Origin of the sequence: Embleya sp. NPDC059213 (assembly GCF_042754445.1) — a bacterium.
In the GTDB taxonomy this organism is placed as follows: domain Bacteria; phylum Actinomycetota; class Actinomycetes; order Streptomycetales; family Streptomycetaceae; genus Embleya.
This window is the reverse complement of record NZ_JBHZAV010000079.1, coordinates 1-42,836: the sequence shown is the minus strand read 5'-3', so window position 1 is coordinate 42,836 and position 42,836 is coordinate 1. Positions and strand designations below refer to the sequence as shown.

Here is a 42,836-nt window from a genome sequence, read left to right as displayed (position 1 = left end):
CGGCCACCCGGCCCGGCCACCCAGCCCGGCCGAGCAGCCCGGCTACCTTGCCGGGCCAAGCAGCCCGGCCACCCAACCCGGTCACCCAACGCGGCCAAGCAGCCCGGCCACCCGACCCGGCCAAGCAGCCCGGTCACCCAGCCCGGCTACCTTGCCGGGCCGAGCAGCCCGGTCACCCAGCCCGCTCACCCAACCCGCCCAAGTTGCCGCCCGGCCAAGTTGCCCGGCCGAACGGCCCGGTCACCCGGCCCGGCCGGCGTTTGAGGCCAACTCAGCCCGGCCGGCGCTTGAGGCCGAATAGCCCGGCCGGCGCCTGAGGCCACCCGCCCGTCGGGCGAAGGCCATGCAGCGCCATGCGGCGACGAGCATCGCGGCGACGAGCATCGCGGCGACGAGCATCGCGGCGACGAGCACCTCACCGGGAGCGCCACAGCGAGGTCAGGACGTCGCCGTTGAAGCGGCCGATCACGCCCAGGGGGATGCCCTTGGGGCACACCGCGGTGCATTCGCCGGTGTTGGTGCAGCCGCCGAAGTCCGCTTCGTCGTGGGCATGGATCATCGCCTCGACGCGGGTGTCCTGCTCCACCGCGCCCTGGGGCAACAGGCCCAGGTGGGTGGCCTTGGCGGCGGTGAACAACATCGCCGAGCCGTTCGGGCAGGCCGCCACGCACGCACCGCAGCCGATGCAGGTCGCGGCCTCGAACGCGGCGTCCGCGTCGGCCTTGGGGATCGGGGTGGCGTGCGCCTCGGGCGCCGACCCGGTGGGCGCGGTCACATAGCCGCCCGCCTCGATGATCCGGTCCAGGCCCGAGCGGTCCACCACCAGGTCCTTGACCACCGGGAAGGCCGCCGCGCGCCACGGCTCGACGTCGATGGTCTGCCCGTCGCGGAAGTGCCGTAGATGCAACTGGCAGGTCGTGGTGGCCTTCTGCGGCCCGTGCGGCACCCCGTCGATGACCAGGCTGCACGCGCCGCAGATGCCCTCACGGCAGTCGTGGTCGAAGGCCACCGGCTCGTCGCCGCTCTCGGTGAGTCGCTCGTTGAGCACGTCGAGCAACTCCAGGAAGGACATGTCCGCCGACGCGTCCGGCACGTCGTAGGAGACCATGCCGCCCCGATCCTCGGGACCCTTCTGTCGCCAGATGCGCAGGGTGAGCTTCATGCGTAGTTCCTCGTGGCCAGGGTGACGTTGTCGAAGGTGAGTTGCTCCCGGTGCAGGACCGGCGCGCCGTCGGTGTACTCCCACGCGGCGACATAGGCGAACGCCTCGTCGTCCCGGGCCGCCTCGCCGCCGGCGCTTTGGTGCTCGGCGCGGAAGTGGCCGCCGCAGGACTCCTCGCGGTGCAGCGCGTCCAGGCACATCAGCTCGGCGAGTTCGAGGAAGTCGGCGACCCGGCCGGCCTTCTCCAGCGACTGGTTCAACCCCGCACCGGTCCCCGGCACCCGCAACCGCGACCAGAACTGCGCACGCAGCTCCGGGATCCGGGCCAGCGCCTCGCGCAGCCCGGCCGCGTCCCGCTCCATGCCGCACTTCTCCCACATCAGCAGCCCCAGCTCGCGGTGGAAGTGGTCCGCGGACAGATCGCCGTCGATGGCGAGCAGCCGCTTGACCCGGTCCTGGACACCGGCCTCGGTGGCCACCAGCTCCGGATCGTCCGCGTCCACCGGCTCGAACGGCCCCTGGGCGAGGTAGTGGGTGAGCGTGGTCGGCAGGACGAAGTAGCCGTCGGCCAGCCCCTGCATGAGCGCCGAGGCGCCCAGCCGGTTCGCGCCGTGGTCGGAGAAGTTCGCCTCGCCGATCACGAACAGGCCCGCGATGGTGGACTGGAGGTCGTAGTCGACCCACAACCCGCCCATCGTGTAGTGCACCGCCGGGTAGATCCGCATCGGCACGGTGTACGGGTCCTCGCCGGTGATCCGCTCGTACATCGCGAAGAGGTTCCCGTACTTCTCCTCGACCGCCGGCGCGCCCAACCGCTCGATGGCGTCCGCGAAGTCGAGGTAGACGCCCAGTCCGCCCGGCCCCACGCCGCGCCCCTCGTCGCAGACCCGCTTGGCCGCGCGCGAGGCGATGTCGCGCGGGACCAGGTTGCCGAAGGCCGGATACATGCGCTCCAGGAAGTAGTCCCGCTCCGCCATCGGGATCTCGCCGGGCGCGCGCGTGTCGCCGCCGGTGGCGGGCACCCACACCCGGCCGTCGTTGCGCAGCGACTCGCTCATCAGGGTGAGCTTGGACTGGTGCTCCCCGGAGACCGGGATGCAGGTCGGGTGGATCTGGGTGAAGCACGGGTTGGCGAACAGCGCGCCGCGGCGATGTGCGCGCCACACCGCGCTCGCGTTGCAGCCCATCGCGTTCGTGGACAGGAAGTAGGCGTTGCCGTAGCCGCCGGTGGCCAGCACCACCGCCTCGGCCAGGTGGGTGGAGACCTCGCCGGTGACCAGGTCGCGCACCACCACGCCGCGGGCCCGCCCGTCCACCACCACCAGGTCGAGCATCTCGGTGCGCGCGTGCACGGTGACGTTGCCGGCCGCGACCTGGCGCGACATCGCCTGGTAGGCGCCGAGCAGGAGTTGCTGGCCGGTCTGGCCACGCGCGTAGAAGGTCCGGGAGACCTGGGCGCCCCCGAACGAGCGCGTGTCCAGCAGGCCGCCGTAGTCGCGTGCGAACGGCACGCCCTGCGCGACGCACTGGTCGATGATCTGCGTGCTGACCTCGGCCAGGCGGTGCACGTTGGCCTCGCGGGCGCGGAAGTCGCCGCCCTTGATGGTGTCCTTGAACAGCCGGGCCACGCTGTCGCCGTCGCCGCGGTAGTTCTTGGCGGCGTTGATGCCCCCCTGCGCGGCGATGCTGTGTGCCCGGCGCGGCGAGTCCTGGTAGCAGAACGAGGTGACGGGATGGCCCAGTTCGGCCAGCGTGGCGGCGGCGGAGGCGCCCGCGAGGCCGGTGCCGACCACGATCACCGGGAGCCGGCGCCGGTTCGCCGGGTTGACCAGCCGCGCGGCCAGGCGGCGCTGCTCCCAGCGCCCGGCCAGATCGCCGGCGGGGGCGGCGTGGTCGGCGATCTCCGCGCCGACGGTGTACCGCGCGTACTCGGTGTGCCCGGCGGGCTCGGTGTATTCGGTGTACTCGGTGTGCGGGTCCATCACGTTCACCCCACGATTCCGACGGTCACGGCGAACGGCACGGACAGGAATCCGACCGTCATCAGTACGGCGTAGCCGGTCGCGATCGAGGCGATCAGCCGCTCGGTCCCCGGTCGTTGCCGACCGAGCGTGCGGGTCATGCTCCATACGCCGTGCCGCAGGTGGAAGCCGACCGCGACCACCGCGACCGTGTAGATCGCGGTGATGTACCAGTGCTCGAAGTCGGCGGTGACGTTCGTGTACGGCTTGCCGGAGGCGCCGACCGGGTTGGCCACCCCGACGGTCAGGTCGAGCAGGTGGTAGACCACGAACAGGGCGATGATCACCCCGCCCCAGCGCATCGTGCGGGCCGCGTACGAGCCCTGCACCGGCGGGCGGTGCACGTACTTGACCGGCCGGGCCCGGCGGGCGCGGCGGGTGAGCAGGATCGCCATCGCCATGTGCACGAGCACGCTCACCGTCAGCGCCGCGCGGATGATCCACAGCGTGCCCTCGTGCGGAACCAGCGGTTCGCCGATGGTGCGCAACCAGTGGGCGTAGTGGTCGAAGCTCGACTCGCCGAAGAAGATCTTCAGATTGCCCAGCATGTGGGCGGTCAGGTAGGCAAGGAGCACGGCACCGCTGAGCGCCATCGCGATTTTCATCACCACGGTCGAGCGGTGCGACGCTCCCTGCCTGCGCCGCCCGGCGGATGCGGGAGCGCGGGTCAGGGTCGCCATGTGCTCGACGGTAGGTGGACCGAGGTCATGCCGTCCAAGACCGGAAATGCCTCGTTTCGATAGCTGCCGGCTATGCGAGGCTGGGGATATGCAGTTTCAGCAGCTCGTCTACTTCGTCGCGGTCGCCGAGACCCGGCACTTCACCCGGGCGGCGGCGCGCTCGCATGTCGCCCAACCGTCGTTGTCCAAGCAGATTCGGTCCCTGGAGCACGAGTTGGGCGCCGAACTGTTCACCCGGGTGCGCGGCAACATCGCGTTGACCCCGGCGGGGGAGCGGTTGTTGCCGATCGCGCGGCGGATCCTGGCGGACGTGGACGTGGCCCACCTGGAGGTGGCCGAACTGGTCGGGCTGCGCTCGGGTCGGGTGCGGATCGGCGCCACGCCGTCGTTGTCGGCGAGCCTGCTGGCCGAGGTGCTGCGCAGCTTCCAGGACCGCTACGCCGGCATCCGGCTGCTGGTCGACGAGAACGGCTCGCGCGACCTGGTGCGCTCGCTGCTGCGCGGTGACCTGGATCTGGCGCTGATCGTGGTGCCGCCGCAGGGGGTGGGCGCGGCGCTGACCACCGAACCGCTGCTGCGCGAGGACCTGGTGCTCGCGGGTACGCCGCCGGTGGCCGGTGCGACGGTGCCGATCGCGGCGCTGCGCGGGGTGCGGCTGGTGATGTTCCGGGACGGCTACGACCTGCGTGAGGCGACCTTGACGGCGTGTCACGAGGCGGGTTTCGAGCCGGAGTTCGCGATCGAGGGCGGCGAGATGGACGCGGTGCTGCGGTTCGTCGAGGTGGGCCTGGGGCCGGCGATCGTGCCGAGCATGGTGCTGGCCGGGCGGCCGGGCCTGACCGCGACGCCGCTCACCCCGCCGGGCCTGTCCCGCACCATCGCGCTCGCGCACCGCAGCGACGCCGCGCTCACCCACGCGGCGCGGGCGTTCCGGCACGAGTTGCGGGCGTTCCTGACCCCGGAGCGGCTGCCGGCGGGCGTCGAGCGCATCGGCGCCGAACGGTGACCCGACGGCGACGGCGATACGCCGCCCGCGCCTGCGACGGCGTGCCTCAGCCCAGCGGCATGATCAGGCAGGTCGTGGTCGCCGTGGCGAGCAATCGGCCCTGGTGGTCCGTGAGTTCGGCCTCGGCGGTGCGGATGGTGCGTCCCCGGTGGATGACCCGACCCTCGGCGCGCAGCTTGCTGCCGTCCAGTGGGCCCGGGCGCAGGTAGCGCACCGAGATGTCCAGCGACGTGTAGCCGGTGGCGGGCGGCAGTGTGGTGTGCACCGCGCAGGCCATCGCCGAGTCGAGCAGGGTAGCCGCGATGCCACCGTGCATGGTGCCGATCGGGTTGGCGAACTCGGGCCGCGCGGCCGCGCCGAACACGATCCGGCCGTCCTCGACCTCTTCCGGCTCCATGCCGATGAACGGGCCGATTCCCGTGGGCATGCCGTGGTCCCGCAGTGCCTGGAGCTGCTCCAGACCGGTCGGTCCCGCCGTCGACGACGCAGTGCTCATCCCGAACCCCTCACCTGAGTTGACGTTGTCAAGTTGACAACGTCAACTCGGCGGCTGTCAACTGGGGTGGTGCCTGCCACCAGCCGATCCCGCGCCCGCGCCCGCGCCCGACCCGGGGACGGGGCGCTGCTGCGCGACGAGATCCTGCGCGCGGCGACCGCGCTGCTCGACGAGGCCGGCGACGAGTCCGCGCTGACGTTGCGCGCGGTGGCCGCACGGGCGGGGGTGACGACTCCGTCGGTATACCTGCACTTCGCGAACAAGCAGGATCTGGTCGAGGCGGTCTGCCTGGCGGTGTGGGAGGACCTCGGGCGGCGGATGCGCGAGGCGGGGACCGGTGTCGAGGACCCGTACCAGTCGATGCGCCGCCGCGGTGCCGCCTTCGTTCGCTTCGGGCTCGAACACCCGGTGCAGTACCGCCTGTTGATGATGCGGCCGAGGTCCGCCGGGCAGACCGGGTGGACCGCGGCGGATGCCTGCCTGGCCTACGTCGGCGAGGCGATCCAGCCGTGTCTGGACGCGGGTGTCCTGGTCGGCGATCCGACCCGGCTGACCCTGCAGATGCTCGCGGCGCTGCACGGACTGGTCGCGCTGTATCTCGCGCAGCCGGACTATCCGTGGCCCGACGACGTGGAGACGATGGCGGACGAGGTGACCCGGATGGCCGGGTTGGGCTCGGCGCTCGCCGGGCGGTTGCGCGGTCCCGGTCCGGCGCCGAGCACGAGCGCCTTCGCGGCGGGCTTCGACGCGCTGGCGGAGCGGCTGCACCCGCCGCGGCACGGCGCAGCCGAGGGCGGTCGACCCTCGGGCGGCGGGCCGCTCCCGTAGCGGCAGGAGGGGGAGGCGGCCGCGCGCCCGGTGGCGTCGGGGTCAGTGACCCTTGCGCTTGTCCGCCTGCTTCTTCACCTTGTCCACGATGGACTTGACCTTGTCCGGGTTCTTCTTGGCGTAGTCGGTCGCCTTCTTGATCAGCTTGTCGAGACCGGCCATGACGCCCACTCCTTGTTCGGTACGGGGCGGTCGCGCCGCCACCGTGTCGCTGCGTGCTTCGTGCTCTGGTTCAGGATCAACCGCCGTCCGCGCCGAATCGTTCCCCGATGCGACGTCAGGGCCGCACCGAGGACGATGCGGCCCTGTTGCACGGCGGGTGCGGGTCGTGCGCCCGGGTGCGAACCCGGGAATCGGCTCAGACGTTGACGCCGAAGTCCTTCGCGATGCCGGCGAGACCCGAGGCGTAACCCTGGCCGACCGCGCGGAACTTCCACTCGTTGCCGTTGCGGTACAGCTCACCGAAGACCATCGCGGTCTCGGTGGACGCGTCCTCGGTGAGGTCGTAGCGGGCGAGCTCGTTGTTGTCCGCGCGGTTGACCACCCGGATGTACGCGTTGCGCACCTGGCCGAAGGACTGGTCCCGGGCCACCGCGTCGTGGATGGACACCGGGAAGACCACCCGCTGGACATCGGCCGGCACGGACGCGAGGTCGACGTTGACGGTCTCGTCGTCGCCCTCGCCCTCACCGGTGAGGTTGTCGCCGGTGTGCTGGACCGAGCCGTCGGGGCTGGTCAGGTTGTTGTAGAAGACGAAGTGCAGATCGGACAACACCCGACCGTCGTTGCCGAGCAGCAGCGCGCTCGCGTCGAGGTCGAAGTCCGCACCGGTCGTGCTGCGCGCATCCCATCCGAGACCCACCGCGACCGCGGTGAGGCCGGGCGCGGCCTTGGACAGGGATACGTTGCCGCCCTTGGCGAGGCTGACTCCCATGGCAGTGCTTCCTTCCCTCGTGCATATCGGGGTACAGGCGGATCGGGTGATCACGCGACGGCCGCCCGATGGGTAAATCTACAGGACTGTAGAAGCCCGGCGTGCGCCGGCGCGACGTGCGCATGTCGTGTGACGTGCGATCGCCAATGCAGTGATACCCCATCCCACCATCGACGGACGACAACGGGCAGCCGAACTCTCGGTACGGGTCCGTTGTTTCGGCCGTATCCGGGCGGATTCACGCGCTCACGGGCGCAGTCCGCCCCTGATCGGGCACCCGGGCAAAGAGTCGGAACGCCTCGCCGACGACGTCGGCGGTGAGCGTTCCGCCCAGCGTCGCCAGCCGCCCGTCGAGCGAACGCAACCCCAGACCCGCGCCGGTCGGCCCGGGATCGGCGTCGGCGCGCACACCGTCGTTGGTCAGGACCAGGACGACCGCACCGTCCGGCTCGACCGACGCGGTGATCGTGCACCGGCTCGCCGCGCTGTGCCGCAGCACGTTGGTGGCGCCCTCGCGCAGCACGGTCGCCAGCACGGTGTCGACGCCCGCGGGCAACTCGCCCACGTCGACGGCCACCTCCACCACCATCCCGGCCCCGGCCAGCACGTCCCGGGCGATCCGCGCCTCCACCGCCAACGACATCCCGCGATAACCGCCCGCGACCGTGCCCACGTCGGCCAGCGCCTGTCGGGCCAACGCCAGGCCCTCGGTGACCTGGGCCGCCGCCGCCGGCGGATCGCGGTCGACCAGGCGCAGCGCCAACTGGCTCTTGAGCACCAGCGCGGACAGGCTGAACCCGAGCAGATCGTGCAGGTCGTGCCCCAGCCGCAGCCGCTCGCGGGCCACCTGCGCGGCGGCCAACTCGATCCGGGCCACCCGCAACGCCCGCGCCAGGTCGGCCATCCGAACCAGCCCGTACACCAGCGCGGCGCGCTCCAGGATCCACACCACGTGATACACGTGGTCGAGCGCGGTCGGACTCCAGGTACCGAAGTACAGGTCGTGACACGCGAACCCGGCCACCGCGAGCACCCGCCACGGCCCACGCAGCAGGAGCAGCGCGGGCCCGGCCAGGAACAGTCCCACCGACCAGACCCGGGCGTCGAAGACCACCAGCGGCAGGTAGGCGAGCCCGATCTGCGCCGCGAACGTCCACTGCCACCGGCGCGGTCGCCCACCCGGCGCCGGTGTGCAGTTGCGGATGTAGAGCGCGACGAAGGCGATCAGCAGCAACACGAACAGTGCCCGGCGGCCGGGGGAGTAGTCGCTCGTGGCCGACACCCGCAGCGGCAGCGGCACGATGATCAGCACCAGGATCACCACCCGCAACACCGCGACCGCGCGCGGCGTCGGCTCGTCGGTGATCGCCGGCGGCGCGGTGCTCTCGACGCTCTTGTGCGCGTGCGCGAAGGCCCGGGCCGAGGTCATCGCGCTCCTGGCCTCGGCCAGCGCGTCGGCCAGTTCCGGGCGGGTGCGTTCGGGGTGCTCGCGCAGTCCGGCCGGCAGCGCCTCGCCGCGGGCCAGGATGCGGGTCAGGCTCGCCCCGACGCCGTCGCTGAGTTGCCGGGCGAAGCCCAGCCGTTCGCGGGCGACCTCGGCGTCGGCGAGCGCGGTACGGGTCGCGGCCAGCGCGGCGACCAGGTCGGCCAGCCCGGCCGACGCGTACACCGCCAGACCGACCAGCGCGGCCTGCCCCACCACCAGATACAGCGCCTCCACCACGGTCGGCCGCACCGCGAGCGCGACCGGCACCTGGGCGGCCACCACCGCCAGGAACCCGACCCAGCCCGTCCAGGCCGGCCGCAACAGGAGCAGGGCGGCGCCGGCCAGGAAGCCCGGGTTGCCGTACCAGGTGTCGTGGAACCAGGTCATCGGCAGATAGGTGAGCACGGCCTGGGCGCCGAGCGTCCACCTCCACCCGGCCGGTCGCGAGCCGTCCGCCGGGCGTACGCAATTGCGCAGATGCAGGGTGACCAGGGCGAGCAGGAGCCCCAGCGCGATCGCCTTGGCGCCGGTCGACAACCGCGTCGATTGCACCAGACCGACGAAGCCGCCGAAGAAGAACCCACCGGTGACCGCCATGATCACCACCTGCGCGAGCAGCGCCGCCGGCCCGCCGTCCGAGTGCGGACCGAAGGCGACCCGCGGCGCGCCGCGGCGAACCCTCGACACCACCATGACCATCCCCCGTGCTGTCGCGCGACGCTCCCGCCGCCCCCGCCGGCGGTGGCGCCGAGCATGCTCGCGGCCCGGATCCGGGACCCGGCCGACACCCATGCCCGGACGGCAGGCAAACCGTACCGACCGGACATCCCACCGTCACTCCCGGGTCGACCCGTCCGTCACCCGCGCCGGGCGTGTCGGGTCGCGTCATGGGTGTCACTCGCACGGATCACCCCGCTGGCGCGCCCGCCTGCGGCGACCGACGGTGACACGAGGTAGGTGTATCCGTCACGAGTGCGAAGCGAGGCGCCCATGTTCGCGGCCCTGGGCCGGTTTGTCGTGCGCAGACCCTGGTGGGTCATTCTGGCCTGGGTGATCGCCGCGGGTGTGGTGATCGGCCTCGCGCCGAAGCTGACCTCCTCCACGGACGAGAAGAGCTTCCTGCCCAAGTCCTACGAATCGGTGCGCGCCTCCGACCTGCGCGAGCGGGACTTCCCGCAGCAGGAGAACATCGGCGCGGTGATCGTCTTCCAGCGCGCCGACGGCCGGCCGATGACCGCGGCGGACAGCGCCGAGGTGGCCAGGATCTCGGCGTCGGTGCAGGCGCGCGGGATCAAGGACGTGCTCGCGGTGACGCCGGGCCAGGTCTCGCCGAACGGGCTCGTGCAGACCGCGATGGTCGCGATGCCGGAGATCAACGATCCCAACGACGAGGCGCCGCAGGACGCGGTCGAGCAGATGCGCAAGGACGTCAAGGCGCAGGTGGCCGGGACCGCGCTGACCGCCGGCATCACCGGGCAGGCCGCGCAGGCGCTCGACGAACGGGACTCGTCCGAGACCGCCGGCACCCTGGTCGCGGTCGGCACGATCGTGATCATCGTGTTGTTGCTGCTGATCATCTTCCGCAGCCCGATCATCGCGTTGTTGCCGGTGGTGATCATCGGGCTGATCGCGCCGATGGCCACGGGACTGATCGCCTCCGCCAACAAGGTCTTCGACATGAAGGCGGACAGCTCGATCGAACAACTGCTCACCGTGGTGCTGTTCGGCGTCGGTACGGACTACGTGTTGTTCCTGTTGTTCCGCTACCGCGAGGTGTTGCGCGAGGGCTCCGACGCCAAGAACGGCATGGTGCACGCGGTCTCCAGGGTCGGCGAGGCGATCGCGTCCGCGGCGGCGGCGGTGATCGTGGCCTTCGCCGCGCTGACGCTCTCCACGCTCGGCATGCTGCGCTCGATGGGCCCGGCGCTGGCGATCGCGGTGTTCGTGACGTTGCTGGCCGGCCTGACGCTGGTGCCGGCGGTGGTCTCGCTGCTGGGTACCCGGGTGTTCTGGCCGTCGAAGTCCTGGCGGGTGGCGCCGCACGGCACCGGCTTCGCCCGGCTCGGCCGCGGCATCGGCCGCCGGCCCGTGTTGTTCGCGGTGTCGTCCGCGCTGGTGATGGGTGTGCTCGCGATCGGCGCACTGGGTTACCAGGCCAACTTCGACCTGGCCGGTTCGTCGTTGCCCTCGGACAAGGAATCCGTGGTCGCGATGAAGAACCTGGAGAAGGGCTTCCCGCCGGGCACCACCGACCCGACCGAGGTCTACCTGACGTCCACCGCCGGCCGACCGCTCACGCCGGCGGAACGGGCGCCGTTCGAGGCGGTGCTGAAGGGGGTTCGCGGGGTGGGGTCGGTGGCCGACCCGGTGCTCAGCGCCGACGGGCAGACCGCGTTGTACTCGGTGGTCCTCTCCGACTCGCCCGCCACCGACGAGGCCCTGTCGACGATCAAGAACCGCCTGCGCCCGACCATGCACGAGGCCGCGCCGGCCGGGACCCGGGCACTGGTGGGCGGGATCAGCGCGGTGTACGTGGACATCAACCGCGCGGTGGACCGGGACTACTCGGTGGTCTTCCCGGTCGCGGCGGTGTGCATCATGATCATCCTGGGTCTGTTGCTGCGCAGCCTGGTCGCGCCGTGGTACCTGATGGCCTCGGTGGCACTCGGGTTCGGCGCGACGCTCGGCGCCACGTCGGTGCTGTTCCAGCAGATCGGCGACCAGCCCGGACTGATGTTCATGCTTCCGGTGATCATGTACCTCTTCGTGGTCGCCCTCGGCACCGACTACAACATCCTGATGGTGTCGCGCCTGCGTGAGGAGGCCCGCGAGGGCCACAACCCGCACGACGCGGCGGCCGTCGCGGTCAAGCACTCGGGCCCCACCATCGCCGCCGCGGGCGTGATCCTGGCGGGCACCTTCGCGACCCTGATGCTGGCCGGCAACTCGACCCTCGCCCAGATGGGCTTCGCCCTCTCCAGCGGTATCGCGATCGCGGCCTTCATCATGGCCCTGATCTTCACCCCGAGCCTGACCGCCCTGATCGGCCACGCGGCCTGGTGGCCCGGCCACGGCGACACCAAGCCGGCCGGCAAACCGGCACGCGAATCCGAACCGGTGCCATGAACCCCCGCCCGCCGCGCCGCCCTCCTTTGTCGGTGCGGAATCCAGCCTCCTTTCTTGCCGTTCGGCGTGTGCCGAACGGCGCGGCCCAATGGTCGAATCAGATCGCACCGAACCGGTGGGCGGACCCAGCCGACCGGTCGACGGACCTCGATACGTGAACACGTCACGTCCGCTATTCTCCAGGGATTCTTCCGGGCAATTGCCCCCCGTGGTAGATTGGCCGATTACCGGATATCGAGGCCGTGCGGATTCCATCCGCCGGTCCCGGTATCCGGTTTCTCGGTAGAATTCACTACGGAAAGCCTCGCGGGGGAAGCATGGGATTTGCGGCGCGTGTGGACGATGCAGGCGAGAGCTACCTGATGCGAGTGGTGGCGGAGATCGAACGTCTCTTCCGTATCTCCCGGGAGGAAGCGCTCGTTCGGGTCGATCGACATTTCCGGCCTTATCGATGGGACTTCACGCGTGAAGCGGACAGTTCCTTCCTGACGATGCACAGCCCGGAGTATTGGGCCCGTCGGATCTGTCTGGGCGACGACTTCGACGACCCGGGGAAGCCGGATCGGGAAGACCTTTCACCGGTGCCGGTTCCGGAGGCGGGTGATCCTGAATTCGGCGGTCGGGCGATGGGGGAGGGCGGTTTCGGCATCCAGTGGATCGTGCCCTTGAATGTCGACCTGAGCGCGATCGCCTCGGTGGTGTCCGGCAGTCCGCAAACGGCCGACGGGTATGTCTTCGGCATGGTGGGCGAAAATATGGAAATCAAGATCCTGGCGACTGCGGGCCCCGCCCGCGAAGGCGCCTGGATGATTCTTTGCATGCCGAATGCCGATGCTTCCTGGCAGGACGTCGCAGTGGACGTGCGGCGCATCGCCTATCGCTTGGAGGCGGCCGGCGTCGTCGACAATTCCCTTAATCTGGTCGATTTCCACGGCCCCACCAGGCTCCTTACCTGGTCTTTCTACTCGAGTGATTCCGAGCCGGAACTCCCCGAGCCCGTGCAGCCCGGTGAAAAGACTTCCTTCCGGCCGACCTCGGACCCCATTCCCTATCACATCGGTCACGCCGGTGCCGTTTCCGTGACGCATATGGTCGATCTGTGTGGTGGTGACGTGGCGGAGGCGGGCGGGATCCTCGGACTCTCGGAGGAAGCCGTCCGGGAATCCCTGGCCGTCGGCGAACCGTTCCGGCAGGTTCTCTACGTGGTCGGCGCCGGAGAAGACAACCCCGGGGCGGATATTCGGGCGGTCGACGGCTCCTGGCTCACCGAATATCGGGTGCGGACGTGGTTGGCGGACGTCGGCCACACGCCGGACGGCGCGGGCGTGGCGGTATATGTCCTGCCCTACACCGAAGCCGACCGCATCGGGGAGGCACGGCCGAGGCTCACCGTCGTCGGCACCGCCGCGGACGTCGCCGCGGTCCGGGTCGCGGTGGCGGACGACGGAGAGGTTTCGGAGGGCTGAGCCCTGCCCGACGGATTTTGGATGGGGCGAATGCGGTGGATGGGGCGGTTCGGGGGCTTTTTGGGGTGGGTATGGGGACGCGGGCGGACGGCGTGGCCCGCGCCGGCCCGGTCGTGGCCGCGGTTGCCGGTCACGAGGTCGGCCGGCCGAATCCGATGGCGCGCGAGCGATGAGTTTCGGCGGGTGGGGCCGTCTACCCCCGCAACGGAGCGAGACGTACGAGATGGGACCGCATCATGGCCACGATGATCTTTGTGAACCTGCCGGTGAAGGACCTCGCGAAGGCGACGGCGTTCTACACCGCGCTCGGGTTCGAGCAGAACGCGCAGTTCAGTGACGACAACGCGAGTTCGTTCGCGATCAGCGACACGATCCACCTGATGGTGCTCGCCGAGCCCTTCTTCAAGACCTTCACCAAGAAGGAGATCGCCGACGCGACCCGGACCACCGAGGCGATCGTGTGTCTGAGCGCGGAGAGCCGCGAGGGTGTCGACGCGTTGGTCGAGAAGGCGTTCGCGGCCGGCGGCGGCAAGTCGAACGACCCGATGGACGAGGAGTTCATGTACGGCCGCAGCTTCCAGGACCTGGACGGGCACCTGTGGGAGGTCGTCTACATGGACATGTCGGCGATGCCCGCGCAGGGCTGAACGCGACGTGCCCTCGGCGGGCCGGCCTCGGGTCGGCCCGCCGTCGCGTTCGGGTCCGGGGCCGGGCCTGCCTCGCGGGTTCAGCCCGGCAGCAGCACCCGAAAGACCGCGCCCGCGCCCGGGGCCGTGCGCACCTCGACGCGGCCGCCGTGCGCGTTGACCAGGGCGGCGACGATGGCCAGGCCCAGGCCCGAGCCGCCGCCCGCGGCGCGGCTGCGCGAGGAGTCGACGCGGTAGAAGCGTTCGAAGACGCGCTGTGCGTCGGCCGGGGCCAGTCCGGGGCCGGCGTCGGCGACTTCCAGGACCGCGCACGGGTCCGGCGCGGGGGTCCTGCCCACCGCGATCCGGATCGCGGTCCCGGCCGGGGTGTGCGTGAGTGCGTTGGAGACCAGGTTGGCCACCACCTGGCGCAGTCGCGACTCGTCGCCGGAGACGGTCACCGGATGGGCCGCGCCGCCGTCCAGGCCGATCAGGGTGACCGCGCGGTCCGGGGCCAGCGTCTTGATGTCGTGCACCGCGTCGGCGGCCAGGATGCGCAGGTCCACCGGCTCGTTGCAGAGCGGGCGCTGTTCGTCCAGCCGGGCCAGTTGCAGCAGGTCCTCGACCAGGCCGCCCATCCGGATCGCCTCGTCCTCGATCCGGCGCATCGTGCGGGCCACCTCGGCCGGATCGGTGAGCGCGCCCATCCGGTACAACTCGGCGAAGCCGCGCACGCTGGCCAACGGGGTGCGCAGTTCGTGACCGGCGTCGGCGACGAACCGGCGCATCCGGGTCTCGGATTCGGCCCGGGCCGCGAACGCGGTCTCGATCTGCGCGAGCATGCCGTTGATCGACGTGGACAGTCGGCCGATCTCCGTTCCCGGCGCCGGTACCGGGACCCGATGCGACAGGTCGCCGGCCGCGATCGCCGCCGCGGTCTCCTCGATCCGGCGCAGCGGGCGCAGGCCGCCGCGCAGCGCGAACCAGCCGGCCGCGCCGAGCACGGCCAGGCAGGTCAGGCCGATCAGCAGACACACCGTGCGCATCCGGTTCACGGTGGCGCGTACGTCGTCCATCGGCTGGGCCAGCACCACGCTGCCCTCACCGCTCGCCATCGGCACCGCGAGCACCCGCCAGCGCGCGTCGCCGGTCACCGAGTCGGTCTCGAACGGATGCCGGTTCAGGGCCAGGACCGCCGCGATGTCCAGCCTCGGCAGGCGCGGCCCCAGTTCCTCCTCGGTGCCCGGCGAGCGGATCCGCTGCCGGGTGCCGCCGTCCGGATACAGGTACTCGGCCACGATGCGGCTCGGCAGGATCCCGGGCGCGCGACCACGATTGCCCGACGGCCCGCCGCGCGGCTCGCCGGGTGTCTCCGGCAGCCGGAACGCCATCCCGCGCGCGGCCTGGCCCAGTTGCCGGTCCACCTGATCGGTGAGGTAGCCGCGCAGCGACCCCACCACGACCGTCTGGCTGACCAACAGCGCGACGGCGACCAGCGCCATCGCGATGATCAGGACCCGGACGCGCAGCGAGGAACGGCTCGGGTGCGGGACGCGCATCGGCGCCGTCAGGCCGTCGGTTGCGGGCGGCGCAGCACGTAGCCGACGCCGCGCACGGTGTGGATCAACTTGACCCCGCCGACGTCGAGTTCGACCTTGCGCCGCAGGTAGCTGATGTAGGACTCGACGATGCTCAGGTCGCCGCCGAAGTCGTACTGCCAGACGTGGTCCAGGATCTGGGTCTTGGACACCACCCGGCCGGTGTTGAGCATCAGGTAGCGCAGCAGCTTGAACTCGGTGGGCGAGAGCAGTACCGGTCGGCCGCCGCGCAGCACCTCGTGGCCGTCCGGGTCGAGTTCGAGGTCGGCGATCACGATCCGGTTCGAGGGCGTCGGCACGCCGGCGCCGCCGTCCACCCGGCGCAGCACCGCCTGGATCCGGGCGATCAACTCCTCCAGGCTGAAGGGCTTGGTGACGTAGTCGTCCCCACCCAGGGTCAATCCGGTGATCTTGTCCTTGGTGGTGTCCTTCGCGGTCAGGAACAGCACCGGCAGGTGGGTTCCGTCGGCGCGCAGCCGGCGCACCACCTCGAAGCCGTCCAGGTCCGGCAACATCACGTCGAGCACGACCAGATTCGGCCGGCAACGCGCCACCGCCGCCAACGCGTCCGCGCCGTCCGCCGCCGAGTCGACCTCGAATCCGGCGAAGCGCAGGCTGGCGGACAGGAGTTCGCGGATGTTGGGCTCGTCGTCGACGACCAGCAGGCGGGCCCGGGCGCCGACCTCGACGGGCGTGGCCACCTCAGCCCGCTCCGCCGGTGCCGGCGGCCCCGGGACGCGCGACCGCGCCGGTGCCCTCGGTGACCGAGGTGGCGGTCACCGAGCCGTCGGCGCCGGTGGCACCGCGCACCACGACGGCGTCGCCGGGCTTGAGGTCGACGGTCCTGCCGTCGCGGACGACCTGAATCTTGGTACCGGCGTCGGTTTTCACCTTGACGATGTTGCCGGCTGAATCTGAGACGTAGATGAAAGAGTCGTCCACAACCTTCACGGTGCCGGTGGTGAGGTCCGCGGCGGCGCCGGTGCGGGCGGTGCCGGGTTGGCCGCCGGCCGTGGTCGCGCCGGCTCCCGCCGCGCGGGCGCCGTACGGGTTCGCACCCGATGCGGCGCCGGCGGCGGGGCCGGCGGCCCGGGTCGTGCCGCCGGCATGGTCCTTCTGCACCTCGACGCCGGCCAGGAAGCCGATCGAGGCGAACACGCCCGCGCCCAGGGCCAGGGTGAGCATGGGCAGCCTGCGCCGGGGTGGGGCGGCGAGTTCGGCGGCGACGTCGCGCGCGGCCGGCGGTCGGCCCAGGATCTCCTCCGGCGACTCGTCGCGATGGGCGTCGTCGCCGACTTCCGCCTCGGTTCGGAAGCCGGCGACGAACCCGGTCTCGGCCGCGGGATCGGCGGAACCGGCCTCGGCAGGCCCGGAATCGGGCCGCGGCTCGTCGGGGGTGGCGTGTGGCGGCCGGGTGTCGGGCCGGCCGGCGTGCTGCTGGGGCGTCATGGTCGCGGGTCTCCTCCAAAGGACACGGGAACGGCGGGGGATCGTTCGGCCCGCGAATACGACGGGGAGCGTTCGGGCCGCGGGTACGGCTATTCGTGCCGGAGCGCCTCGATCGGTCGCAGTGCCGCGGCGCGCGCGGCCGGGTAGCCGCCGAAGAACAGGCCGATCGCCACCGATACGGCGAACGAACCGAGCACCGAACTCGGCACCACGACCGGTTTGATCCCGACCACCTCGAAGCGCGCCGCGAACAGCCCGGCGGCCACGCCCAGTCCGCCGCCGAGCACGGACAGCAGGGTCGACTCGGCGAGGAACTGGCCCAGGATCGCGCCGCGTGGGGCACCGATCGCCTTGCGGATGCCGATCTCGCGGGTGTGTTCGGCGACGGTCACCAGCATGATGTTGGTGATCCCGATCCCACCGACCAGCAGCGAGATCGCCGCGACCGCGGCGAGCAGCACGGTGAAGGTCTTGTCGGCCTCGTCGTTCGCGCTCAGCAGCGACTGCTGATTGGTGATCCGGAAGTCGCTCTGCGCGGAACCGGTGATCCGGTGCCGGTTGTTCAGGATCGAGGTGACCTCGTCCTGGGCGAGCACGGTGTCGGCGGCGGAGGTGGCTCGGATCGCGATCGAGGACAACGAGCCGTAGCCGGTCAGGCTGTCGCGCATCGTGGTCACCGGCATCACGATGGTGTCGTCGGAGTCCGCCGCGCCGTTGCCGCCCTTGGTCCGCAGAACGCCGGCGACCCGAAACGGGATGCCGCCGATCAGGATCTCCTTGTCGATCGCGTCCTCGGTGCCGAACACGTTCTCCACCGTGGTGCTGCCCAACACGGCGACCTTGCGGCGGGCGGTCACGTCCTCGGTGCCGAACAGGCTGCCCCGGGCGAGGTCGTGGTTGGTCGTGTCGAACCAGTCGGGTGTGGTGCCGACGATCTGGGACACGGTCACCGACTGGCCGGCGTAGGTGATGCTCTGCGACGTGGTCTGCACCGGCGCGGCCGACCGCACGTGCGGGGCCGAGGTCTTGTCGACGAGCGCCTGGGCGTCGTCCGGTGTGAGGTCCTTGAGCGCGCCGCCCTGCCCGGCCGCGCCGAACCGCCCGCCGCCCGCGGTGTGCGAGACGGTCAGCAGGTTGGTGCCCAGGCGTTGGATCGATTCCTGGACGGACTTGGACGAGCCGTTGCCGACGGCGACCAGCAGGATCACCGCGCCGACGCCGATCAGTACGCCGAGCATGGTCAGCGCGGTGCGGATCTTGTTGGCGGCCAGGCCCAGGACGGCGAAGCGCAGTACCTCGACGGGGTTCACCGGCGGGCCCCCTCGTCGAGCGGAACGGGTCGCGGCGGCGCGCCGGATGCGGACGTCGACGCCGGTGTCCGGGTGCGGCGGTGGTCGCCGACCACCAGGCCGTCGACCAGGCGCAGCACCCGCTCGGCGCGCGCGGCCACCTCGTCCTCGTGGGTGATGATCACGATCGTGCGTCCGGCGTCGTGCAACCGGTCCAGGATGCCGAGCACGTCCGCGGTGCTGTGGCTGTCCAGGTTGCCGGTCGGCTCGTCGGCCAGCAGCAGCGCCGGTGCGGTGACCAACGCCCGGGCCAGCGCGACGCGTTGTTGTTGGCCGCCGGAGAGTTCGTTGGGCGCGTGGTCGGTGCGGTCGGCCAGGCCGACCAGTTCCAGCGCGGCCAGTGCGCGGCGCCGACGCTCGCGGGCGCGCACGCCGGCGTAGGAGAGCGGCAGTTCGACCTGGGCGAGCGCGCTGGTGCGCGGGATCAGGTTGAAGGACTGGAAGACGAAGCCGATCCGGCGGTTGCGGACCAGCGCGAGTTGCCGCTCGTCCAGTCGGCCGACGTCGAGATCGTCCAGCAGGTAGCGGCCCGAGGTGGGCACGTCCAGGCAGCCGAGCAGGTTCATCAGGGTGGATTTGCCGGAGCCCGAACTGCCCATGATGGCGACGTATTCGCCGCTCTCGATGGTCAGGTCGACGCCGCGCAGCGCGTGCACCGAGGCGGCGCCGCGGCCGTACGACTTGGTCGCCGCGCGTACGTCGATCACCGGCGCGGGGCGGGGCGGCTGCGGCCCGGTCATCGCGAGCCGCCGCGCGGGTTGCCGCCGCCGGCCGCGCCGCCGCCGGTGCCGGTGCCGCCGCCGGGGAAGTTGCCGATACCGGGCGCGGGCAGGCCGCCGCCGGCTGTGCCGCCTCGGCCGGACTGGCCGGAACGCCCCGACGTGGAGCCGGTGGTGCCGGTCGCGGCGACGGTGCCGATCACGATCCGGTCGCCCTCGGCCAGGCCGGAGACGATCTGGGTGCTCTGGTCGCCGACCACGCCCGCGGTCACCGTGCGGCGCTGCTCGACCCCGTCGACCAGGACCCGTACCGAGGCGGTGGCACCGGTGCCGGTGACCGCGGCGGAGGGCACCTGCAACGTGTTGTCGGCCGCCGCGACGACCACCGAGATGTTCGCGGTCTGTCCGGTGCGCAGCGCGGACACGTCACCCTCCAGCGCGATCGTCGCGCCGTACTTGACCGAACCCGACGTCGCGCCGCTGTCCGGCAGCGGATTCACGCTGACCACCTTGGCGTTCAGCCGGATCGCGGAATTCACGTTGAGCGTCACGGTGGCCGGTTGACCGGCCTTGACCTTGGCGGCGTCGGCCTCCGGGAAGGACACCCGGGTTTCCATGCCGGTCGGGTTGGCGATCACCACGAAGCCGGTCACGGCGGTGCTCGAGGACGAGGTGGACGAGCCGCCCTGGCCGCCGGACCCACCGGATGTGCCCGACCCGCTCGATCCGCTCGCGGAACCCGTCGCGGAGACGGTGTCGCCGACCTTGCCGGAGACCGCTGCCACGATGCCGGCCGACGGCGCCTTGAGCACGCAGCCGTCCAGGGCGCGTTGGGCGTCGGCGACCTTGTTGTTCGCCGCGATCAGGGCCGACTCGGCCTGGCTCACCGCCGCCGCGTCGACCGTCGTGCTCGGCGACGGGGTGGCCGGCGGGGTCTTGGTGACGGTGACGGTGATGGTCGGGTGCGGCTGGGTGACGGGGGGCGACGTGGTCCGGGGCGGCGCCGGCGTGGACGTGGCGGTGGGCACAGCGTCGGTGCCTCGGCTCGGGGCGGCGCCGCCGGTCGAGCCGCGCAGGACCGTGTTCTGGGCGTCCGTGCCCTGATTGCCACCGCCACTGCCGTTGCCGCCGCCGCCGTTCTGCTGGACCGGGGTGCCCGCTCGGGCCTTGGTCAGATTCGCCTGGGCCACCGTGACGGCCGCCTTCGCCGCCTCCAGCGCCTCCCGCGCCTGGGTCGGGTCGACCTGCGCGAGGACCTGGCCGGCGGTGACGGTGTCGCCGACCTTGACCGCGACGGTGGTGACCCGGCCGGCGGCGGTGAAGCCGACGCCCACATCCGAGGGCGAGGTCAACGACCCCGCTGCGGAAACCGTGGCCAGCACGGTGCCCCTGGTCACCGTGCCGGTGCGCGTCCTGGTCGTACCGGAGGATCCACCACCGTCGTCCACGGCCGCGTAGGCGAAGCCGGCGCCGGTCACCATCGCGGTGGCCAGGGCCAGGTTGATCAGGACCGACTTCCGTCGGAGTCGTACACGCCTCATGGCCGCACAGCCTGGTCCGGGCACGTCCCCGAAGACTGTCCGGCGCCTGGGAGTCGACTGGGAGCATGAGCTCGGCACAGAGGTCGCGACAGGCGTGCAGAACCATCGAAATCGCGCCCGATCACGCCAAATCGCGCGCCGGCCCGGCCGGTCCGGCCCCGATCCGGGGTGGGGCTCCCAGGGAACTCCCAGGCGACGCGCGGGCGGCGATCACCCCGCCGTGCTTGAGTCCGGGGGGATGGGCGGTGCGCCGTCCGGCGCCGACCCCGAGGCTCGTGGGAAGGACGTCATGACGAGGTACCCGGGTCGACCGGCGTGGACCACGACGCTGCTGCCGGTGACCGCCTCGGCACTCGTGCTGTTGCTGGCCGGATGTGGGGGGAGCGGCAACGAGAGCACGAGTGCCTCGGCCCCGTCGAGCGCGGCAAGCGGTGGTGGGGACGCCGGCAAGGCGTACACCGACTGCCTGCGTGCGAACGGGGTCGAGGTACCGACGGGTCGACCGGACGGCGGCAACCGTCCCCCGGGCGCGGGTCGCCCGACCAGCCGCCCGTCCGGTCGCCCGTCGGCCCGCCCGAGCCGACCGGCCGGTGAACGGCCCACCGGGTTCCCGAGCGCTCGGCCCGACCCGCGCTCGACGGATCCGGCGTATCGCAAGGCCGAGGAGGCGTGCGCGAAGCTGCGCCCCTCGCGGGGGCCGGGCGGCGGTACGGCCGGCCCCCGGCGCGCCGGCAACTCGGCCGCCGAGGCGTTCGCGGGTTGCCTCAAGGACCATCGGGTCGAGCTGCCGGCCGGTGGGGCCGCCGCACTGGACCGGTCCGACCCCAAGGTCGCCGAGGCGCTGAAGACCTGCGAGGCCCTGCTGCCCTCGGCCCCGGCGGCACCCGCGGGCACACCCACGGCGGCGCCGACGACGTGAGCGCGGGGCCGCCGTGAGCGGGTCGCGAGCCACACGGTGGTACGCGGTCGCGGGTCTGGATGTCCCCGACGGTAGCGATCCCGACGGACGGGGCATTCGGTAGAGCCGCGTGTGATCGGTGCCGGACGCCCCGGTCCGAAGCGATGAGTTCTTCGGGCCGCCCCGGTCCACCTCTACACAGGCGATATCGCGATCCGTACGGCGATCGACCCACTGGAGAGTGACCAGTCATGCTCACGACCGATTTTGCCCCCGGCGCCCCGATCTGGATCGACCTCGGGGTGCCCGACATTCCGGCGGCCGGCGCGTTCTACGGCGACCTGTTCGGATGGGACCTGGAGATCACCGGCCCGGAGACCGGCGGCTACGCGATCCTGCGCAAGGGCGGCAAGAGCGTCGCCGCGCTCGCCCCGCTGATGGACGTGAGCGCGGCCCCCGCGTGGTCCGTCTACTTCCGCACCCCGAACGCCGACGCCACCACCAAGGCGGTCGAGCAGGCCGGCGGCCGGGTGCTGCTCCCGCCGATGGACGTCATGGACATGGGCCGGATGGCCGGGTACGCCGACTCCACCGGCGTGGGCTTCATGGTGTGGCAGCAGGGCACGAACAAGGGCCTGGAACTGGTCCAGGACGTCGGCGCGCTGTGTTGGACCGAGCTGTACACCCCGGACCGGGTCGCGGCCACCGGCTTCTACCACTCGGTCTTCGGCTGGAACTACCAGGACTTCCCCTCGCCCGCCGGCGTCTACAGCCTCGCCTACCCGGGCGAGGACGTGGACGCCATGCAGGGCGGCGTGATGGAGGTCGACCCCGGACAGACCGCCCCGCAGTGGCAGATCTACCTCGGCGTCGACGACTGCGACGCGTCGTTCGCCCGGGCGATCGAGCTCGGCGGGACCGAGCTGATGGCGCCCTACGACATCCCGGACGTCGGCCGGATCGCGATGCTGGCCGACCCCTTCGGCGCCCGCTTCGCGGTGATCAAGGGCATCCCGCCGGCCCGGTGAGCCGGCGGTCGCGGGCGCCGACCCGATCGGGTGACGCGAGTCGCCCGGTCGGGCCGTTTCGGTCGGTGCGCGGTCCCGGCCCGTGTCACGTTCACGGGATGAGAGTCGAAGTCAGACACGGTCCCGCGTTCGCCGCCGCCCGCTGCCGGCTCGATCCGGGCGAGGCGATGCGGGCCGAATCCGGCGCGATGATGGCGCACAGCGCGGGCGTGGACATCTCCGCCAAGGTCGAGGGCGGCATCATCCGCGGGCTCAAGCGCAGTGTGCTCGGCGGCGAGTCGTTCTTTCAGACCACGTTCACCGCACCCGCCCAGGGCGGCTGGGTCGACGTGGCCACCGCGCTGCCCGGCGACATCGCCAATGTCACGCTGACCCCCGAGGTGCCCGAGTTCCTGCTGACTCGGACCAGTTGGTTGGCCAACTCCGCCGGCGTGCGGATCGACACCCGCTGGGGCGGCCTGCGCAACCTGGTCGGCGGCGAGGGCGGCTTCCTGGTGCACGCGTCCGGCCAGGGCGAGGTGATCATGGGCTGCTACGGCGCGCTGGACGTGCTCGACCTGGAGGCGGGAGAGCAGGTCGTGGTGGACACCGGCCATGTGGTCGCGTACTCGCCCACGATCACCTTCACCACCCGCCGGGCCGCGCGCGGGCGGACCATCGCGTCGGTCACCTCCGGCGAGGGCCTGGTCTTCGACTTCACCGGCCCGGGCCGAGTGCTCATGCAGACCCGCAACCTCTCCGCCTTCGCCGACTTCGTCACCGGCCTGCCGGGCGTACGCGGCTGATCCGCCGCGCCCGGGAGCCCCGGGAGTGTCTTCAATCGTTCGCGCGGTGCGCGCCCGGGGTGTGTCCGAACGCGCGGCGGAACACGTCGATGAAGGCGCTCGCCGAGGACCAGCCGCAGCGGTGCGCGACGGCGGTCACCGGTACGTCCTCGGCGAGCAGGCACAGCGCGTGGTGCAGGCGCAACTGGGTGCGCCACTGCGGAAACGTCATGCCCAGCTCGGCGGCGAACAGCCGGGTCAGCGTGCGCTCGCCGGCTCCCGCCGCCGCGCCCAGCGCGGCGAGTGTGCGCCGATCGGCGGGATCGGCCCGCAGCAGCTCGCACACCGCGACCAGCCGCGGATCCCGCCCGACGGGCAGGTGCAGCGCCTGCTGCGGGGTGTGTCGAAGCTGGTCCAGGAGCACCGCCAGGATCCGCGAGCCCTCGTCGGTGCCCTCGAGTTCGGGCCGGCTGTAGGCGATGATCAACTCGCGCAGCAGCGGACCGACCGCGAGCACGGCGGGCCGCTCCGGGGCCGGCGGGTCGGCGTCGGCCGGGATGCCCACCGCGTGCAGGACCGTCCGCCCGTGCGCGCGATGCCGGTGCACGGTGCCCGCCGGGATCCACAACGCGCGCGTGGGCGGCGCGACCCAGCTCCCGGCGTCGGTGGCCACCGACAACACGCCGCGACCGGCGTAGACGATCTGGTGCACGTCGTGTCGATGCGCGGTCACCTCACCGCCCGCGGCCAGGTGCCGGGTGGTCGTGATCGCCCCGGCTCGCGGCTGGGCGGGGGATTGGCTGGAGATCGGCATCATTCGGCAGATTATCGGAAGCCCGCCGCAGCCGCCGGCTTCGATCATCGACAGGTGAGCAATCCCGTACCCACCGAACACTCCGCCGCCCGCGAAGGCTCCGGCGTCGCCGAGCCGTCTACCCCGGTGACCGCCGCCGATCGCCGCGCCATCCCGATGATGGCGATCGGCCACGCCACCGTGGACTTCTACCAGGGCGTGGTGCCCTGTCTGGTCCCGTTCCTGGTGGCCGAACGGCACTACGGCTACGTCGCCGCCTCCGGCATCGTGTTGGCCGCCACCCTGCTGTCCTCGATCGTGCAGCCGCTGTTCGGCGCGCTCACCGACCGCTGGACCATGCCGTGGCTGATCCCGGTCAGCACGACCGGCGCGGGCCTGGGCATCGCGCTGGCCGGGCCCGCCGACTCGTACCCGCTCACCTGGCTCGCCATCGCGCTGTCCGGAATGGGCGTCGCCGCCTACCACCCGGAGTCGGCCCGGCTGGCCCGGGTGGCCTGCCGGGGCAGCCACGTCGCGATGGGCTGGTACTCGCTCGGCGGCAACATCGGCTTCGCGCTCGCGCCGATCGTCGCCTCGCCGATCCTGTCCGCGGGCGGCCTGAGCGCCACCCCGTGGCTGTTGTTGCCCGCGGTCGCCGGGGTCCTGGTGACCGCGTCGGTGATCCGCCGGTTGGCCCGACACGCGGCCGCGACCCGTGCCTTCGCCGGTCCGCGCCGATCGGACGACTGGTCCGGCTTCGCCCGGCTGTCCGCCGTCATCGTCTGCCGCTCGATCGTCTTCATCGGCTTGAGCACCTTCATCGCGCTGTACGCCGAACACCACACCGCCGGCGGCTCGACGGCCGGCTCCATCGCCCTGTTCACCCTCTTCGCGGGCGGCGCGATCGGCACCGTGCTGGGTGGCCGACTGGCCGCGCGCCTGGGCCGGGTCCGCACCCTGCGCGGCGCGTACGCGGCCTCCGTCCCGGCCACCGCCGGCATCGTGGCGGCCCCCGGGCCGGGCCTGTACGTCTTCGCAGCGGCCGCCGCGATCGCCCTTTACATCCCGTTCTCGCTGCACGTCACCCTCGGCCAGGACTACCTGCCCAACCGGGTCGGCACCGCGAGCGGCGTCACCCTGGGGCTGGCCGTCAGCATCGGCGGCGTGGCCACCCCCGCGATCGGCGCGCTCGCCGAACTCACCACCCTGCGCGTGGCGCTGACCCCACTGATCGCGCTGTGCGCGCTCGCCTGGTTCCTGTCCCGGAGCCTGACCGACCCCGAGCCGCAGGCCCCGCGCAGCACCCCGACGCCGGTCGCGAAGGAGTAGGTCCGGCGGCTTGTGGGGACCCGGATGATCATGATCCTTCGTGCCCTGGCCCTCGACTTCGGCGACACCCTGGCCGTTCCCGGGCCCGATCCGGACGGCCGCACGGTGGTCGAAGTGTTGCGCGGGATGCCCGGTACCGACATCCCCGACACGTTCGCCGCCGCCTTCGACCACGTGCATCGCATCACCCGCGCGGGCGACCGGGTCCGGGACGAACACACCTCGTTCGCGGACGAGATCCGGCACGCCGCCGCCCGGTGCGGGGCGCGCGTGCCGGACCCCGAGGCGGTCGCCGGGCCGGTCTTCGAACGTGTCCCCGACTCGCGGGTCATCGGCCGGGCGGCCGAGGCGTTGCGGCACATCCGTGCCCGCCGCGACCTGGTGTGCGTGCTCGCGTGCGACACCCAGCGCCCCGAGGCGGTGCGCCGGCGCACGTTGGCCCGGGCGGGCATCGAGGCATGCTTCGACGCCGTCGTCCTGTCCTGCACGATCGGCCTGCGCAAACCGCACCCGGACTTCTACGCCGAGGTCGAGCGCGCGTGCGGCGGCGTCGCGCGCGAGCAGATCATGTTCGTCGGGAACACCCCGAGCAAGGACGCCACCGCCCCGCACCTGTACGGCATGCAGGCGGTGTTGGTCGCGCCGACCGGACGCCCCGCCGGCCTGGCCGAAGAGATCGGGGTGATCGGCCACTTCGCCGACCTCCCCGACTACCTCGATCGGGCCGTCCCGGACGCAGCGGCCCCGGGGGGAATCAGCCCCGGATCTCGGCCACCCGCTCGACGTTGAGCACGTCGGCGATGTCCTGGCTCTCGGCCGTGTCGAACCACGCGTCCAGGATCTCGACCAGCATCGGCCCCGAGGTCAGCCGCAGGCTCAGCGCGAGCACGTTGGCGTGGTTCCAGCGCCGCGCGCCGGCCGCCGTGGCCGCGTCCGTGCACAGCGCCGCCCGGATCCCGTCCACCTTGTTCGCCGAGATCGAGGCGCCCGTACCGGTCCAGCAGCACACGATCGCCTGATCGGCCCGACCCGCCGTCACCTCCCGCGCGGCGGCCGCGCTCACCGGCGCCCAGTCGTCGGCGAACTCCGGCCGGTGTGCGGGGTCGAAGGCGCCGAAGGGCAGCACCTCGTGCCCGCGCTTGCGCAGTTCGTCGGCGAGGTAGACGCCACAGCCCTTGATCCGGTCGGCCGAGATCGCGATGCGCATCGGACACTCCTTGGTCGGTGCATTGTCGGTGTGGGGTGTGAGACTGGAAAGCATGGTCCCCACGGACACTCTGCACGTGACCCGACACACCTCCGCGTTCGGGTCGATGGAGACGGTGTTCGGGCCCGCGCATCCCGCGCTCGCGCCGCTGATCGGGGGTTACCTCGGCTACGACGAGCACACCCTCGCACCGCTGCGCCGCCGTGAGCCGGCGACCGGCTCGATCACCGTGATCATCGGCTTCGCCCCGGTGCGGGTGTGGTCGCCCCGCGACGCGCGCTACGGACCGGGCAGCACCGGCTCGTTCGTGGCCGGCCTGCACGACGGGCCCGCGATGGTGGAGCACGACGGTCACCAGGCCGGCATCCAACTCGACCTTACCCCGCTCGGCGCCTACACGTTGCTGGGTCTGCCGCTCGCGGAGATCGCCGACCGGGCCGTGCACCTCGACGACCTGCCCGGGTGGGACGTGGGCGCGCTGGTCGACCGGTTGCGGTCCGCTCCCGACTGGTCCGCGCGGTTCGCGCAGTTGGACGAGATCCTGTTGCGTCGGCGCGAGCGGGGTCCGGTGGCGCTGCCCGAGGTGGTCCGCTGTTGGGAGCTGATGACGGCCAGTGCGGGCCGGATCGAGATCACCGCGCTGGCCCGGGAGACCGGTTGGAGCCGGCGCCACCTCGGCGCGCGTTTTCGCGAGACGGTCGGCCTGCCCCCCAAGACGGTGGCCCGGCTGTTGCGGTTCGAGCATGCGATCGCACAACTCGACGGTCCGCCGCGCGGCCTGGCGCAGATCGCCACCGAGGCGGGCTACTACGACCAGGCGCACTTCAACCGCGACTTCAAGGCGCTCGCCGGCTGCACTCCAGGTGCCTACCTGGCCGCCCGGATGCCCGCCGGGGGCGGCCTCCTGGCCTGACCGGCGCCGGTGCCGTCGTTCCCGTTTATCCAATACCGCGCGAGGTCACTCGCCGAAGACTGGCATCGACCACCCGGCAGGCAGCGGAAGCGACACACCGCAGCCGAGGGCGTCCGGTGGCATTCGGCGACATCCGGCCTCAAGGAGCGCACCATGAGCGACAAGACCCTGGTTTCCGACCTGATCCCGACACTGCGCTACAACGACGCGACGGCGGCGATCACCTTCCTGGAGAACGCGTTCGGGATGAGCACGGTCATGGTGGTTCCCGGTGACGGCGACACGGTGATGCACGCGGAGCTGACGATGGGCAACGGCATGATCATGCTCGGCACCAACCTGCCCGAGGGCTGCGGCGAGCAACTGCGCTGGCCGGTCGGCGGCTCGGCCGTCTACGCGATCGTGGACGGCGATGTGGACGCGCACTGTGCCCGGGCGGTGGCGGCGGGCGCGACCGTGGTGCGCGAGCCGAAGGACGAGGACTACGGCGGTCGCGGCTACACCGTGCGCGACCCGGAGGGCAACCTGTGGAGCTTCGGCACGTACCGCCCGCAGGTCTGACCCGTCGGCACGGTTGGGCCGGTGGGTTTCGGCGGCGACACGGGGCGCCGCTCGGACCGCACCGGCCGAACCGTGCTCAGCCCTCGTGCGCGGCGAGGTAGCGGTCCACCTTCGCTCGTTCGTAGGCGTACACCGGCTCGATCGGGCCGACCGGCACGAAGGTCGCCGTCGCGCAGTCCTCGTACAGGTCCACCCGGGTGTAGCCGACGCCCGCGACCCCCTGGTAGGTGCCGGCCGGCGGGAACACGTCGGCGCGGTAGGCGACGGCCGGCGCCGCCCACACCGGCACCCCGGCCAGCACACCGCAGGTCGCGTGGTGGTTGTGGCCGGTCAGCACGATCCGCACGTCGGTCCCGGCGATCACCGCGCCCAGCCGGGCCGGGTCGCGCAGCGAGAGTCGTTCCAGGAACGCGAGCGGCGTGGGAATCGGCGGGTGATGCAGGCCCAGTACCGTGCCGCCGGCCGCCGGTGTGGCCAACTCGGCGCGCAGCCACTGCAACTGATCTTCCGTCAGATCGCCGGAGTGACTGCCGGGCGTGGTGCTGTCCAGCATGATCACCCGTACCTCGCCGGCCGTGTGCACGAAGTCGTGCGGTTCGGTGGACGCGGGTGTGCCGAGCAGCCCCTCGCGAAACGCCGCGCGATCGTCGTGGTTGCCCATCGCGTAAAGCGCCGGCGCGCCGATCCGCGGTCCGGCCTCGGCCAACAGCGCCCGCAGTCGTCGATAGGCGCGCACGTCGCCCGTGTCCGCGAGGTCGCCGGTGAACAGGAGGGCGGTGGGTGCCGGCTCGGTCTCCTCGACCGCCGCGAGCGCCTGCCGCAACTGTTCGGTGGTATCCAGCCGGTCGAGCAGCAGCTCGCCCTCCGGGACCAGGTGCACGTCGCTGAACTGGACCAGCGTGTGGCGCGGGATACGCACGGCAATCCTCCTGCGGGCAGGGTGACGAGACACGTGTCACCCGGGGAGGCACAGTCCACCGTCGATAGACGACAAGGTCAAGCACTTCTCCGGCCGACCTGCCGCCGATCCGATCGAACGCACGGGCTAGCGTCTTCCCGTGGAGATCAAGACTCTGGGGTACGACCACCCCGACGTGCGCAAGTTGGTCGCGGATGTGCAGCAGGAATACGTGGTGCGGTACGGCGACCCCGACGAGTCGGCCGTCGATCCGGCCGACTTCCTGCCGCCGGAGGGCCTGTTCTGCGTGGCCTACCAGGACGGCACCCCGGTCGCCAGCGGCGGCTGGCGGGCCCGAGGCGCCGCGGACGACGATCCGAGCCTGCGGACGGGCGACGCCGAACTCAAGCGCATGTACGTGGTGCCGCACGCGCGCGGGCGCGGCCTGTCCCGGGTGATGCTCGCGCACCTGGAGGACTCCGCCCGGGCGGCCGGGCGACTGCGACTGGTCCTGGAGACCGGCGACAAGCAGCCCGAGGCCATCGCGCTGTACCGCTCGTGCGGCTACACGCCGATGGCCGGGTTCGGGTACTACAAGGACTACGAGAGCAGTCTGTGCTTCGCGAAGGTGCTCTGACCGGCACCGCCACGACGTGGCCCGCAGCGCCGCGACGCGTCGACGGGGCCGGTGCCGGGATCGATCCCGGCACCGCCCCCTCGGCCGTCAGTGCTCGACGTCCGACCCGGCCGTGCGCGCGCCGCGCAACATGAACCAGGACGCGATCGCCGCCGTGAGCAGGACCGCGGCGCCCGCGCCGGCCGCGATCCGCAGGCCCTCCAGGAACGCGTCGTTCGCCGACTGGGTCAGGTCCGCCGCCACCGGACCGTGCACCGTCCCGGCCGCCTCCGCGGCACCCGCGAGCGACTCGCGCGCACCGGAGGCCGCGTCCGAGGAGACGCCCTCGGGGATGGCCACGTGCCCCCGGTAGATCCCGGTGACCACCGAACCAAGCAGCGCGATGCCCAGCGCCGCACCCAACTCGTACGCGGTCTCCGAGACCGCGGAGGCCGCGCCGGCGTTCTCCTTCGGCGCACTGCCCAGGATCAGGTCGGCGGTGACGGTGAACGAGAAGCCCGCGCCGACCCCGACCAGGAGCAACACCCCGCCCAGGTACGGATACGGCGTGTCCCGGGACAGCGCGGTCAGCGCACCCAGGGCGAGGCCGATCGCGGTCAGGCCGCTCGTCACCACCACGCGCGGGGTGAGCCGGCGTGCGGCCATGCCCGCGAGCAGACCCGAGACGATCGCCCCGACCGTGGCCGGCAGTTCGGCCAGGCCGGCCTGCAACGGGCTGCGGCCCTGGACCAGTTGCAGATACTGGGACAGGAAGAAGATCAGCCCGGACATGCCGAACACGGTGAGCAGGTCGGCGAGTACCGAACCGCTGAAGGCCCGGTTGCGGAACAGCCGCATGTCCAGGAGCGGCACCGGCAGCGACAACTGCCTACGGCCGAACCAGACCAGCGCGCCCACGCCGATCACCAGCGCCACCCACACGTCCCAGCGCAGCAGGCCGTGCGAGGCGGCCTCCTTGATCGCGTAGACGGTGGCGATCATGCCCACCAGCGACAGCGCCGCGCTGAGCATGTCCCACGGACCCGGATTCGGGTTGCGCGACTCCGGCAACATCTTGATGCCGACCACGATCAGCACCACCATCACCGGCAGATTGATCAGGAAGACCGAGCCCCACCAGAAGTGTTCGAGCAAGAAGCCGCCCACCACCGGGCCGAACGCGGCACCGGCCATCGACATCGCCCCCCACACGCCGATCGCGAAACTGCGCTCGCGGGCGTCCGGGAAGATGTTGCGCACCAGCGCGAGCGTGGACGGCATCAACGACGCACCGGCCACACCCATCGCGACGCGGGCCGCGATCAGTGCCTCGGCGCTGGGCGCGTAGGCGGCCAGCACGGACAGTGCGCCGAACGCGGCCGAACCCCACAGCAGCAGCTTCTTGCGGCCGATCCGGTCGCCCAGGGTGCCGGCGGTGACCAGCAGACCGGCGATGACGAACGAGTAGACGTCGCCGATCCACAACAACTGGGTGCCGGTCGGTTCCAGGTCCTCGCTGAGGAAGGGGATCGCCAGGCCGAGCACGGTGGCGTCGATCGCCACGAGCAGTACCGACAGGGTCAAAACACCCAGGGCGATCCAGCGGCCCGGCGCGCCCTTGGCGGAGCCGCCGGTGCCGGTATGAACGGGGGTCGAGGAGGTGGTGGGACTGGCCATGATCAGGATTCCAAGCCAAGAGACGGGTCGGCCGAGTGGATCGGCGGGAGAGTTGCGGTGGAGCGGGTGCGGTGCCGAGCGGGCGGCGTGGGCGGGCGGCGGAGGCCGATGCGCACCCGAGCCGGATCGCTCGGATCAGCCGGGCGGGCGGCGGGCGGCGCCGCCGAGCAGGAGTTCGGCCACCGAGCGGGTCGCGTCCCGGCCGGCGAGCCGGCCCTCGTGGACCGCCCAGCCGGCCGCGGCGACGAACGAGAACAGCGCCTCGGAAACCCACTGCGCGGTCAGGTCCACCCGCATCGAGCCGTTCTCCTGGCCGCGTCGGACCGCGGCGGCGACCTGCTCGTCCATCACGCTCCAGGCCTGTTCCAGGCCCGGGTCGCCGACCAGCGAACTCTCCCCGTACAGGAACGCCAGGTATTCGGCGCACGGCATCAGCCGGTCCACCAGACCGCGCAGCACGGCGGGGACGTCCTCGCCGGTGGTCAGGTCGGCGGCGTCGATCGCCCGACCGATCTGCGCCGAGGCTTCCGTGCCGAGCGCGGCGATCAGCGCCGGTCGGCCCGGGAACATCCGGTGCAGCGTGGCCCGGCTGATCCCGGCGGCTCGGGCGATCTCGTCCATGGACGACGCCGGTCGCCGAAGCAACAGGGTGACGGCGGCGCGCAGTACGTGCTCGTTGTCGGTGGGCATGGATCAACTCTAGCCCAGATGAGACAGCTATGTCTCATGATTAACGGGAGGGATTCAGCCGGCACCCTGTGGTGTCAGCTCCGGTCGCGGCTCCTGCCAGGTCAGCACCGGCTCGACGACGCCCCCCCGCAGCGCCGCGCCGGGGAAGATCCGCAGCCGCCACGGCGACAGGCGCATCACCGCGAAGCCGGGCGACAACGGGTGCTCCCAGCCGGGCACCCCGGTTCCGGCGGGGTCGTAGCCCAGCGGCTCGGGAGTGTCCCGGAACAGGTTCCACACCCGCTCGCGGATCTCCGGCTCGAAGAGCAGATCCGCGCGACACTCGGCTGCGCACGTGTCGTGCGAGGGCGACCAGTAGTTGCACGACACGAACGGATTGCGGGCGATGTGGGTGCGCTTGGTCGCGGTGGGGGCGGTCGCCACCCAACCGGTCAACCGCCCGTGCTCCCATACCCAGTACGGGTGCAGGATCCGGGTCCGCGGCCGACCCGCGCCGTCCACGGTGGCGATCGAGGCCCACACGATCGAGTGGGCCATGGCGATGAAGGCCGGGGCCGCGGTTTCCAGATCGGTCATGGCGGCAACCCCTGTTCGTCCCGACGGTCCGGTACCTCACCACCCATACTGTCGTGAACGCGCGCGACCCTAAAGGCCCGGCGGGAAGTCGTACGAGGCCGGCGGCCTGATCCGGACCTTGTCGTCCTGGTACATCACCGAGATCTGATCGTGCGGACGCAGCTCGATCCCGGCCGGATCGCCGCTGATCAACACGCCGTTCAGGTAGGTGCGGTAGGTGTGCGTGGCGTCCGGGGTGAGCGCGCCCAGGTGGGTCTCGTCCAAGCGCACGTTCCACATGGCGAACAACTGGCCCAGTACGAAGCGGGCGTTCGCGTCGTGGCTCTCCACGTGCAACACGCCGCTGTTGTCGTGCGTGTGCAGATCGGCCAGCAGTCCGGTCCTTCGATCGATGCCGATATCGGGCGCGACCTCGACCCGATTCAGGCCGACGAAGATGTCCAGGTGCACGTGGAAGTGCTGTACGGCGCCCTCCATCGTGTCCAGATTCAGACCCGCGTCGGCGCCGCGCCGCGCGCTGTCCGCGGGCACCGGCCAGGGCGGCAACTCGGCGTTGTCGGCGGCCTTGGGCCGCGGCAGCGGACCCTGCGGGGTGCCACGCTCGGGCAACGCGATCGGCCCGGCGCCGGGCGCCGGCTCGTGGGCGGACACGGGCGTGCCGGCGGCGAGCGAACTCAGGGTCAGGAGCACGGCGGCGACGCCGACCCCGTTGCGCGGGTGCGGGTTCATCGGGACCTTCCGGGGGCGGAGGAGATGAACAACCTGCCGGTCCGTCGGCCGGGGCGAAAGCCGACCGGGCATTTCGGCCCCGGACTTCACCCATACGGAGCACCCGCGCCGGGGAGGCGATCCGAGCCGGGGCCCGGCCCGCGCCGCGCACGGCCGGGACTGAGCCGGGCTTTGCCGGGCAGACATGGGGCGACCCACCCGCGGGTGGTCCGCGGGTGTCCCTAGGGGGCCGGAACCAGTGATACGCACCAGCCGCCGGCAGCGGCGCATCGAGAACGCGAGCCCCTGGTTCGTCCGACAGCGGTGGATCCTGCTCCTGCTCCTGGTCCTGCCACCGATCGGCGCGGTGCTGATGTGGCTGGTCACCCGCTGGACGCCGATGACCAAGATCGTGCTGTCCGTGGTCGCGGCGCTCTGGTGCGGGGCCCTGGTGATCGGGTTGAGTACCGACCTGGAGACGCACGACAAGAGCCCCGACCCGGTCGCGCCGATCGTCGACGACGGTCGTGGCCCGCAATCGTCTCCGTGACCCGATGCCCGCCACGGATGGAGTTCCCGGTCGATGCCCCTGCTCCCGTCGCACATCACGCCGTTCCGGATCGACATACCCGACGCCGACCTGATCGACCTGCGGGAGCGCCTGGCGCGCACCCGCTGGCCCGACGCCGAACCGGTGGACGACTGGTCGCAGGGCATCCCGCTGGCCTACACGCGCGAGTTGGCCGAGTACTGGCGGACCACCTACGACTGGCGCAAGACCGAGGCGCGGCTGAACGCGTACGCCCACTTCAAGGCGCACATCGACGGCCTGGGCGTGCACTTCCTGCACGCGCCCTCGCCGCATCCGGACGCGCTGCCGCTGATCCTGACCCACGGCTGGCCCGGGTCGATCATCGAATTCCTGGACGTGATCGGGCCGTTGACCGATCCCGTCGCACACGGCGGCGACGCGGCGGACGCGTTCCACGTGGTGGTGCCCTCGTTGCCCGGCTACGGCTTCGGCGATCGACCGGCCGAGACCGGCTGGGGAATCGACCGGATCGCCCGGGCCTGGGCCGTGCTGATGGCCGACCTGGGCTACGCGCGCTACGGCGCGCAGGGCGGCGACTGGGGCTCGATGGTCACCGCGTCGATCGGTAGGCAGGACCCCGAGCACGTGCTCGGCATCCACCTGAACATGCCGGTGGCGATGCCGGACGCGGCGGCGATGAAGGATCCGACACCGGCCGAACGACAGGCGCTGGCCGACCTGGGCACCCACTCCGAGTGGGGCACCGGCTACAGCAAGATCCAGTCCACCCGGCCGCAGACGCTCGGCTACGGGCTGGCCGACTCACCGGTGGGCCAACTGGCCTGGATCGTGGAGAAGTTCCAGCAGTGGACCGACTGCGACGGCCACCCGGAGAACGCGCTGTCCCGCGATCACCTGCTGGACAACGTGATGGTCTACTGGCTCACCGACACCGCCGCGTCCTCGGCCCGGCTGTACTGGGAGAGCTACCGCAACCCCGATCTGGCCGAGGTCGGGGTCCCCACCGGTTGCTCGATCTTCCCGCACGAGATCATCCGCTCCTCGCGCCGCTGGGCCGGGAACCGCTTCACCGATCTTCGCTACTGGAACGAACTCGACCGCGGCGGTCACTTCGCCGCCTTCGAACAGCCGGAGACCTTCGTCGAGGAGGTCCGCCGCTTCTTCCGCCTGATCCGCGCGTAGCCCCGGCGCGCCCCGACCCGTCGCGACGGGCCGGGGCGCGGGTTCGACAGGCGACCGGCGGCGCCCCCAGGCCGGGTGTGGCGCCGGGAAGGTCCCGTCCGACCGGGGTCGGACGGGACCTTCCCGGGCGGGTCATGCCGTGCCGGCTCCGAGGACGCTGCCAAGGAGGTCGTCGAGACCGACCAGGCCCAGCAGCGTGCCGTCGGCGGCGTGCACCAGGGCCAGCGACGCGCGGCGTTCCTGGAGGGCGGCCACGGCGCGCTGGATCGGGGTGTCCACGCTCAGCGTGAGTACCGACGTGGCCAGCTCGCCGGCCGTGTTGCCGGAGCTCTGCGTGCGCGAGGTGAGCACCTTGCGGATGTGTACGACGCCGGACAGCGTGCCGTCCGCGCTCCGCACCAGCAACCGGTTGCGGCCGTTGCGGCGGGACATCGCGACGATCTCGTCCGGCCCCGCGGCGGCCGGCACCGAGTCGATCTCGGCGGCCGGCACGACCAGTCGGGCCAGCGGTTCGGTGTGCGTGCGCAGCGTGCCGGAGAGCACGTCGTGCGACGAACCGTCGATCAGGCCGAGCCGACGGGACTCGCCGACCAACCGGCGCAGCCCCTCCGCGTCCTTGGGGTGGGACAACTCGTCCTTGGGGTCGATCCCGGCCAGCCGCAGGATCGCGTTGCTGACCCCGTTCATCGCCAGCAGCAGCGGCCGCACCACCCGGGTGTAGCCGCGGAAGGACGGCGCGAGCACGAGCGCGACCTTCTCGGGGCCGGCGATCGCCCACGACTTGGGCGCCATCTCGCCCAGCACCATGTGCAGGATCACCACGACCACCAGCGCGATCGCGAACGCCACCGCGTGCCCCGCCGCGGCCGGCATGCCGACCGCGTCGAAGAGCGGATCGAGCATGGTGGCGATGGCCGGCTCGGAGACGATGCCCAGGCCCAGCGAACACATGGTGATGCCGAGTTGCGCACCGGCCAGCATCAGCGACAACTCGCGCACGCCGGCCAGGGCCGACTTCGCGCCGCGCTTGCGCTCGGCGACCAGCGCCTCCAGGCGATGCCGGCGCGCGGCCACCATCGCGAATTCCGCCGCCACGAAGAACGCGTTGCCCACGAGCAGCGCGATGGTGATGGCGATCGCCGGCCACAGCCCAAGCTCCAGCGAGCCCAGGCCGCCACCGGAGGCCAGGGTCGGGGTCACGCAGTCACCTCCGTGTTGCGCCCGGAGCGCCGCTCGGCGCTCCATTCGGAGGCGTTGCGCGGGAACGAGGGAGCCGAGGTCAGCACCCGGATCCGGACCAGCGCCGGCACATGCCGCTCGACTTCGAGCACCTCGATCTCGGTGTAGCGGATCGGTTCGTCGTCCTCGTCGGCCGCGCGCCCGGCGCGTACCTCGTCGGGGTCGGGCACCCGGATCCGGTCGCCCACCTCGGGCAGTCGGCCCAGGTGCGCGATGACCAGGCCACCGAGCGTGTCGTACGGCCCGTCGGGCAGCTCCGCGCCGACGATCCGCTCCGTCTCGTCCACCCGCAGCCCCGCGTCCAGCCGCCACCAGCCGTCCTCGGGCTCGGTGTCGACGGGGTCCTCGTCGTCGCTCTCGTCGGCGATCTCGCCGACCAATTCCTCGGCCACGTCCTCATAGGTGACGATCCCGGCCAGGCCGCCGTGCTCGTCCAGCACGACCGCGAACTCCTCGTGCGCGGTCCGCAACTGTTCGAGCAGCGAGGCCAGCCCGGCGGTGTCCGGGACGAGCAGCGCGGGCCGCGCGATCGACCCGGCGCTCACGTGCGCGGCGTCCTCGGGGGCCACCTCCAGGAGGCAGGCCACCCCGACCACGCCCAGCACGTCGTCCACCCGCTCGCCGACCACGGGATAGTGCGAATGGCCACACTCGGCGACCAACTCGATCAATTCGGCGGCGGTGGTCTCGGCCCGCACCCGGACCACGTCCGGACGCGGCACCATCACCTGGTCCACGGTCAGGTCGCCGAAGGCGATCGCGCGGCGCAGGATCCCGGACAGGGCCGGATCCAGGTCACCGTCCCGGCCGGCCTCGTCGACGATGTGCGCGAGTTCCTCGGTGGTGGCGCCGCCGTGCAGTTCCTCGACCGGTTCGATGCCGATCGCCCGCACGATGCGGTTGGCCAGCGTGTCGAACAGGCGGATCAGGGGACCGGCGACCTTGAGATAGACCAGCGTGGGCCGGCCGAGCAGGATCGCCACCCGCTCGGGCTCGGCGATGCCCCAGTTCTTGGGGACCAGCTCGCCGAGCACCATCTGGATCGCGGTGGCCACCGCGAAGCCGAGGATCAGCGAGATCACCGGAACCGCGCCGTCGGGAACGGCGACCAGATCCAGGAGGGGGGAGATCACCGCCGCGAGCGCGGGTTCGGCGATGAAACCGACCAACAGGGCCGTCACGGTGATGCCCAACTGGGCACCGGACAGCATGAACGAAAGTCGCCCCATCACGGTCATCGCCCGGGCTGCGGCCTTGTCACCGGATTCGGCACGGCGACGCAGCAGGCTCCGATCGGCCGCCACGTAGGCGAACTCCTGGGCGACGAAGAAACCGGTACCGAGGGTCAGTACGACGATCGCCGCTATGCCAAGAGCCGCGGTCATGAGACCGCCTCCCGGACGTCGCGGCTTCGATCACAGTCTCGGGAGGGACCGGTACTAGGGGGGTCCGTCTCTTGGGCGGACACGCACGCTCCTTGCTCAACGGGCAATTCGGGGTCAAACACTTACCACGCCGAACGTATCATCGTGCGCGCTTGTTCCCCGGAGCCGGTCGCGGAAGCGTGCGAAGGGCGTCGGATTCGAACCGGTAGCAAAAGATGCTTGGCTTTATGCTCCGCGTCATGACAATCTGTGCTTCCTCGAACACCGTGTGGTGATCGAGGCCCGTCGAGCACGTGCGACCCGCGTGCTGCGGCGAGGGAAGTACAGAAGTGCGGCGCCTTCTGCCACAGGCGTCGCGAAGTTCATCCGTACGGGGGAGCGACCCGCGCCTTCCCGTCCGGAAGATTGGTACCGGGAACCCGCACCGCCGCAATGACGTTGACAACATCAGACGGGGGCAGCGTGTACGACAGCAGCCCTGATCCGGCCGACGCCGGCTCGCCCGAGGTGCCCGTACCGGACCTCCCAGCGCGCGAGAAGGAGACCATGCCTCGCACACTCGACGACTACGCCGTGTCGCTCGCCGCGTTGAAGGCCTACGACATCACCGGTGTTCGTCCACGCGACCTCCGCCGCTTTCGTGACTTCGGAGAACTGCCGGACGGCGTGCCCGAGGCCGTCGTCCTGCGTGCCCAGCGCATCGTGGAGGAGGAACGGGACCGGTTGTTGCGGTTGACCACCGGTTCGTGAACACCCGCAGTGCCCGCACCACCCGCGCGCAGGCCCGCGCGGTCGTCCGGGACGAGAGCGATGCCGATCCGCCGCTCCCGTGTCCCGTTCCGTCGCGGTTCAGCCGTTGCCGTTGAGATAGGCCAGGACCGCGAGCACGCGCCGGTTCGTCTCGTCCGACGTGTCGATCGAGAGCTTCGCGAAGATGTTGGTGGTGTGCTTGCTCACCGCGCCCTCGGAGACGAACAGCCGGCCCGCGATGGCCGCGTTCGAACAACCCTCGGCCATCAACTCCAGCACCTCGCGCTCGCGCGGCGTCAGCCGGCCCAACGGCTTGTCCCGCACGTTGCGGGCGAGCAGCTTCGAGATCACCTCGGGGTCCATCGCGGTGCCCCCCGACGCGACCCGGCGGACCGCGTCCACGAACTCGTCCGTGTTGAACACCCGGTCCTTGAGCAGATAGCCGACCGCGCCGGTGCCGTCCGCGAGCAACTCCCGGGCGTACAACTGCTCCACGTACTGCGACAACACCAGGATCGGCAGCCCCGGGACCTGCCGACGGGCCTCCAGGGCGGCCTGGAGGCCCTCGTCGGTGAAGGTCGGCGGCAGTCGGACGTCGACGACCGCGACGTCCGGCTTGTGTTCCACCAGAGCCCGGAGCAGTTCCGGACCGTTGTCCACGGCGGCGACGATCTCGAAGCCGTGGGCCTGGAGCAGGCGGACCAGCCCGTCCCTCAGGAGGGCGAGGTCTTCCGCGAGGACAAGTCGCACGGCAGCTCCATGATCACAGTCGTCGGGCCGCCCACCGGGGAGTCCAGGGCGAGCGTTCCGTCGAATGTATCGAGTCGCCGCTCGATGCCGCGCAGTCCCGTGCCCTTCATCAGATCGGCGCCGCCGACGCCGTCGTCGGTGACGGTGATCCGCAACTTGCCGTCCTGGTAGGTCAGATCGATCTCGACGTGCTGCCCACCGGAGTGCTTTGCCGCATTGGTGAGCACCTCGGTGACCGCGAAGTAGGCGGCGGACTCCAGCGGGAGCTCGGGGCGCGCGGGCAGCGCGACCTTGACGTTGACATCGAGCGGGCTCTCCAACGCCACCGCGCGCACCGCGTCGCCCAGACCTCGGTCGGAGAGCACCGGCGGGTGGATGCCCCGGACCAGGTCGCGCAGTTCGTGCAGGGCCTTGGCGGACGCGGCGCGGGTCTCGGCGAGCAGGATGCGGGCCGCGTCCGGGTCCGTACCGAGCAGCGCCTCCGCGGCGCCCAGGTTCATGCCCATCGCCACCAGGCGGGCCTGCGCGCCGTCGTGCAGGTCACGCTCGATCCGGCGCAGCTCGGCTGCCGACGCGTCCACGGCGTCGGTCCGGCTCTCGGTCAAGTGCTGGACCCGCAGCGCCAGTTCGGCCTCCTTGGTGGGGGCGAGCAGAGAGCGGTTCCACAGCGCGTTGACCCGGGCGAACCAGGGCGCGACGGCCAGGCCGACGACCACCTGGATCGCGCCCCAGGGCAGCGCGAAGCCGGCCCGCTGCGAGCTGTCCACCTTGATGAACGTGTACCACTGCGGATCGACGTGCCGGTAGGCCACCTCCCACAGGAACGGCATCAGCACCCCGTGCAGGCCGTTCACGATCAGCAACATCGGGAAGCAGGCCAGCAGCAGGCTGGACGGCAGGTAGAGCAGCCCCCACAGCAGGTCCCGCCAGGTGGCCCCCTCGGTGATCAGTTGCCGGGTGCGCCGCCACAATCCGGTCACCCCCTTGCCCGGGGGGCGCCGTCGGTAGGGGACGGCGATCGGGACGCCGGACCACGAGGTCATCGCGGTGCGGGTCAGGTTGGCGGTGGCACGCAGCAGCAGGATCGCCGGCACGAACAGCACCATGCCGACACCCAGCGGCACCAGGGCCATGAACACGATGCCGCAGATGAACAGGGCGAGGGCCGGCACGGAGAGGAAGACCAGCACGAAGCCCTGGAAGGTGGACGACAACGCCCGACCGAACCGCCAACGCGTCGCCGGTGGATCGGCGCTGTGTGGCGTGAGCGTGCTCATAAGGGGGTCCTCCCGTGGATGTGCCGTGTACCGCTGGTGGCACCAGTGTGTCGGGCGGCGACCGTGCAGGTCACTGGGGAGGCACCCCGCGCGGGGGTGGGGCTGGGCCCACCCCCGCGGGCCGGTCAACCGGCGATGTCCGCCAACAACCGAGCCAGTTCCTCGGGCCGGGAGAACATCGGCCAGTGGCCGGTCGGCAGGCCGTGTACGTGCCGCTCCTCGGCCAGCGCGAACTCGGCCATGAACGGGTGCCCCTGCGCGACCATGACCTCGACCTGCTCGGCCGGGAACAGGCAGCTGATCAGGTGCGCGGGCACCTTGAGCCGGGCCGGGTCGCCGACCCGCTCGGCGCCGGTCGCGACCGCGTACGGCTGCGCCACCGCGCGGGTGCGCAGCAGCTCCAGGTCGGCCGGGGTGAGTCCGTCGAGCATCTCGGCGTCGGTGGTCGGATCCCACGGGTAGGTGTAGCGGCCGTCGCCGCGCTCGGCCACCTCGGCCTCGATCCGCTCCCGCTCGGCGGGCTCGCTCAGGTCCAGCAGCGAGACGCCCTCGGCCACCGGGCCGGCGTCCACGTAGACGATCCGGGCGATCCGGTCCGGGATCCGGTCCAGTGCCTCGTAGGCGGGGAACGCGCCGCCGGAGTGGGCGGCCAGGACCACGTCGGTGAGGTCGCGCGAGGTGATCTCCTCGACCAGGGCGTCGGTCTGCGTCGCGAGGTCGATTCCGGTGGCGTCGGCCGCCTCGTCCGCCAGGCCCGGCAGCGTCACCGCGAGTACGTCGTGCCCGGCGGCCCGCAGCGGTTCGGCGACCCGGTCCCACGCCCACGCGCCGAGCCAGTAGCCGGGAACGAGAACGATGTGCGCCATGGTGGTGCTCCTCTGGTGGTTCGGGTGCTTCCCTGCAAGAACGATCCTGGACCGGATACCTGACAGAACGCGACAGGTTTCCGCGCCGGGCTCAGAGCCAGTTCCGGCGCTTGAAGATGAGGTAGAGGACCACGCAGACCAGCACCATCAGGCCGACCGCGAAGGGGTAGCCCAGGCTCCAGTGCAGCTCGGGCATGTCGTCGAAGTTCATCCCGTACACGGTGCCGATCAGGGTCGGGGCGAACAGGATCGCGGCGTACGCGGAGATCTTCTTGACCTCCTCGTTCTGGGCGTTGCTGGCCGCGGTGAGCTGCCGCATCTCCTCGTTCTGCGCCTGGGTCACCACGATCGCGTTGACCCGCATGATGCCTTCGAGGAGCTGGCGGAAGCCGGCCGCCCGTTCCACCGCGATCGTCGCGTGGTCCCGGACGTCGCGCAGGTAGCGCCGCAGCTCCTGGTCCACGTGGTACTTGTCGAAGCCGGTGGACAGATCGGTGAGCATGAGCAGCAGCGGTCGGGTCGCGCGCTGGAACTCGATCACCTCGCGGGAGAGTTCGTAGATCCGTCGGGAGACGTTCGGGGCGCCGAGGAAGGCTTCCGCCTCGATCTCGTCGATGTCGTTCTGCAGGCCGCCGACCACCGGGGCGTAGGCGTCCACGACGCTGTCCAGGATCGCGTACAGCACCGCCTCCGGGCCCTGGCGCAGGAGTTCGGGCCGGTCCTCGACCCAGCGGCGGACGGCGGACAGGTCGGGGGACTCGGAGTGGCGGACGGTGACCACGAAGTTGGTGCCGAGGAAGACGTGCAGCTCGCCGAAGTCGACCTCCTCGACGTCGTCGAGGTAGCGGGCCGCGCGCAACACCACGAACAACGTTTCGCCGTAGCGTTCGAGCTTGGGCCGCTGGTGGGCCACGATCGCGTCCTCGATGGCGAGCGCGTGCAGGTCGAACTCGTCCGCGGCGGAGAGGAGTTGGCTCTCGGAGGGGCGGTAGAGCCCGATCCAGGCCATTGCGCCGGGCCGGGCGTGCAGTTCGCGGTAGGTGTCGGCGAGCGTGCTCGGGGAGGCGGCCCGTACCCCGTCCACGTAGATCGCCGCGTCGATCAGGCTGTGTTCGACGGGTGGCGGCTCCGGGGCGTCCGCCGCCCGCGGGTCCATCGAGCGTTCCGGTGCCTCCGGGGGTTCGCTCGCCCCGTGCCTGCGGGCGCGGAAGGACAGACGCCGATCGGGCATGCGGGGCTCCGGGACACTGGGCGGCGAAGAGCACGGACGTGACGTCGGGCCGGTCGCGCCAGGAAATCGCGACCGACCCGACCATCGTATTGTCCATTTTTCCGCGCAGATATCACGGATTTATGCCATTTGGCGATTCGGTGGACGGGACACCGGAGCACGCGGTGTTCGCCGGGCCGCCCGGATCGGGCCTACGGCAGCTCGAACGCACCCTTGCCCATCTGCTGCCGCACGGTGACCACCGGCGGGTTGACCAGACCGCGCCGCTGCCAGTTGGCGCCGTCCACGACCAGGGTGTGGCCGGAGATGAAGCGCGCGTAGGGCGAGGCCAGGAAGGTCGCGGCCCAGCCCAGTTCGCGCGGTCGGCCGACTCGCATCGCGGGTTGGCAGGGGTCCTTGTCGTGGGTGCGGGCGAGGTTGCCCTTGATGTCGGCGGTCATGTCCTCGTGGGGGAACAG

General features: G+C 71.6%; 43 protein-coding genes. 16 read left to right on the top strand and 27 right to left on the bottom strand.

The window, feature by feature from the left end; genetic code table 11:
- Positions 1-415: 415 nt before the first annotated feature.
- From ACFXMF_RS26745 to ACFXMF_RS26735, 3 genes are read right to left on the bottom strand one after another with little or no spacing between them, the layout of a single operon-like run.
- Positions 416-1,162 (bottom strand): succinate dehydrogenase/fumarate reductase iron-sulfur subunit, encoded by a 747-nt coding sequence (locus ACFXMF_RS26745; RefSeq protein WP_360306027.1) that lies wholly within the window; start codon positions 1,160-1,162, stop codon positions 416-418.
- Positions 1,159-3,144 (bottom strand): fumarate reductase/succinate dehydrogenase flavoprotein subunit, encoded by a 1,986-nt coding sequence (locus ACFXMF_RS26740; protein ID WP_379989417.1) that lies wholly within the window; start codon positions 3,142-3,144, stop codon positions 1,159-1,161. The genes ACFXMF_RS26745 and ACFXMF_RS26740 overlap by 4 nt, the downstream gene beginning before the upstream one ends.
- 5 nt (positions 3,145-3,149) lie before the next feature.
- Positions 3,150-3,863 (bottom strand): succinate dehydrogenase cytochrome b subunit, encoded by a 714-nt coding sequence (locus tag ACFXMF_RS26735; RefSeq protein WP_360306023.1) that lies wholly within the window; start codon positions 3,861-3,863, stop codon positions 3,150-3,152.
- Positions 3,864-3,951: 88 nt separating this feature from the next.
- Here ACFXMF_RS26735 and ACFXMF_RS26730 point away from each other — a divergent pair, with 88 nt between their 5' ends.
- Positions 3,952-4,869: a LysR substrate-binding domain-containing protein gene (locus ACFXMF_RS26730; protein WP_360306021.1), complete on the top strand. Its 918-nt coding sequence runs from the start codon at positions 3,952-3,954 to the stop codon at positions 4,867-4,869.
- 46 nt (positions 4,870-4,915) lie between these two features.
- Here the strand turns inward: ACFXMF_RS26730 and ACFXMF_RS26725 are convergent, their stop codons facing one another.
- A complete protein-coding gene (locus ACFXMF_RS26725) occupies positions 4,916-5,365 on the bottom strand; it encodes a PaaI family thioesterase (RefSeq protein WP_360306019.1) in 450 nt (149 codons plus the stop codon).
- A 69-nt stretch (positions 5,366-5,434) separates the two neighbouring features.
- On the opposite strand from ACFXMF_RS26725, the gene ACFXMF_RS26720 reads away from it, so the two are divergent.
- On the top strand, positions 5,435-6,193 hold the full coding sequence (locus tag ACFXMF_RS26720) for a TetR/AcrR family transcriptional regulator (protein WP_379989415.1): 759 nt from the start codon (positions 5,435-5,437) through the stop codon (positions 6,191-6,193).
- A gap of 42 nt (positions 6,194-6,235) precedes the next feature.
- Here ACFXMF_RS26720 and ACFXMF_RS26715 read toward each other — a convergent pair whose 3' ends face one another.
- From ACFXMF_RS26715 to ACFXMF_RS26705, 3 genes are all read right to left on the bottom strand, one after another.
- Complete coding sequence (locus ACFXMF_RS26715; RefSeq protein ID WP_379989414.1) at positions 6,236-6,355, bottom strand: Rv0909 family putative TA system antitoxin; 120 nt, start codon at positions 6,353-6,355, stop codon at positions 6,236-6,238.
- Between the two features lie 196 nt (positions 6,356-6,551).
- The gene (locus ACFXMF_RS26710) at positions 6,552-7,127 is read right to left on the bottom strand and encodes a TerD family protein (RefSeq protein WP_020548622.1); all 576 of its coding nucleotides are present in this window, start codon (positions 7,125-7,127) and stop codon (positions 6,552-6,554) included.
- 238 nt (positions 7,128-7,365) lie between these two features.
- A complete protein-coding gene (locus ACFXMF_RS26705) occupies positions 7,366-9,300 on the bottom strand; it encodes a histidine kinase (protein WP_379989411.1) in 1,935 nt (644 codons plus the stop codon).
- Positions 9,301-9,603: 303 nt separating this feature from the next.
- Between ACFXMF_RS26705 and ACFXMF_RS26700 the strand changes: the two genes are divergently transcribed.
- The 3 genes from ACFXMF_RS26700 to ACFXMF_RS26690 all read left to right on the top strand — a co-directional run bounded on the left by ACFXMF_RS26700 (position 9,604) and on the right by ACFXMF_RS26690 (position 13,852).
- Positions 9,604-11,739 (top strand): MMPL family transporter, encoded by a 2,136-nt coding sequence (locus ACFXMF_RS26700; protein WP_360306013.1) that lies wholly within the window; start codon positions 9,604-9,606, stop codon positions 11,737-11,739.
- A 317-nt stretch (positions 11,740-12,056) separates the two neighbouring features.
- Entirely contained in the window at positions 12,057-13,205 is a 1,149-nt protein-coding gene (locus ACFXMF_RS26695) for a hypothetical protein (protein WP_379989409.1), read from the top strand.
- A 236-nt stretch (positions 13,206-13,441) separates the two neighbouring features.
- Positions 13,442-13,852 carry a VOC family protein gene (locus ACFXMF_RS26690; protein ID WP_360306009.1) on the top strand — a complete coding sequence of 137 codons (411 nt, stop codon included), beginning with the start codon at positions 13,442-13,444 and terminating at the stop codon, positions 13,850-13,852.
- 80 nt (positions 13,853-13,932) lie between these two features.
- Here ACFXMF_RS26690 and ACFXMF_RS26685 read toward each other — a convergent pair whose 3' ends face one another.
- The 6 genes from ACFXMF_RS26685 to ACFXMF_RS26660 all read right to left on the bottom strand — a co-directional run bounded on the left by ACFXMF_RS26685 (position 13,933) and on the right by ACFXMF_RS26660 (position 20,487).
- Positions 13,933-15,390, bottom strand: coding sequence for an ATP-binding protein (locus ACFXMF_RS26685; RefSeq protein ID WP_360306007.1), 1,458 nt, complete (start codon positions 15,388-15,390; stop codon positions 13,933-13,935).
- Between the two features lie 8 nt (positions 15,391-15,398).
- On the bottom strand, positions 15,399-16,130 hold the full coding sequence (locus ACFXMF_RS26680) for a response regulator transcription factor (protein WP_360306005.1): 732 nt from the start codon (positions 16,128-16,130) through the stop codon (positions 15,399-15,401).
- 1 nt (position 16,131) lies between these two features.
- Positions 16,132-16,878, bottom strand: a complete 747-nt coding sequence (locus ACFXMF_RS26675) for a hypothetical protein (RefSeq protein WP_360306003.1) — start codon at positions 16,876-16,878, stop codon at positions 16,132-16,134.
- Between the two features lie 89 nt (positions 16,879-16,967).
- Positions 16,968-18,188: an ABC transporter permease gene (locus ACFXMF_RS26670; RefSeq protein ID WP_379992640.1), complete on the bottom strand. Its 1,221-nt coding sequence runs from the start codon at positions 18,186-18,188 to the stop codon at positions 16,968-16,970.
- Positions 18,185-18,967, bottom strand: coding sequence for an ABC transporter ATP-binding protein (locus ACFXMF_RS26665; RefSeq protein ID WP_379992639.1), 783 nt, complete (start codon positions 18,965-18,967; stop codon positions 18,185-18,187). Before ACFXMF_RS26665 ends, ACFXMF_RS26670 begins: the two co-directional genes overlap by 4 nt.
- Positions 18,964-20,487, bottom strand: a complete 1,524-nt coding sequence (locus ACFXMF_RS26660; protein WP_379992638.1) for an efflux RND transporter periplasmic adaptor subunit — start codon at positions 20,485-20,487, stop codon at positions 18,964-18,966. Before ACFXMF_RS26660 ends, ACFXMF_RS26665 begins: the two co-directional genes overlap by 4 nt.
- A 289-nt stretch (positions 20,488-20,776) precedes the next feature.
- On the opposite strand from ACFXMF_RS26660, the gene ACFXMF_RS26655 reads away from it, so the two are divergent.
- The 3 genes from ACFXMF_RS26655 to ACFXMF_RS26645 all read left to right on the top strand — a co-directional run bounded on the left by ACFXMF_RS26655 (position 20,777) and on the right by ACFXMF_RS26645 (position 23,198).
- Entirely contained in the window at positions 20,777-21,406 is a 630-nt protein-coding gene (locus ACFXMF_RS26655; RefSeq protein WP_360305995.1) for a hypothetical protein, read from the top strand.
- A 230-nt stretch (positions 21,407-21,636) separates the two neighbouring features.
- On the top strand, positions 21,637-22,413 hold the full coding sequence (locus ACFXMF_RS26650) for a VOC family protein (RefSeq protein WP_379991521.1): 777 nt from the start codon (positions 21,637-21,639) through the stop codon (positions 22,411-22,413).
- A 98-nt stretch (positions 22,414-22,511) separates the two neighbouring features.
- Positions 22,512-23,198 (top strand): TIGR00266 family protein, encoded by a 687-nt coding sequence (locus tag ACFXMF_RS26645; protein ID WP_360305991.1) that lies wholly within the window; start codon positions 22,512-22,514, stop codon positions 23,196-23,198.
- Positions 23,199-23,229: 31 nt separating this feature from the next.
- Here ACFXMF_RS26645 and ACFXMF_RS26640 read toward each other — a convergent pair whose 3' ends face one another.
- On the bottom strand, positions 23,230-23,991 hold the full coding sequence (locus tag ACFXMF_RS26640) for an AraC family transcriptional regulator (RefSeq protein ID WP_379991525.1): 762 nt from the start codon (positions 23,989-23,991) through the stop codon (positions 23,230-23,232).
- A gap of 156 nt (positions 23,992-24,147) precedes the next feature.
- On the opposite strand from ACFXMF_RS26640, the gene ACFXMF_RS26635 reads away from it, so the two are divergent.
- Together ACFXMF_RS26635 and ACFXMF_RS26630 are read left to right on the top strand one after the other, a co-directional pair.
- Positions 24,148-25,299, top strand: a complete 1,152-nt coding sequence (locus ACFXMF_RS26635; RefSeq protein WP_360306443.1) for an MFS transporter — start codon at positions 24,148-24,150, stop codon at positions 25,297-25,299.
- A 30-nt stretch (positions 25,300-25,329) separates the two neighbouring features.
- Complete coding sequence (locus ACFXMF_RS26630; protein WP_380020814.1) at positions 25,330-26,088, top strand: HAD family hydrolase; 759 nt, start codon at positions 25,330-25,332, stop codon at positions 26,086-26,088.
- On the opposite strand, the gene ACFXMF_RS26625 is transcribed toward ACFXMF_RS26630, so the two are convergent.
- Complete coding sequence (locus ACFXMF_RS26625; RefSeq protein WP_360305985.1) at positions 26,054-26,506, bottom strand: RpiB/LacA/LacB family sugar-phosphate isomerase; 453 nt, start codon at positions 26,504-26,506, stop codon at positions 26,054-26,056. The two genes, ACFXMF_RS26630 and ACFXMF_RS26625, sit on opposite strands and share 35 nt — an antisense overlap.
- Before the next feature lie 52 nt (positions 26,507-26,558).
- Between ACFXMF_RS26625 and ACFXMF_RS26620 the strand changes: the two genes are divergently transcribed.
- Both ACFXMF_RS26620 and ACFXMF_RS26615 read left to right on the top strand, forming a co-directional pair.
- Positions 26,559-27,419, top strand: a complete 861-nt coding sequence (locus ACFXMF_RS26620; protein WP_360305983.1) for a helix-turn-helix domain-containing protein — start codon at positions 26,559-26,561, stop codon at positions 27,417-27,419.
- 153 nt (positions 27,420-27,572) lie between these two features.
- Positions 27,573-27,980, top strand: a complete 408-nt coding sequence (locus ACFXMF_RS26615; RefSeq protein WP_360305981.1) for a VOC family protein — start codon at positions 27,573-27,575, stop codon at positions 27,978-27,980.
- A gap of 76 nt (positions 27,981-28,056) precedes the next feature.
- Here the strand turns inward: ACFXMF_RS26615 and ACFXMF_RS26610 are convergent, their stop codons facing one another.
- Positions 28,057-28,899 carry a metallophosphoesterase gene (locus tag ACFXMF_RS26610; protein ID WP_379991523.1) on the bottom strand — a complete coding sequence of 281 codons (843 nt, stop codon included), beginning with the start codon at positions 28,897-28,899 and terminating at the stop codon, positions 28,057-28,059.
- A 139-nt stretch (positions 28,900-29,038) separates the two neighbouring features.
- Here ACFXMF_RS26610 and ACFXMF_RS26605 point away from each other — a divergent pair, with 139 nt between their 5' ends.
- Positions 29,039-29,515: a GNAT family N-acetyltransferase gene (locus ACFXMF_RS26605; protein WP_379991524.1), complete on the top strand. Its 477-nt coding sequence runs from the start codon at positions 29,039-29,041 to the stop codon at positions 29,513-29,515.
- Between the two features lie 87 nt (positions 29,516-29,602).
- Here the strand turns inward: ACFXMF_RS26605 and ACFXMF_RS26600 are convergent, their stop codons facing one another.
- From ACFXMF_RS26600 to ACFXMF_RS26585, 4 genes are all read right to left on the bottom strand, one after another.
- On the bottom strand, positions 29,603-31,171 hold the full coding sequence (locus ACFXMF_RS26600) for an MFS transporter (protein WP_360305976.1): 1,569 nt from the start codon (positions 31,169-31,171) through the stop codon (positions 29,603-29,605).
- Positions 31,172-31,306: 135 nt separating this feature from the next.
- Complete coding sequence (locus ACFXMF_RS26595; RefSeq protein WP_360305974.1) at positions 31,307-31,861, bottom strand: TetR/AcrR family transcriptional regulator; 555 nt, start codon at positions 31,859-31,861, stop codon at positions 31,307-31,309.
- A 54-nt stretch (positions 31,862-31,915) separates the two neighbouring features.
- A complete protein-coding gene (locus ACFXMF_RS26590; protein ID WP_360305972.1) occupies positions 31,916-32,437 on the bottom strand; it encodes a pyridoxamine 5'-phosphate oxidase family protein in 522 nt (173 codons plus the stop codon).
- 69 nt (positions 32,438-32,506) lie between these two features.
- Positions 32,507-33,166, bottom strand: coding sequence for a hypothetical protein (locus tag ACFXMF_RS26585; RefSeq protein ID WP_360305970.1), 660 nt, complete (start codon positions 33,164-33,166; stop codon positions 32,507-32,509).
- Between the two features lie 238 nt (positions 33,167-33,404).
- Between ACFXMF_RS26585 and ACFXMF_RS26580 the strand changes: the two genes are divergently transcribed.
- Both ACFXMF_RS26580 and ACFXMF_RS26575 read left to right on the top strand, forming a co-directional pair.
- Entirely contained in the window at positions 33,405-33,695 is a 291-nt protein-coding gene (locus ACFXMF_RS26580; RefSeq protein WP_360305968.1) for a hypothetical protein, read from the top strand.
- A gap of 33 nt (positions 33,696-33,728) precedes the next feature.
- Positions 33,729-34,880 (top strand): epoxide hydrolase family protein, encoded by a 1,152-nt coding sequence (locus ACFXMF_RS26575; protein ID WP_360305966.1) that lies wholly within the window; start codon positions 33,729-33,731, stop codon positions 34,878-34,880.
- Positions 34,881-35,012: 132 nt separating this feature from the next.
- Here ACFXMF_RS26575 and ACFXMF_RS26570 read toward each other — a convergent pair whose 3' ends face one another.
- Together ACFXMF_RS26570 and ACFXMF_RS26565 are read right to left on the bottom strand one after the other, a co-directional pair.
- The gene (locus ACFXMF_RS26570; protein WP_360305964.1) at positions 35,013-36,080 is read right to left on the bottom strand and encodes a CNNM domain-containing protein; all 1,068 of its coding nucleotides are present in this window, start codon (positions 36,078-36,080) and stop codon (positions 35,013-35,015) included.
- Entirely contained in the window at positions 36,077-37,504 is a 1,428-nt protein-coding gene (locus ACFXMF_RS26565; protein WP_360305962.1) for a hemolysin family protein, read from the bottom strand. Before ACFXMF_RS26565 ends, ACFXMF_RS26570 begins: the two co-directional genes overlap by 4 nt.
- 546 nt (positions 37,505-38,050) lie before the next feature.
- On the opposite strand from ACFXMF_RS26565, the gene ACFXMF_RS26560 reads away from it, so the two are divergent.
- Entirely contained in the window at positions 38,051-38,254 is a 204-nt protein-coding gene (locus tag ACFXMF_RS26560) for a hypothetical protein (protein ID WP_158695784.1), read from the top strand.
- Between the two features lie 99 nt (positions 38,255-38,353).
- Here the strand turns inward: ACFXMF_RS26560 and ACFXMF_RS26555 are convergent, their stop codons facing one another.
- The 5 genes from ACFXMF_RS26555 to ACFXMF_RS26535 form a co-directional block, all read right to left on the bottom strand.
- Entirely contained in the window at positions 38,354-39,004 is a 651-nt protein-coding gene (locus ACFXMF_RS26555; protein ID WP_360305960.1) for a response regulator transcription factor, read from the bottom strand.
- Positions 38,968-40,281 (bottom strand): sensor histidine kinase, encoded by a 1,314-nt coding sequence (locus tag ACFXMF_RS26550; RefSeq protein ID WP_379992250.1) that lies wholly within the window; start codon positions 40,279-40,281, stop codon positions 38,968-38,970. Before ACFXMF_RS26550 ends, ACFXMF_RS26555 begins: the two co-directional genes overlap by 37 nt.
- 125 nt (positions 40,282-40,406) lie before the next feature.
- Positions 40,407-41,147 carry an alpha/beta fold hydrolase gene (locus ACFXMF_RS26545; RefSeq protein WP_379992251.1) on the bottom strand — a complete coding sequence of 247 codons (741 nt, stop codon included), beginning with the start codon at positions 41,145-41,147 and terminating at the stop codon, positions 40,407-40,409.
- Positions 41,148-41,238: 91 nt separating this feature from the next.
- On the bottom strand, positions 41,239-42,378 hold the full coding sequence (locus ACFXMF_RS26540; RefSeq protein ID WP_360305954.1) for a magnesium and cobalt transport protein CorA: 1,140 nt from the start codon (positions 42,376-42,378) through the stop codon (positions 41,239-41,241).
- 191 nt (positions 42,379-42,569) lie between these two features.
- Positions 42,570-42,836 (bottom strand): SDR family oxidoreductase (locus ACFXMF_RS26535; RefSeq protein ID WP_379992252.1); only part of this gene is annotated, 267 nt, incomplete at its 5' end.

Coding starts and splice junctions, on each gene's coding strand:
- ACFXMF_RS26745 (WP_360306027.1), bottom strand. CDS start 1,162: ATGAAGCTCACCCTGCGCATCTGGCGACAGAAGGGTCCCGAGGATCGG.
- ACFXMF_RS26740 (WP_379989417.1), bottom strand. CDS start 3,144: ATGGACCCGCACACCGAGTACACCGAATACACCGAGCCCGCCGGGCAC.
- ACFXMF_RS26735 (WP_360306023.1), bottom strand. CDS start 3,863: ATGGCGACCCTGACCCGCGCTCCCGCATCCGCCGGGCGGCGCAGGCAG.
- ACFXMF_RS26730 (WP_360306021.1), top strand. CDS start 3,952: ATGCAGTTTCAGCAGCTCGTCTACTTCGTCGCGGTCGCCGAGACCCGG.
- ACFXMF_RS26725 (WP_360306019.1), bottom strand. CDS start 5,365: ATGAGCACTGCGTCGTCGACGGCGGGACCGACCGGTCTGGAGCAGCTC.
- ACFXMF_RS26715 (WP_379989414.1), bottom strand. CDS start 6,355: ATGGCCGGTCTCGACAAGCTGATCAAGAAGGCGACCGACTACGCCAAG.
- ACFXMF_RS26710 (WP_020548622.1), bottom strand. CDS start 7,127: ATGGGAGTCAGCCTCGCCAAGGGCGGCAACGTATCCCTGTCCAAGGCC.
- ACFXMF_RS26700 (WP_360306013.1), top strand. CDS start 9,604: ATGTTCGCGGCCCTGGGCCGGTTTGTCGTGCGCAGACCCTGGTGGGTC.
- ACFXMF_RS26695 (WP_379989409.1), top strand. CDS start 12,057: ATGGGATTTGCGGCGCGTGTGGACGATGCAGGCGAGAGCTACCTGATG.
- ACFXMF_RS26690 (WP_360306009.1), top strand. CDS start 13,442: ATGGCCACGATGATCTTTGTGAACCTGCCGGTGAAGGACCTCGCGAAG.
- ACFXMF_RS26685 (WP_360306007.1), bottom strand. CDS start 15,390: ATGCGCGTCCCGCACCCGAGCCGTTCCTCGCTGCGCGTCCGGGTCCTG.
- ACFXMF_RS26675 (WP_360306003.1), bottom strand. CDS start 16,878: ATGACGCCCCAGCAGCACGCCGGCCGGCCCGACACCCGGCCGCCACAC.
- ACFXMF_RS26665 (WP_379992639.1), bottom strand. CDS start 18,967: ATGACCGGGCCGCAGCCGCCCCGCCCCGCGCCGGTGATCGACGTACGC.
- ACFXMF_RS26660 (WP_379992638.1), bottom strand. CDS start 20,487: ATGAGGCGTGTACGACTCCGACGGAAGTCGGTCCTGATCAACCTGGCC.
- ACFXMF_RS26655 (WP_360305995.1), top strand. CDS start 20,777: ATGACGAGGTACCCGGGTCGACCGGCGTGGACCACGACGCTGCTGCCG.
- ACFXMF_RS26650 (WP_379991521.1), top strand. CDS start 21,637: ATGCTCACGACCGATTTTGCCCCCGGCGCCCCGATCTGGATCGACCTC.
- ACFXMF_RS26645 (WP_360305991.1), top strand. CDS start 22,512: ATGAGAGTCGAAGTCAGACACGGTCCCGCGTTCGCCGCCGCCCGCTGC.
- ACFXMF_RS26640 (WP_379991525.1), bottom strand. CDS start 23,991: ATGCCGATCTCCAGCCAATCCCCCGCCCAGCCGCGAGCCGGGGCGATC.
- ACFXMF_RS26635 (WP_360306443.1), top strand. CDS start 24,148: ATGATGGCGATCGGCCACGCCACCGTGGACTTCTACCAGGGCGTGGTG.
- ACFXMF_RS26630 (WP_380020814.1), top strand. CDS start 25,330: ATGATCCTTCGTGCCCTGGCCCTCGACTTCGGCGACACCCTGGCCGTT.
- ACFXMF_RS26625 (WP_360305985.1), bottom strand. CDS start 26,506: ATGCGCATCGCGATCTCGGCCGACCGGATCAAGGGCTGTGGCGTCTAC.
- ACFXMF_RS26620 (WP_360305983.1), top strand. CDS start 26,559: ATGGTCCCCACGGACACTCTGCACGTGACCCGACACACCTCCGCGTTC.
- ACFXMF_RS26615 (WP_360305981.1), top strand. CDS start 27,573: ATGAGCGACAAGACCCTGGTTTCCGACCTGATCCCGACACTGCGCTAC.
- ACFXMF_RS26600 (WP_360305976.1), bottom strand. CDS start 31,171: ATGGCCAGTCCCACCACCTCCTCGACCCCCGTTCATACCGGCACCGGC.
- ACFXMF_RS26595 (WP_360305974.1), bottom strand. CDS start 31,861: ATGCCCACCGACAACGAGCACGTACTGCGCGCCGCCGTCACCCTGTTG.
- ACFXMF_RS26590 (WP_360305972.1), bottom strand. CDS start 32,437: ATGACCGATCTGGAAACCGCGGCCCCGGCCTTCATCGCCATGGCCCAC.
- ACFXMF_RS26585 (WP_360305970.1), bottom strand. CDS start 33,166: ATGAACCCGCACCCGCGCAACGGGGTCGGCGTCGCCGCCGTGCTCCTG.
- ACFXMF_RS26575 (WP_360305966.1), top strand. CDS start 33,729: ATGCCCCTGCTCCCGTCGCACATCACGCCGTTCCGGATCGACATACCC.
- ACFXMF_RS26565 (WP_360305962.1), bottom strand. CDS start 37,504: ATGACCGCGGCTCTTGGCATAGCGGCGATCGTCGTACTGACCCTCGGT.
- ACFXMF_RS26560 (WP_158695784.1), top strand. CDS start 38,051: ATGCCTCGCACACTCGACGACTACGCCGTGTCGCTCGCCGCGTTGAAG.
- ACFXMF_RS26550 (WP_379992250.1), bottom strand. CDS start 40,281: ATGAGCACGCTCACGCCACACAGCGCCGATCCACCGGCGACGCGTTGG.
- ACFXMF_RS26545 (WP_379992251.1), bottom strand. CDS start 41,147: ATGGCGCACATCGTTCTCGTTCCCGGCTACTGGCTCGGCGCGTGGGCG.
- ACFXMF_RS26540 (WP_360305954.1), bottom strand. CDS start 42,378: ATGCCCGATCGGCGTCTGTCCTTCCGCGCCCGCAGGCACGGGGCGAGC.